General features: G+C 67.2%; 51 protein-coding genes and 1 pseudogene (1 of these 52 cut by a window edge). 36 read left to right on the forward strand and 16 right to left on the reverse strand.

Features of this window, described 5'->3' with window-relative positions; genetic code table 11:
- Positions 1–143: 143 nt before the first annotated feature.
- From ACFQ9R_RS28495 to ACFQ9R_RS28515, 5 genes are all read right to left on the reverse strand, one after another.
- Entirely contained in the window at positions 144–1,469 is a 1,326-nt protein-coding gene (locus ACFQ9R_RS28495) for a lipase family protein (protein WP_378994782.1), read from the reverse strand.
- A gap of 178 nt (positions 1,470–1,647) precedes the next feature.
- Positions 1,648–3,300: an AMP-binding protein gene (locus ACFQ9R_RS28500; protein ID WP_378994784.1), complete on the reverse strand. Its 1,653-nt coding sequence runs from the start codon at positions 3,298–3,300 to the stop codon at positions 1,648–1,650.
- Positions 3,290–4,285, reverse strand: a complete 996-nt coding sequence (locus ACFQ9R_RS28505; protein WP_378994786.1) for an SDR family NAD(P)-dependent oxidoreductase — start codon at positions 4,283–4,285, stop codon at positions 3,290–3,292. The genes ACFQ9R_RS28500 and ACFQ9R_RS28505 overlap by 11 nt, the downstream gene beginning before the upstream one ends.
- Positions 4,286–4,290: 5 nt before the next feature.
- Positions 4,291–4,962 carry a TetR/AcrR family transcriptional regulator gene (locus tag ACFQ9R_RS28510; protein WP_378994788.1) on the reverse strand — a complete coding sequence of 224 codons (672 nt, stop codon included), beginning with the start codon at positions 4,960–4,962 and terminating at the stop codon, positions 4,291–4,293.
- 270 nt (positions 4,963–5,232) lie between these two features.
- Positions 5,233–6,249 (reverse strand): zinc-dependent alcohol dehydrogenase family protein, encoded by a 1,017-nt coding sequence (locus tag ACFQ9R_RS28515; RefSeq protein ID WP_378994791.1) that lies wholly within the window; start codon positions 6,247–6,249, stop codon positions 5,233–5,235.
- 423 nt (positions 6,250–6,672) lie between these two features.
- Between ACFQ9R_RS28515 and ACFQ9R_RS28520 the strand changes: the two genes are divergently transcribed.
- From ACFQ9R_RS28520 to car, 8 genes are read left to right on the forward strand one after another with little or no spacing between them, the layout of a single operon-like run.
- Positions 6,673–7,644, forward strand: coding sequence for an NAD-dependent epimerase/dehydratase family protein (locus tag ACFQ9R_RS28520; protein WP_378994793.1), 972 nt, complete (start codon positions 6,673–6,675; stop codon positions 7,642–7,644).
- Positions 7,645–7,674: 30 nt separating this feature from the next.
- The gene (locus tag ACFQ9R_RS28525) at positions 7,675–8,472 is read left to right on the forward strand and encodes a phytanoyl-CoA dioxygenase family protein (protein ID WP_378994795.1); all 798 of its coding nucleotides are present in this window, start codon (positions 7,675–7,677) and stop codon (positions 8,470–8,472) included.
- A gap of 12 nt (positions 8,473–8,484) precedes the next feature.
- Positions 8,485–9,024, forward strand: coding sequence for a DUF6309 family protein (locus tag ACFQ9R_RS28530; RefSeq protein WP_378994797.1), 540 nt, complete (start codon positions 8,485–8,487; stop codon positions 9,022–9,024).
- Complete coding sequence (locus ACFQ9R_RS28535) at positions 9,021–13,163, forward strand: AMP-binding protein (protein WP_378994799.1); 4,143 nt, start codon at positions 9,021–9,023, stop codon at positions 13,161–13,163. Before ACFQ9R_RS28530 ends, ACFQ9R_RS28535 begins: the two co-directional genes overlap by 4 nt.
- Before the next feature lie 26 nt (positions 13,164–13,189).
- Positions 13,190–14,488 carry an aspartate aminotransferase family protein gene (locus tag ACFQ9R_RS28540; protein ID WP_378994801.1) on the forward strand — a complete coding sequence of 433 codons (1,299 nt, stop codon included), beginning with the start codon at positions 13,190–13,192 and terminating at the stop codon, positions 14,486–14,488.
- On the forward strand, positions 14,472–15,308 hold the full coding sequence (locus tag ACFQ9R_RS28545) for a TauD/TfdA family dioxygenase (RefSeq protein WP_378994803.1): 837 nt from the start codon (positions 14,472–14,474) through the stop codon (positions 15,306–15,308). The genes ACFQ9R_RS28540 and ACFQ9R_RS28545 overlap by 17 nt, the downstream gene beginning before the upstream one ends.
- The gene (locus ACFQ9R_RS28550; RefSeq protein WP_378994805.1) at positions 15,305–16,060 is read left to right on the forward strand and encodes an SDR family oxidoreductase; all 756 of its coding nucleotides are present in this window, start codon (positions 15,305–15,307) and stop codon (positions 16,058–16,060) included. The genes ACFQ9R_RS28545 and ACFQ9R_RS28550 overlap by 4 nt, the downstream gene beginning before the upstream one ends.
- A gap of 4 nt (positions 16,061–16,064) precedes the next feature.
- Positions 16,065–19,499 (forward strand): carboxylic acid reductase, encoded by a 3,435-nt coding sequence (gene car, locus ACFQ9R_RS28555; RefSeq protein ID WP_378994807.1) that lies wholly within the window; start codon positions 16,065–16,067, stop codon positions 19,497–19,499.
- 1 nt (position 19,500) lies between these two features.
- On the opposite strand, the gene ACFQ9R_RS28560 is transcribed toward car, so the two are convergent.
- Entirely contained in the window at positions 19,501–20,172 is a 672-nt protein-coding gene (locus ACFQ9R_RS28560; protein WP_378994809.1) for a histidine phosphatase family protein, read from the reverse strand.
- A 44-nt stretch (positions 20,173–20,216) separates the two neighbouring features.
- Entirely contained in the window at positions 20,217–21,095 is an 879-nt protein-coding gene (locus ACFQ9R_RS28565) for a sulfurtransferase (RefSeq protein WP_378994811.1), read from the reverse strand.
- Positions 21,096–21,693: 598 nt separating this feature from the next.
- Between ACFQ9R_RS28565 and ACFQ9R_RS28570 the strand changes: the two genes are divergently transcribed.
- From ACFQ9R_RS28570 to fabD, 16 genes are all read left to right on the forward strand, one after another.
- Complete coding sequence (locus ACFQ9R_RS28570; protein WP_378994813.1) at positions 21,694–23,046, forward strand: LuxR C-terminal-related transcriptional regulator; 1,353 nt, start codon at positions 21,694–21,696, stop codon at positions 23,044–23,046.
- Between the two features lie 285 nt (positions 23,047–23,331).
- Entirely contained in the window at positions 23,332–24,507 is a 1,176-nt protein-coding gene (locus tag ACFQ9R_RS28575) for an acyl-CoA dehydrogenase family protein (RefSeq protein ID WP_378994815.1), read from the forward strand.
- Between the two features lie 29 nt (positions 24,508–24,536).
- Positions 24,537–26,285: an acetyl/propionyl/methylcrotonyl-CoA carboxylase subunit alpha gene (locus ACFQ9R_RS28580; protein ID WP_378994817.1), complete on the forward strand. Its 1,749-nt coding sequence runs from the start codon at positions 24,537–24,539 to the stop codon at positions 26,283–26,285.
- A 20-nt stretch (positions 26,286–26,305) separates the two neighbouring features.
- Positions 26,306–27,760: an FAD-dependent monooxygenase gene (locus tag ACFQ9R_RS28585; protein WP_378994819.1), complete on the forward strand. Its 1,455-nt coding sequence runs from the start codon at positions 26,306–26,308 to the stop codon at positions 27,758–27,760.
- Between the two features lie 23 nt (positions 27,761–27,783).
- On the forward strand, positions 27,784–28,110 hold the full coding sequence (locus tag ACFQ9R_RS28590; protein ID WP_067445797.1) for a TcmI family type II polyketide cyclase: 327 nt from the start codon (positions 27,784–27,786) through the stop codon (positions 28,108–28,110).
- Positions 28,107–29,384, forward strand: a complete 1,278-nt coding sequence (locus ACFQ9R_RS28595) for a beta-ketoacyl-[acyl-carrier-protein] synthase family protein (protein ID WP_378658914.1) — start codon at positions 28,107–28,109, stop codon at positions 29,382–29,384. Before ACFQ9R_RS28590 ends, ACFQ9R_RS28595 begins: the two co-directional genes overlap by 4 nt.
- A complete protein-coding gene (locus tag ACFQ9R_RS28600) occupies positions 29,381–30,604 on the forward strand; it encodes a ketosynthase chain-length factor (protein WP_378994821.1) in 1,224 nt (407 codons plus the stop codon). The genes ACFQ9R_RS28595 and ACFQ9R_RS28600 overlap by 4 nt, the downstream gene beginning before the upstream one ends.
- Before the next feature lie 14 nt (positions 30,605–30,618).
- Positions 30,619–30,882, forward strand: a complete 264-nt coding sequence (locus ACFQ9R_RS28605; RefSeq protein ID WP_056819520.1) for an acyl carrier protein — start codon at positions 30,619–30,621, stop codon at positions 30,880–30,882.
- A 33-nt stretch (positions 30,883–30,915) separates the two neighbouring features.
- A complete protein-coding gene (fabG, locus tag ACFQ9R_RS28610; protein WP_056819521.1) occupies positions 30,916–31,698 on the forward strand; it encodes a 3-oxoacyl-ACP reductase FabG in 783 nt (260 codons plus the stop codon).
- A gap of 29 nt (positions 31,699–31,727) precedes the next feature.
- Complete coding sequence (locus ACFQ9R_RS28615; protein WP_378994824.1) at positions 31,728–32,675, forward strand: aromatase/cyclase; 948 nt, start codon at positions 31,728–31,730, stop codon at positions 32,673–32,675.
- Positions 32,656–34,611: an SDR family oxidoreductase gene (locus ACFQ9R_RS28620; RefSeq protein WP_378994826.1), complete on the forward strand. Its 1,956-nt coding sequence runs from the start codon at positions 32,656–32,658 to the stop codon at positions 34,609–34,611. The genes ACFQ9R_RS28615 and ACFQ9R_RS28620 overlap by 20 nt, the downstream gene beginning before the upstream one ends.
- Positions 34,612–34,646: 35 nt before the next feature.
- Positions 34,647–36,218 carry an acyl-CoA carboxylase subunit beta gene (locus tag ACFQ9R_RS28625; RefSeq protein ID WP_378994828.1) on the forward strand — a complete coding sequence of 524 codons (1,572 nt, stop codon included), beginning with the start codon at positions 34,647–34,649 and terminating at the stop codon, positions 36,216–36,218.
- Complete coding sequence (locus tag ACFQ9R_RS28630) at positions 36,215–36,424, forward strand: acyl-CoA carboxylase epsilon subunit (RefSeq protein ID WP_328662528.1); 210 nt, start codon at positions 36,215–36,217, stop codon at positions 36,422–36,424. Before ACFQ9R_RS28625 ends, ACFQ9R_RS28630 begins: the two co-directional genes overlap by 4 nt.
- Before the next feature lie 14 nt (positions 36,425–36,438).
- The gene (locus ACFQ9R_RS28635; RefSeq protein ID WP_378994831.1) at positions 36,439–37,458 is read left to right on the forward strand and encodes an LLM class flavin-dependent oxidoreductase; all 1,020 of its coding nucleotides are present in this window, start codon (positions 36,439–36,441) and stop codon (positions 37,456–37,458) included.
- The gene (locus tag ACFQ9R_RS28640) at positions 37,451–38,668 is read left to right on the forward strand and encodes an MFS transporter (RefSeq protein WP_378994833.1); all 1,218 of its coding nucleotides are present in this window, start codon (positions 37,451–37,453) and stop codon (positions 38,666–38,668) included. The genes ACFQ9R_RS28635 and ACFQ9R_RS28640 overlap by 8 nt, the downstream gene beginning before the upstream one ends.
- A gap of 31 nt (positions 38,669–38,699) precedes the next feature.
- Complete coding sequence (fabD, locus tag ACFQ9R_RS28645) at positions 38,700–39,653, forward strand: ACP S-malonyltransferase (RefSeq protein WP_378994835.1); 954 nt, start codon at positions 38,700–38,702, stop codon at positions 39,651–39,653.
- A gap of 727 nt (positions 39,654–40,380) precedes the next feature.
- Here fabD and ACFQ9R_RS28650 read toward each other — a convergent pair.
- Positions 40,381–41,154, reverse strand: coding sequence for a hypothetical protein (locus ACFQ9R_RS28650; protein WP_378994838.1), 774 nt, complete (start codon positions 41,152–41,154; stop codon positions 40,381–40,383).
- A gap of 55 nt (positions 41,155–41,209) precedes the next feature.
- Here ACFQ9R_RS28650 and ACFQ9R_RS28655 point away from each other — a divergent pair, with 55 nt between their 5' ends.
- Entirely contained in the window at positions 41,210–41,509 is a 300-nt protein-coding gene (locus tag ACFQ9R_RS28655; RefSeq protein WP_378994840.1) for a hypothetical protein, read from the forward strand.
- 169 nt (positions 41,510–41,678) lie between these two features.
- Positions 41,679–41,888, forward strand: coding sequence for a hypothetical protein (locus tag ACFQ9R_RS28660; protein WP_378994842.1), 210 nt, complete (start codon positions 41,679–41,681; stop codon positions 41,886–41,888).
- 93 nt (positions 41,889–41,981) lie between these two features.
- On the opposite strand, the gene ACFQ9R_RS28665 is transcribed toward ACFQ9R_RS28660, so the two are convergent.
- Positions 41,982–42,905, reverse strand: coding sequence for a pentapeptide repeat-containing protein (locus tag ACFQ9R_RS28665; protein WP_378994844.1), 924 nt, complete (start codon positions 42,903–42,905; stop codon positions 41,982–41,984).
- A 1,110-nt stretch (positions 42,906–44,015) separates the two neighbouring features.
- On the opposite strand from ACFQ9R_RS28665, the gene ACFQ9R_RS28670 reads away from it, so the two are divergent.
- The 6 genes from ACFQ9R_RS28670 (at position 44,016) to ACFQ9R_RS28695 (ending at position 47,445) form a co-directional block, all read left to right on the forward strand.
- Positions 44,016–44,576, forward strand: a complete 561-nt coding sequence (locus ACFQ9R_RS28670; RefSeq protein ID WP_378994994.1) for a uridine kinase — start codon at positions 44,016–44,018, stop codon at positions 44,574–44,576.
- A gap of 179 nt (positions 44,577–44,755) precedes the next feature.
- On the forward strand, positions 44,756–44,926 hold the full coding sequence (locus tag ACFQ9R_RS28675; protein ID WP_378994846.1) for a hypothetical protein: 171 nt from the start codon (positions 44,756–44,758) through the stop codon (positions 44,924–44,926).
- Between the two features lie 2 nt (positions 44,927–44,928).
- On the forward strand, positions 44,929–45,291 hold the full coding sequence (locus ACFQ9R_RS28680; protein ID WP_378994848.1) for a hypothetical protein: 363 nt from the start codon (positions 44,929–44,931) through the stop codon (positions 45,289–45,291).
- Positions 45,292–45,423: 132 nt separating this feature from the next.
- A complete protein-coding gene (locus ACFQ9R_RS28685; protein ID WP_378994850.1) occupies positions 45,424–45,801 on the forward strand; it encodes a hypothetical protein in 378 nt (125 codons plus the stop codon).
- Positions 45,802–45,982: 181 nt separating this feature from the next.
- Complete coding sequence (locus ACFQ9R_RS28690; RefSeq protein ID WP_378994852.1) at positions 45,983–46,546, forward strand: GNAT family N-acetyltransferase; 564 nt, start codon at positions 45,983–45,985, stop codon at positions 46,544–46,546.
- 311 nt (positions 46,547–46,857) lie between these two features.
- Entirely contained in the window at positions 46,858–47,445 is a 588-nt protein-coding gene (locus tag ACFQ9R_RS28695) for a hypothetical protein (protein WP_378994855.1), read from the forward strand.
- Positions 47,446–47,623: 178 nt separating this feature from the next.
- Here the strand turns inward: ACFQ9R_RS28695 and ACFQ9R_RS28700 are convergent, their stop codons facing one another.
- Complete coding sequence (locus ACFQ9R_RS28700; protein ID WP_378994857.1) at positions 47,624–48,166, reverse strand: hypothetical protein; 543 nt, start codon at positions 48,164–48,166, stop codon at positions 47,624–47,626.
- A gap of 126 nt (positions 48,167–48,292) precedes the next feature.
- Between ACFQ9R_RS28700 and ACFQ9R_RS28705 the strand changes: the two genes are divergently transcribed.
- On the forward strand, positions 48,293–48,604 hold the full coding sequence (locus ACFQ9R_RS28705) for a hypothetical protein (protein WP_378994859.1): 312 nt from the start codon (positions 48,293–48,295) through the stop codon (positions 48,602–48,604).
- Positions 48,605–48,680: 76 nt separating this feature from the next.
- Here ACFQ9R_RS28705 and ACFQ9R_RS28710 read toward each other — a convergent pair whose 3' ends face one another.
- The gene (locus ACFQ9R_RS28710; protein WP_378994861.1) at positions 48,681–48,995 is read right to left on the reverse strand and encodes a hypothetical protein; all 315 of its coding nucleotides are present in this window, start codon (positions 48,993–48,995) and stop codon (positions 48,681–48,683) included.
- A gap of 97 nt (positions 48,996–49,092) precedes the next feature.
- Here ACFQ9R_RS28710 and ACFQ9R_RS28715 point away from each other — a divergent pair, with 97 nt between their 5' ends.
- Both ACFQ9R_RS28715 and ACFQ9R_RS28720 read left to right on the forward strand, forming a co-directional pair.
- Positions 49,093–49,473, forward strand: coding sequence for a hypothetical protein (locus ACFQ9R_RS28715; RefSeq protein WP_378994863.1), 381 nt, complete (start codon positions 49,093–49,095; stop codon positions 49,471–49,473).
- 156 nt (positions 49,474–49,629) lie between these two features.
- The gene (locus ACFQ9R_RS28720; protein WP_378994865.1) at positions 49,630–50,163 is read left to right on the forward strand and encodes a hypothetical protein; all 534 of its coding nucleotides are present in this window, start codon (positions 49,630–49,632) and stop codon (positions 50,161–50,163) included.
- 62 nt (positions 50,164–50,225) lie between these two features.
- On the opposite strand, the gene ACFQ9R_RS28725 is transcribed toward ACFQ9R_RS28720, so the two are convergent.
- The 5 genes from ACFQ9R_RS28725 to ACFQ9R_RS28745 all read right to left on the reverse strand — a co-directional run bounded on the left by ACFQ9R_RS28725 (position 50,226) and on the right by ACFQ9R_RS28745 (position 55,208).
- Positions 50,226–51,374 carry a lipase family protein gene (locus ACFQ9R_RS28725; protein WP_378994867.1) on the reverse strand — a complete coding sequence of 383 codons (1,149 nt, stop codon included), beginning with the start codon at positions 51,372–51,374 and terminating at the stop codon, positions 50,226–50,228.
- Positions 51,371–51,934, reverse strand: coding sequence for an SRPBCC family protein (locus tag ACFQ9R_RS28730; RefSeq protein WP_378994869.1), 564 nt, complete (start codon positions 51,932–51,934; stop codon positions 51,371–51,373). The genes ACFQ9R_RS28725 and ACFQ9R_RS28730 overlap by 4 nt, the downstream gene beginning before the upstream one ends.
- Positions 51,882–52,517, reverse strand: a complete 636-nt coding sequence (locus ACFQ9R_RS28735; RefSeq protein WP_378994871.1) for a peroxiredoxin — start codon at positions 52,515–52,517, stop codon at positions 51,882–51,884. Before ACFQ9R_RS28735 ends, ACFQ9R_RS28730 begins: the two co-directional genes overlap by 53 nt.
- Positions 52,514–53,713, reverse strand: a complete 1,200-nt coding sequence (locus ACFQ9R_RS28740) for a polysaccharide pyruvyl transferase family protein (RefSeq protein WP_378994873.1) — start codon at positions 53,711–53,713, stop codon at positions 52,514–52,516. The genes ACFQ9R_RS28735 and ACFQ9R_RS28740 overlap by 4 nt, the downstream gene beginning before the upstream one ends.
- Positions 53,714–54,440: 727 nt before the next feature.
- Positions 54,441–55,208, reverse strand: coding sequence for an iron-containing redox enzyme family protein (locus tag ACFQ9R_RS28745; protein WP_378994875.1), 768 nt, complete (start codon positions 55,206–55,208; stop codon positions 54,441–54,443).
- An 809-nt stretch (positions 55,209–56,017) separates the two neighbouring features.
- Here ACFQ9R_RS28745 and ACFQ9R_RS28750 point away from each other — a divergent pair.
- Positions 56,018–57,103: pseudogene (locus tag ACFQ9R_RS28750) on the forward strand (Mu transposase C-terminal domain-containing protein); it runs 578 nt beyond the window's last position.

The raw sequence follows: 57,103 nt of genomic DNA on the forward strand, positions 1-57,103 counted from the left end.
TATATTTTTTAAACCCCCCCCCCCCCCCCCGCGGGGGTGTTCTCTTTCCCCCAACCCCCTTTTTTGGGCGGGCGCCCCCCCCCGGGCCCCGGGGGGGGCGGGTTATGCCTCCCCCCCCCCCACGGCAATATCGGTCGCCGAGGTCAGGGCAAGGCCGCGCAGTTGCTCGGTGCCGGGGTGCCGGCGAAGCGCTGGGCTAGCCAATCGTGGGCCGTGACAGTGGCGGGCAGGAACTCCAGCAGGTGGCCGATCGCAGTGCTCGGGAACAGTGGCGGGAGCCAGGCTGTCGGTTCGAACTGTACGGTCGCGCCCTGCGCGCACCAGTCCACGGCCAACTGGCGGACCTGCGGATAGGTCAGGACGTCATCGTTGGTGCCGCCGGCGATCAGGACAGGTGCGATGGGTGTGCGCCTGCCGATACGCTGCTCGTCGACCAGCGCGGTCAATTCCGTTGAGCTGTCGATGATCTCGGCGGGTGTGCGACCACCGGCGGTGTACCAGGTCACCGGTCGCAGCATCGTCCGGATCACCGCCTCGGCGATGCAGGTGGTGGCCAGCTCGGCCATCATCTGCTTGCCTGCGGGATTGGTCGCGGCGTCGACGATCGGCGCCATCTCGGGATCATTGGCGACGATCCCGTTGAGCACATAGCCCAGCAACCCCGATGCGAAGCCGCCGATCACGCCGGGCACGATCCCGTTGATCGCGGGGGCGCTGAGCATCACCGCTCGCAGGTCCGCGGGCGGCGCTCCGGTGTAGGTGCCGCGCACGTCGAGGTCTGGGGCGTAGTCGCCTTGGAGTTCGGCGGCTGCGGCCGCGGCACCACCGCCCTGGGAGTAGCCGAAAATCGCGCTGGGGCGGGTGATTCCGGTCAGCGATTCGGCTGCGCGGATCGAGTCGAGGACCGCGTGGGCTTCGGCGGCCCGGTTGACGTAGTCGTGGACCGCGGGGGTGCCGAGGCCGTGGTAGTCGGTCATCACGACCGCCATGCCGCGGGCGAGCAGCGAGTAGGCGGTGATCATCTCGTAGCTGACCCAGATATCGAGCGGGAAGCTGTAGTGGATGAGTTCGGCGAACCCCTTCGACGGTGCGCATTGGTCGCCTTGGCCCTGGGTGCCTGGCGCGACCGCGATGAGCGGTCGGGGACCAGGGCCGTTCCACGCGAGGGTGGGTTCGAGGTAGGTCCCGGTCACCGCCGCAGGGGTGCCGTGAGTGTCGGCGCTCAGATACATGATCCGGGTGGCGTTGGCGGGGACCTGCCCATCCTGGCCGGGAACCGCGAGGACGAGTGCGAACGGTTCGCTGCGCAAGATCTGGCCGGGTGCCCCCGGCGGCAGTGGCGCGGGCGGCAGATAGAAGTCGTTGCCCTGGGCGGACCCTGATGTGGAGCCGGAATCCGGTGTGGTGGCGGCGGGCCCGGCGCCCACGGTCAGCGCGGCGGCGACTACCAGCACTGCCACGCTGAGCATCGCCTGACCTCGGAATCTGCGGCCGCCAGGCGTGGATCGCATGTTCGTTTCGGTTGACATCGGCTCCCCTTTTGGAGACATTTCACTGATTCGGACCATGACTCGGCCGTGGCCGGGGCTGTTCGCGCCACGTCCACGACGTGGTGTGACGCCCCCGATCTCAGCGATGACGAAGGGGTCAGGATCCGGTCGGGACATGCAGTCGCGCCCGCAGTACTTTGCCGCTGGCGTTGCGGGGGATCTCGTCGACCACGATGAACCGCTTGGGCACCTTGTAGCGCTCGAGCCCGTCGCGGACGTGCTGTTTGAGCGCGTTGTCGCTGGGCGGGGAGACGTTCGGGCGGAGGACGATGAAGGCATTGAGGACCCGGCCGTATTCGGCATCCGCGACACCGATCACGACAGCGTCGGTGATGGCCGGGTGGGCGGCGAGCCAATCCTCGACCTCGCCGGGGAAGACGTTCTCCCCGCCGGAAACGATCATGTCGTCGGCACGGCCGTCGATGAACAACCTGCGCTGCTCGTCGAAGTGGCCCATGTCTCCGGTGCTGACATGCCCGTCGATCACTTCCTTGGCCGCAGCCGCCACGGTCGCGTCCGGGGTGTATCCGGTGTATTCCAGTCCGCTGCGGACGAAGATCTCACCGATTTCACCGGTCGCGGCTTCGGTCCGATCGGCACGCAGAATCCGCACCGAAACTCCCAGCGATGACCGCCCGATCGTATCGGGCGCGGCGACGAGGTCGGCCGGGGTGGCGATCGTGACCAGACCGGCCTCGGTTGAGCCGTAGCCGTTCACCACGATCGGGCCGAAAGCGTTGATCAGGTTTGAGATGGTGATCGGCGAAATCGGCGCCGCTCCGGTCACCATGACCCGCAACGCCGACCGTGCCGCTGTGTTCTCCTGCAGTCCGGGCACCGCCAGTAGTCGTTGCAACATCACGGGCACCGCCATCACCACGGTGACCCGGTAGCGGGCGATATCGTCGAGCGCGGTCACGGCATCGAATCGGCGCCGGCAGATCGCGGTGCCACCCAATGCCAGCGGCCCGAGCAGCGACAGCAATCCGAAACCGTGGAACATCGGCGGCGCCACCAACACTCGATCGGTCGAACGCAGTCGCAGAATCGCCATCGCGGTCACGGTCAGCAACACGATCGCGTGCGGTTTGATCGCGCGCGGCACGCCCTTGGCCAAGCCGGTAGTGCCGGAGGTGAGCAATGTCAGCTTCACCGCCCGGTGTACCCGTGGCGGTGCCGGGTGGCTCCGGGAAGCGAGGTCGTCCAGCGTCGGGAGGGCGGTAGGGCCGGAATCGGTGTCACGCCAGGCGATTACGCGCGCACCGGCGAAATTCGACTGCTCGACCGTCGTGTCGTATTCGTCGTCGTAGACCAGTATGTCCGGGTTGTGCCGGGCCAAGATCGCCTGCAACTGCGCGGCGGGAAGCTCGGTATTGACGAAGATCAGCTCCGCACCGAGTTGCGCGCCCGCGGCCAGCGCCTCGGCGAACCCACGATGATTGCGGCACAGGATGCCCACCGACTTCGGCGCGGTGGCGCTGGACGCGAACAGCGCCGCGGCGATCGCCTCGGCGCGCCGCTGCAGCTGCCGATAGGTCAACTGCCCCGAGTCGTCGATGATCGCGACCTTGTCCGGATGCCGAATCGCGGTGGCCGCCAACAACATCGCGGGGGTCGGCCCGTACCGGTAGAAACTGCGCGCCAAGGCTGCGGCTTTGCTCGGCCCGACCGGAGCCAGCATGCCCGAGGTGACCACCGCGGGCACCGCCGAACCCCACCGGCGCAGGCTATGAGTCAGTTCAGCGCGCATTCGAGCTCACCTGAGCCTGATCGTCACCGGCGGTGTCGGTGATGGTGAGCGTCGGCTCGACCCGAGGTTGCCTCAGCCGCGACAACGAGGCCTCGGTGTCACCGAGGTTGCGGAAGATCCGTTCCATCAGCACTTCCAGCGGCAGCCGGAACACCGCGGCGAACACCGCCGACGGGAACCCGTAGAGCGGCGTCATCGTGCGCGGCTTCTTCACCACGGCTTTGGCCAGCACTTTCGCCGCGTCCTGCGGAGTTTGGCCGGGGAGCACACGCATCCAGCGACTCGGCGCGCTCATCCTGGTGTGCAACAACCCGCCGTAGAAGGTGGTCAGGGTGACCCCGTCGGCGCGGGCTTCCATCCCGACCGCGCGCATCCACCAGTCGAAGGCCAGCTTCGACGACAGATAGAAACCCCACTTGGGAGCATTGGGGAACATGATCCCGACCGTCGAGACATTCACGATGTGCCCGCTGCCCCGCGCGCGCATGCCGGGCAGCAGCGCCAGCGTCAACCGCATCGGGCCGAGGTAGTTGGCACCGGAGGTGGCGGTGATGTCCTTGGGGCGGTCATAGGACAGGTGGACCGAACGGCGCAACGACTTGCCCGCGTTGTGGATCAGCACGTCGACCTCGCCCAGGTCGTACCGCACCGCTGCGGCGAACTCGGCGACCGACTGCTCGTCGGCGAGGTCGAGCCGATAGGGATAGGCGTCGCCACCGGCGGCATTGATCTCCTCGGCCACTTCGAGCAGCCGGTCCATCGACCGTGCGGCGATGACCACCCTGGCTCCGGCGGCGGCGAACCAGCGGGCGGTTGCCTCGCCGACACCGAACGACGCCCCGGTGATCACGACCACCTTGCCCTCGACCTCACGGCGCAAAGCGGCTCGGCTACGTAATCCGCGGGGACCGATGGCCCACGCGATGGCCCGGGCGAACCGAGTCTCGGCGATCCGCGAGGGACCGGCGGGCAGAACTTCAGACATCAGTGTTACTCCGTTGTTTTCGACACGGTGGACAGCGAGCCGAGGAAGGCCAGTGCTTGGGGGTCCGACAGCGCGGCATCGATGGCCCGCTGAGTCAGTTCGATGTTCGGATCTGTGCGCAGCGCGGCGAGGATCGTGCCGAACATGTTGCCCACGACCAGGTCTTTGAGCTGATCGCGGGTGATGTCGCGGGTGCGCGTCCAATGCAGCACCAGCCCTTCGATATACGCCACGAACCCGCTGATCGCGGCCCGCAGCACCGGGGACGAGTCCGAATCGGTCACCTCCACGACCAAGGCGTCGGTCAGCTGGATGCGGTGACGGTCGCGAATCTGGCGCACCTCCGCGTCGGCGACATCGGCGAACAATGCCTCGAACGCTCTCGGCTGCTGCTCGGCTTCATCGAGCAACCGGTCGATTCCACGGGTCAGTCGGTCCAACGCGGGTCCGCGCAGGGCCAGCAGATCACCCCAGAACTCCTCGGCGGCCTGCTCGAGAACGGCCAGGTAGAAGCCGCGCTTGCCACCGAAGTGATAGCTGATAGAACCGGCGGCGACCCCGATCGAACGCGCCAGGTCGACGATGGAGACCTCTTCGTAGCGATCACCGCTGAACGCGGCCTTACCCGCCGCCAGTAGCACTGCCCGCGACGCCTCGCCACGTCGATTGCCGACCATCACACCTCCAAGTTTTTGAATCAAATTCAGTAACTGGAGCGTAGGGGTCCGGCGTCGACGGAGTCAAGAAGTTTCTGAATCAGATTCAATATCTGCCGCGAAAATGGGTCCGGCCGGGTGCTGTACTTCGTCGGTGCCGTCATCGCGCACCTTCGCGTCCGCGATTGCGCGCTGGGACCTGTTTCGGTGTTCCTCGCGCTGACGGGGCGAGGTCGGCAGCCGCGTTGGCCGACCGGCTCGGCCGATAGCCCTCGCGAACGCCATCGAAATTCACGGTAGTAGTAGGGCTTTGACGGCTCGGCGTTCGTTCATCGCGCGGTAGCCCTCGGCGATCCGGTCCAGGGGGAGCACGAGGTCGAAGACTCGGCCGGGGTCGATGCGGTCGGTGCGGACGCGGTCGATGAGATCGGGAAGGAACCGGCGCACGGGGGCCGCACCGCCGCGCACACCCACCGCGGACGCGAGGATCTCGGCACTGTCGAGTTCGACAGCATGGGGGATACCGACGACGCCCAGATTCCCGCCCGCGCGGGTCGAGCGCAGAGCCTGGGTCACCGACTCGCCGGTGCCGACGCATTCCATCACCGAGTCCGCGCCGATGCCGCCGGTGAGCTCCAGCATTACCGCGACGCCCTCCGTGCCGCGTTCGGTGACGATATCGGTGGCGCCGAACGCCAGTGCGAGCTTTTGTCGTGCGGGATGCCTGCTCATCGCGATGATCCGTTCGGCGCCCAGTTCCCGTGCGGCGAGCACGGCGCACAGCCCGACCGCGCCGTCGCCGACCACAGCTGCGGTCGCCCCTGGGTGTACTTCGGCGGCGATGGCGGCGTACCAGCCGGTGCCCATCACATCGGAGAGGGCGAGCAGGCTGGGGAGGTGACGGCGATCGGGGGTCTCGTCGAGCGCGACGAGGGTGCCCGCGGCATTCGGGATACGGATGTATTCGGCCTGGCAGGTGCTCAGGAATGCGCGGTGCACGCAGCGGGATTGGTAGCCGTGGCGGCAGTTCGGGCAGGTGTTGTCGGAGGTGGCGAACGAGCCGACGACGAATTGGCCGGGCCGGAGCGTGCGCACCTCGGCACCGACCTCTTCGATGACACCGATGTACTCGTGTCCCATCGGTTGCGGTTCGTGGACGGCCTCGATGCCGCGGTAGACCCACAGGTCCGTCCCGCACACGCAGGTCGCGACGGTGCGGATGATCGCATCGGTCGGTGCCTCGATCCGGGGGTCGGGCAGCTGTTCGACGCGGATGTCGCCGGGGGCGTGGATGACGGTGCCGCGCATGAGATCGCTCCTGCCGTTGATCGACCGATTACCCACCTGCAGTGCGTAATGCGATTGTTTCGATCCAAACACAGTGTGGCGCAGAGCAAGACGGGAACGAGAGCTGAGTCGCTTATGTCCCGTTCGGGGCGCCCGCGCCAGGTGATCCCCTGATTCCGCAGCGCATCTGCCGGCCGGGCACCTCGCCGCCGGCACCTCCTCGGCTGTGTCCGATACTCGACCCGGTGTCACATCACGACTCGCACTGCGAACGCAATATTGAAACCTGTTGAGTTGCAACCTCATTGGATAACAGCGTGTTACGGTGACTGAACCGTCGGGTTCGGCAGATGTTCCGAAATATCGTGTAGGACAACATCGTTCACAACTCGAGCCATCCACTCGTGATGGTTCTCGACCACTTCTTCTCAGGGGGCCTGAGTGATGCGTGCGTTGGTGACCGGAGGTGCCGGATTTGTCGGTTCGCATGTGACGGATGCGCTCGTGGCACGCGGCGCCGAAGTGCTCGTGGTGGACGACCTCAGCCACGGCAATGTTCGAAATCTCGAGTCGGCGTTGCACCGCGGCGCGGACTTGGTCAGTGCGGACGTCCGATCGGCGGATACCGTCCGTGAGATCATGCAGCGGTTTCATCCGGATGTGGTGTTCCATCTCGCCGCGCAGGTCAGCGTCCATTATTCGATCGCGGATCCGGTGACAGACGCCGAGCAGAACGTGGTCGGTGTGGTCAGTGTGCTGGCCGCCGCAGTGGCCGCCGGGGTGCGGCGCGTGGTGTTGAGTTCGACCGGCGGTGCGATCTACGGCGAGTCCGCGCACTACCCGACACCCGAGGCGACCGCGCCCGATCCACCGTCGGCCTATGGGTTGGCGAAATGGGCGGGCGAACGATACGGGCGCTGGTTCGCCGACACCACGAATATCGATGTCGTGGCCCTGCGATACAGCAATGTCTACGGTCCGCGGCAATCACTCGACGGTGATGCCGGTGTCGTGCTGCGTTTCTGCGCGGCCGCGCTGGATCGTCGTCCGCCGATCATCTACGGCGACGGAATGCAGACCCGGGATTTCGTCTACGTCGACGACGTGGTCGAAGCCAATATCGCTGCCGCGCAATGTGGTCAGCACAGTTTCGGTGAATACAACGTGGGCACCGGGGTCGAGATCACCGTCAACGGACTGGTCGATGCGATTCGCACCGCCGCCGGCCTGCAACCGACCGCGTGGCTGCCGCATTATGCCGCCGCTCGCGACGGTGAAGTGCGCCGCAGCTGCCTCGATGTCGCCCGTGCCCGCGCCGAGCGAATCCTCGAGGCGACCACCGCCCTGCCGAATGGCATCGAACGCACCCTGAATTGGCTGCGGGACGCGCAAGCGTCTCTGGTTCCCACCGTGTAATCGCTTGTTGTCGAAGGGAGGGGCGGGCTGATGCGGCCTGTTCTCGATGATGATCACACCGGAATTCTCGCGGCGAGACAATTCGCCGAATCGGGCTATCTGATCGTGCCGGGACTGATTCCGGGCGAACTGCGCGCACGGCTGTTGCCGGAAGTGGACCGCTGGGTGGACCAGGGATTACGTGCGCGGTCCATCGACAGTTGCCGCGATCCCGCGGCCTACGGAATACCGCCGGTGATGGAGCTGGAATTGCCCGCGCACGGGGAAATCCTGACGTATCGGCCGCTGATGGCGATCCTGTCCCAGCTGCTCGGACCCGATTTCGTCTACCACCATCTGCACAGTGACCGCCATGACGCGACGATCGCGGCGAAATCGTGGCACCACGACTACGAACCCAACGATCTGGCCGATTCCACCCTGGCGATGGTGCACACGCTGCATTACCTCACCGGACTCGATGACACCATGGCCGCGCTGGTGATTCTGCCGGGGTCGCATCATCAGTCGCGCGAAAAGTCGGCGATGGCGCATGTCGGCACCGACCATCTCGATGGTGAAGTAGTGATCGATTCGCTACCACCGGGTTCGACGGTGCTCTTGCATTCGGCGTTACTGCACGCGCGACGACTGTCGACGACGACGTCGGACCGGCATCGCTACTTCGTCGACGCGTCCTATTGCCAGACCGGCGCGGCGCGCTGGCGGCCGGTGAAACCGTATTGGCGTCATATGTTGGCACGTGCGCGTGAGCTGGGCCTCGGCACCGGGCTTTCGCCGGAGTTGTTCGCCGACAAGCATTTCCGAGACGATATCGCACAAGGATAGGGGCGCCCGATCATGAGAATCGTCGGAGACAGCGATCTCGCCGAGGTATTGGCGATCTACCGGGATGAGCATTGCGCGCACGGGGCGGAAGAGGGTGTGCGGTTTCGCGAAGGAGAGGACAATCTTCGCCGGGGTGACGAATTGTCGGGCACCTGGACCCGGGTGCTGTTGTCGCGGGCTGATCTGGCCGCGGTGACCCTGCCCTGGCATCTCAGCGAGGGCGGCGACCGGGAACTGGTGCCGCGCACCGGGCTGACGGTCGAACAGGTGGCCGCGCGACTGCGCACCGAACGGGCCGATCTGGCTGCCGCCAACCCGGTGTGCACGGGGCTGATCACCGCCCTGACCGAAGCGCCGTTCACCACCGTGTTTCTCAGCGCCGCTCCGGCCGGGCACAGCGACTATGCCGATCTGCGGGCCGAGGAAGGACTGTTCCACCTCGACGGGCTGCACCGCATGATCGCGTGGGAACTCGCGGGCAGGCTTCCCGCGGGGGATCTGATCGACGGTGTCGTGGCCGGTGAGCTGCGCGGCGAAGGTGTGCGGCGATGAACGCGGACACGCTGATCGAGCTGTTGCGGCGTAACGCGCGCGAACACCCACAGCGACCCGCACTGGCCGATGCCGACCGCGTGTTCACCTATCGCGAGGTCGAGCGAATAGCCGAGGTGACCGCGGATCGACTGTGTGCGTCGGGGGTCGGCCGGGGCGATCGTGTCGCTGTTCTCGGCGAACGAGACGCCCGGCAATGCGCGCTGATGTTCGGGGTGTGGTGCCGCGGCGCGGTCGCGGTTCCGGTCGAATCCTCGTGGAGTGCAGGTCAATTGCGTCGCCGACTCGGCGCTGTCGGGGCACGCTGTGCGGTGTCGGCGACGGTCACCGACTACGGATCGGTCGTCATCGATCCGGTCGAGGCGATCGAGAGCGACGGACGGGGCGGTGCGTGCCACGTCGATGCCGGTGACCTCGCCTATCTCTCGTTCACGTCCGGGTCCTCGGGCGAGCCGAAGGCGGTCGCGGTCACGCACGGCAACGCGACTCACTATGCGCGGGCACTGTGCGAACGGCTGGGTTTCGATGCGGGCAACGCGCCGTGCGTCGGACATGTCACGACATTGGCGGCCGATCTCGGCCACACGGCGTGGTTGCTCGCACTGGCCAGCGCTGGTTCGGTGCACGTCGTCGCCGATCGCGACACCCGCGACCCAGCGGCCTTCTGGCCCGCGGTGCGCCGGGCGGGTATCTCGGTACTGAAGACGACGCCGTCTCACCTGGGCGCACTCGAACAGGACGCGGACTGTGAGCCTTTGGATGCGGTGCTGCTCGGCGGCGAACCGCTCTCCCGCGCCTTCGCCGCGAGCTTGCTCACCCGCGGTATCGCGCACCGGGTGGTCAATCACTACGGTCCCACCGAGACGACCGTCGGCGCGACGTGCTTCGTTGCGACCACGGCGGCCGAACTGCCAGAGGAGGAGGTCGTTCCCATCGGAACGGCCATCGGCGCGACAACGACGCTGCGCTTGCTCGACGACCGGGGCGAGCCGGTCCCCGACGGATCGGAGGGTGAGCTGTACATCGGCGGAAGGGGGGTCACCGCAGGCTATTTCGGGTCACCGGGCGACACCGCGAGAAAGTTCGTACCGCGCGACGACGACCGGGTCTACCGCACCGGCGACATCTGTCGGCGGCGCGCGGACGGAGCACTCGTGTTCGTGCGCCGCGTCGACCGTCAGGTGAAAGTTCGGGGGTTCCGGGTCGATCCCGCCGAGGTCGAACGAGCCGCCGAGTGCGTGCCCGGCGTCGAGCGGGCGGCCGTGGTCGTCCAGTCGACGGCCGTGGGCCCTCGGCTCCGTGCGGCTGTTCGGCTGACGCCGCGCACCGACGATGCCGCGACACTGGCGGCACTGCGTGCCTATTTGCACGAGGTGCTGCCGGGTTACGCGGTGCCGCAGCCGATCTTCGTGCTGCCGGAACTGCCGCTGGGGTCCACGGGCAAGCTGGATCGCCCCCGCGTCGGCGTGATGGTGACCGCACTGCTCGACTCCCGTGCGGGCGGTGCCGCCGGCTCGACTCGTCGAGGCGACGATCCGGCGGGCGGCCTCGCGCACAGCATCGCCGCATTGTGGGCAGGTGCGCTGGGAGTGCAGTCGGTCGATCCCGAGGCCGACATCATCGACCTCGGTGGCGATTCGATTCTGGCCATGCGCACGATCGCCTACCTCTACCGGCGTGGTCAGCGTGTGACTTTCGACGACTTCTACCAGCATGCGACTCCGCGGCGGCTGGCGGCGGTCGCACGACCGATCGACGCCGGCGCGTCGAAGGCCGGCAGGGGACAGCAGCCCGGTCGCCGGCTCGGGCCTGCCCAGCGGTGGATGTTCGCACAGCCGGTCGGTGATCACCGGCAGTGGAATCAGTCGGTGGTGCTGCGCTGCGGTCACGCTGTAGACGCCGGTGTCCTGTCGCGCGCAGTGACCGATCTTGCCGAGCGACATGCTGTGCTGCGTACCGAGATCGGGCCCACCGGACCGGGCGCCTGTCGCGACGTCGACGAGGTGGCGACGGTCTCGTTCTCCCGGCTGCCGCGATCGGCCGCGGGGATCGCGGAGTTCGTCGAGGGTACCTGCACCGACTTGCACCTCGGCCTGGATCCGGCGGCGGGGCGGCTCCTGCGCGTGCACCTGTTCGACGGCGGTGACGACCACGACGATCGCCTCGCCATCGTGGTCCACCACCTGGCCGTCGACGGGTTCTCCTGGCACATCCTGCTCGACGATCTCGCCTACGCGTATCGAACGGCATTGCACGGCAAGCAGTTCGACCTGCCAGGTACCGGTGACTACTACCGTTGGGCGGCCGATCGTGGCGGCTCCGTGGCCGCGGTGGTGCGGCGCCCGGCTCGCACGATCGGGCCGGCGCCACGACCGGCGAGCCTGGTGTGGACGTTGGACCGGACCGCGACGGCCGCGCTCGTTCGCGAGTACGGCGGTGCGCAAGGGCTCGAAGCCCTGCTGCTGTCGGCATTCGCCGCGGCGGTGCAGCGCGGTGAGGAACAGTCGCTCGCGGTCGAGGTGGAGACCCACGGCCGTGACGCCGGTGACGGCGGCGGTGAGTACCTCGATACGGTCGGCTGGTTCACCGCCGCCAAATGGATACTGCTGGAACGACGTTCGCCGTCGGAGCCCACCCACTCCGCCGCGGAGATCGAGCGCCTCCTCGCGGGCACGCCCGAGCAGCCGATGGACACCGTGGGTGCGCGCCCCGACATCGGGTTCAATTTTCTCGGCACGTTCGAATTGCCGGACAAGCAGACCCTGGATTGGTCGGTCGCGCCGGAACAGGCGGGTACCGCGCGCAATCCCCACTGCGACCTGCTCTACCGGCTCAAGCTCACCGCTCGCATAGTCGAGGGCCGCCTCGTCACCGACCTGGTACACCCGGGGTCCCCGGACTCCGACGACCGGGCGCGCCAGATCATGACCCGTTTCGCCGGTGCCGTCGCCGAGTACGCGGGCACGGTCGCGGCCCCCGCCACGACATCGGCACTGTCGACGTCGGGGCAGGTTCTGCTCGCGGGCGCGCGCGCACCGCGGGCCGGGGTGCGGGTGGTCGAGGAGGCGCCCCGGGTGCTGGTCACCGGCGCGACCGGCTACCTGGGCGGGCATCTGCTCTCGGCGCTGCTCGCACGCAACGCGCAGGTGACGTGTCTGGTGCGCGGGGAGCGCGACATCGAGGCCCGGCAGCGGCTGCGCCACGTGCGGGGTATCCGGGTGCTCGCCGGTGACATCACCCGGACCGACCTCGGGATGTCGGTCGACGCGACCCGCGCGGCGGCCCGGGCACAGGTGATCATCCACGCCGCGGCCGACACCCGACTGGTCGCCGCACCCGCCGAACTCGAACGAACCAACCACGCCGCGGTGTCCGGACTCCTTGCCTGGATCGACGCGCACGCACCCGACGCCCGGTTCCACCACCTGTCGACCCTCGGCGTCGCCGGCGGTGTCGAAGGCACCGCGCGACGATTCAGCGAAGCCGACCTGCGGATCGGCCAGTACTTCCGAACGCCCTACGAACGGGCCAAATTCGGGGCCGAACTGACCGTGCGACGGTGGGCAGCCCAGGGGCGGCAGTGCTATATCCATCGCAGCGGGCACATCGCGGCCGACAGCCGGACCGGGGCGTTCCAACGCAATATCGGGGACAACCGCGTCTACCAGATGATCCGCGGCTACCTGCTCGCCGGTGCCGCGCCACGTCGGCCCGCGGTGAGTTTCGGGTTCTCCTATGTCGACACCGTCGCCGCGGCGATCGCCACACTGGCAGGCCGACCCGCCTGCGCGCCCGGGGTCTATCACGTCGAAACCCCGCATCTGGTGGCCCACGACGAGCTCGTGGCCTGGAGCGCCGCGGCCGGCTACCCGGTCGTGCTCACCGACGACACCGCGTTCACGGCCGCACTCGCCCGGGTCGAGCGGTCGCATTCGGCCGCGGTGCGGCAGGCCATGGCGTGGTCGCACCACGACGCGGACCGCAATGTGCGGATCGATAGTTCCTGGACCGTCGCCGCGCTCAACCGGCTCGGCATCCATTTCGCCGCGCCCACCCCGCGATGGTGGTCGACCGCGCTGGCGTGGGGGGCCGAGGCCGGGTACTTCCCGGCCGTCGCGACCGCCGACCGCACCGCCTGACCCACATCCCATCGATAGGAGGTCGAATGTCCGAGCTTTCCCCGGTTCTCGCCCAGGCCACTCCCGTCACCGCATGCCGCGGTGCGGGCATGTATCTGTTCGACGCGGCAGGCGAGCAGTATCTCGATTTCACCGCCGGTGTCGGGGTGACCAGCACCGGCCACTGCCATCCCCGCGTCGTGGAGGCCGCGCAACAGCAGGTCGCTCGCTTGATCCACGGCCAGTACACGACGGTCCTGCACGAGCCGCTGCTCGAACTGACCGCGCAGCTCGGCTCGGTGCTGCCGCCCGGTCTGGATTCGCTGTTCTACAGCAACTCCGGCAGTGAGGCGATCGAGGCCGCGGTACGCCTGGCCCGGCACGCCACGGGCAGACCCAACATCGTCGTCTTCGACGGGTCCTTCCACGGCCGCACGATGGGGGCGGCCGCCCTGACCACCGCCTCGACCCGATATCGGGCCGGTATCGGGCCGCTGATGCCCGGTGTGGCGGTGGCACCGTTCCCGGCGGCGTTCCGGCTCGGCCTGAGCGAGGAGGCCGCCGTCGACCACGCGCTGCACGGTCTCGATCATGTTCTGGCCACCGTGACCGCGCCCGCCGAGACCGCCGCGTTGCTCGTCGAACCCGTGCTCGGCGAGGGGGGTTATGTGCCCGCACCGCCGGGATTCCTCGCCGGACTGCGTGAACGGGCCGATCGCCACGGCATGCTGCTGATCCTCGACGAGGTGCAGACCGGGTTCGGCCGCACCGGGAAATTCTGGGCGCATCAGCACGAACCGGATGCGCGCGCCGACATCCTGGTCACCGCCAAGGGTTTGGCGAGCGGGTTCCCGCTCTCGGCCATCGCCGCGTCCACCGAGCTGATGCGCCGGGCCTGGCCGTCCTCGCAGGGCGGAACCTATGGCGGCAATGCCGTGGCCTGCGCGGCCGCCCTGGCGACCTTGGCGGTGATCCGGGACGAGCAGCTGGTCGAGAACGCCGCGGTCCAGGGTGAACGACTGCTCGCCGCGATTCGCGCCGACGCGCTGGCCGTCCCCGGTATCGCGGACGTCCGCGGGCTCGGCCTGATGATCGGCATCGAGTTCTGCACGCCCGAGGGCACACCGGATCCCGACACCGCCAAACGCGCGCAGCAGGCCGCCGCGGCGCTGGGACTGTTGCTGCTGACCTGTGGACCCTACGGAAATGTCGTCCGGATGATCCCGGCGCTGGTGGTGACGGCCGACCAGATCGACACCGCGGTCGCGCTGTGGTCGAAGGCCGTCGGCCTCGCGACCGGTGACGGCGCAGAAAGGAACGGGACCAACCATGTCGAAATCCGTTGAGATAAGCTGGGACGCAGCCGAGATCGCTCGCGACCCCGCGGTGTGGTCGCTGCGACTGCCCGGCGACGACCGCGACACCCTCGCCGCGACCGACGACGACGCGGGCAAGGTGCGGACCGCCGTGCACGCCTTCGTCGACGGCGCTGTCGAACGGGTGGGGTTCGCCCACGTCGCCGACTTCGTCGATCCCGCCGCCTCGGAAGACGACATCACCCGCACGCTGCTGTTCGTGCTCGACGGGATCGGCGTGGTCGTTCCGCAGAACGGCGCGGGGGACCTGCGCCAGGTCCTGCGAGATCGCGAGGGAGACGGCGCCACCGCACTCGGATTCCATTGCGACACCTGCGATCTGCTGGTCCTGGTGTGTCTGCAACCGGCGGCGGACGGGCAGGGATTCACTCGGCTCGCCGGCGCCCGCCGGGTCAACGACATCCTGGAAGCCGAAGACCGCGAGACCCTTTCGCTGCTGCGTGGTGACTGGACCTACGACCGCACCGGCCGTGCCGGACCGCAGATCGTGGTGTCGCCCATCCTGTTCACCCAGCCCGACGGCACCATCGGCTGCTACTACCAGACCCGAACCGTGCGTGCCTCGCTGAATGCGGACGACCCCGCCGACGCACCCCGGCTCGCCGCGCTCGACGTACTCGACGAGGTGCTGCACCGCCCCGGCGTCGGCTTCGATCTGATGCTGGCCGCGGGCGATCTGCTGATCATCCGCAACAGCCGGGCACTGCACGGTCGATCGCCCTACATCGACCAACCGGGACCGAAAGCGCGCCGCGTGCTGCGGCTGTGGGTGGACAAGGAGAACCGATGAGCACCGAAGATCGCATCGCCCTGGTCACCGGTGGGGGTAGTGGGCTGGGCCGCGCGGCGGCCCTCGCGCTGCTCGAGCAGGGCTGGTCGGTGGCGCTGACCGGCCGTCGCGAAACGCTGCTGAAGGAGACCGCCGACCTCGCGAACGTCCCCGCGAGCCGAGTCCTGGTGGCACCCGCCGACATCACCGATCCCACCGCGGTCGCCGACCTGTTCACCGGAGTGCAGCGGTATTTCGGCCGCCTGGATCTGCTGTTCAACAACGCCGGGGCGGCGGTACCGCGCTGTCCCATCGAGGACATCCGAGTCGAGGACTGGAATCGCGCACTCGACACTCTCGTCACCGGGGCGTTCCTGTGCGCGCAGCAGGCCTTCCGCGTGATGCGTGCCCAGTCGCCCGGTGGTGGCCGGATCATCAATATGGGCGCGCCGTCCGCGCACGCGCCCAGACCCAATGCCATCGCCTACACGACGGCCAAACACGCGCTGCTCGGCTTGACCCGGGCGCTGTCACTGGATGGGCGTGCGCACGGAATCGCCTGCGGGCAAATAGATGTCGGCAATGTGACGCCGCCCGACGGCAGTGGGCAACCCGCGGCGCGGCAGGCCGACGGCACACTGGCGGTCGAACAGACCATCCCGGCCGAGCGGTTCACCGAGGCGCTGGTGCTGATGGCCTCGATGCCGCTGGACACGAATATCCAATTTCTCGGCGTCTTCCCGACGACGATGCCGTTCGTGGGCAGGGGCTGAGACCATGGGCAGTGCGGGCATTCCGCTGGAACGCCGGATCGAGATCCTGTGCGAGGGCGACGCGCAGGCCAGGGCCGCGCTGCGCGACCCAGAACTCTCGGCGAAGCTTCGACAACCCGCACTGCCGTTGGCTCATCTCGCCGAGACGGTGATGACCGGCTACGGTGATCGGCCCGCCGTCGGGCAGCGGGTCACCGAACTCGTTGTCGACAGTGAGACAGGCTGTCGAACAACACGATTGCGGCCGGAGTTCCACACCGTCACCTATCGTGAGCTGTGGGATCGCGTCGGTGCGGTCGCGGCGTCCTGGTGGGGCTTCGGGTTGCGACCCGGTGACTTCGTGGCGATCCTCGGGGTCACCGGTGGCGACTACGCGACGCTCGATCTCGCGTGCGTGCATCTGGGCGCGGTGGCAGTTCCGCTGCAGGCCAACGCATCCGGTGGCGAACTGACAACGATCCTGACCGAGACCGCGCCGCGCGTCCTCGCGGTAGGAGTGGAGTTCCTCGACCGGGCAGTGGGAAGTATTCCGGCACAGCGGTTTCCACGGGCTCTGATCATCTTCGATGTGAACCTCGGAGACGACGAGCACGCCCGCATTCTCGCCGACGCTCGACGCCGACTGCCCCTTGTCGCCGTGCGCACGCTCGACGAGATCGTCAGCGACGGCCGTGCCGAGCCGCCGGCCCCGTTGTTCGCCGATCACGCCGACTCGATGAGCCTGCTCATCTACACCTCGGGCAGCACCGGAACGCCCAAAGGCGCGATCTACACCCAGCGGCTGGTCACCAGGATGTGGCTCAACGCCAGTCCGGTGCCCGCCCTCACCCTGGCGTATATGCCGATGAGCCATGTGGCGGCCCGGCTTTCGCTCTACGGCACGTTCGGTCGTGGCGGCACCACCTATTTCACGGGGCGTCCCGATCGTTCGACTCTGCTCGACGACCTCGCGCTGGTGCGGCCCACGGAGATCGCTTTCGCGCCGAGGGTCTGTGAGCTGCTGCTGCACCGGTTCCGGGACGACGTGGACCGGCGCCGAGCAGCGGGCGCGGACCCGGACCTCGCGCGCGAGGCCGCCCTCGACACCCTGCGCCGCGAGGTGCTCGGCGGGCGCGCGGTGTACGCCATCTTCGGTAGCGCCCCGATGGCCGCCGACGCGAAACTGTTCGCCGAGGCACTGCTCGGCTTCGCACTGCACGACGGATACGGCGCCACCGAAGCACTCGACATCCTGCTCGACCATCGCATCCAGCGTCCGCCGGTGACCGACTACAAGCTGCTCGACGTGCCCGAGCTGGGCTACTTCACCACCGACCGGCCACATCCGCGCGGTGAACTGCTGGTGCGCGCATCCACCGCGATCCCGGGTTACTACCGCCGGCCCGAGCTGTCCGCGGCGATCTTCGACGCCGAGGGCTACTACCGCACCGGCGATGTCATGACCGAGATCGCACCCGACCACCTCGTCTATCTCGACCGGCGCAACAACGTGCTCAAGCTGTCCAACGGCGAGTTCGTGACGGTAGCCCGGCTGGAGGCCGTCTATGGGACCAGCCCGCTGATCCGGCAAATCTTCGTCTACGGCTCCAGCGAGCGCGCCTACCTGCTCGCGGTGATCGTGCCGACCGACGAAGCACTGGCCGCAGGGTCACTGGACTCGGCGCTCACGGCGGCTTTGCACGAGGTGGCGTCGGAGACGGGGCTGGCCGCGCACGAGATCCCGCGCGACTTCCTGGTCGAAACAGCACCTTTCACCGCCGACAACGGTCTGCTGTCCGGCCTGGGTAAGCTGCTTCGCCCGAAGGTGCGGGAGCGCTACGAGGCGAGGTTGGAGGGGATCTATCGTGATCACGCCGACGACCGGGCGGCCGAACTGCGAGAACTGCGGGCGCGCGCGGCCGAGCTTCCGTTGCTCGATGTCGTCGTGCGGGCTGCCAGGGCGGTCGTCGGCGGTGCCGAGAAGGATCTGCCCGTCGGCGCGAGTTTCACCGATCTGGGCGGTGATTCGCTGGCTGTCGTGACGTATTCGAGCCTGCTGAGCGAACTGCTCGACGTGGAGTTGCCCGCCGGGCTGCTCACCGGTCCGGGCACGGACTTCGCCGCGATCGCGGAATACGTTCGGCGACAACGACAGCCGGAGTTCGCGCGCCCGAGCTTCGCTGCCGTCCACGGGGACGACACTGTCCAGGTGCGTGCCGAGGACTTGACGCTGGAGGCGTTCCTCGACCCCGCGACGGTCGCGCGGGCGCACGCGCTACCTTCGGTCGCCGAGGTCGCCGGCACCGTCCTGCTGACCGGTGCGACCGGCTATATCGGGCGCTTCCTGTGTCTGGAATGGCTGCGCCGGTTGGCCGATATCGGTGGCACGCTGATCTGTCTGGTGCGTGGTGCGGACCCGGCGGCGGCGCGATGCAGGCTCGACGACGTCTTCGACAGCGACGTCGATCTGCGTGCGGAGTTCCGGGCGCTGGCGGCCCGGCATCTCGAGATCGTTGTCGGCGATATCGCGCAACCCGCTCTCGGCGTGGGCCGTTCGGAGTGGGAGCGGCTGGCTGCGCGGGTCGACCATGTCGTGCACGCAGCAGCGCACGTCAATCATGTTCTCCCGTACCGGCATCTGTTCGACGCGAATGTGGTGGGGACCGCCGAGATCATCCGGCTGGCGTCGACCACCCGCGTCAAGTCGGTCGACTTCCTGTCCACGATCGCGGTCGCCGACTCCTCGGCGCTCGACGAGGACGCTGACATCCGGGTCGCCGCACCCGGTCGCCGCATCGACGACAGCTACGCCAACGGCTACGAGGCAGGAAAGTGGGCGGGGGAGATACTGCTGCGCACAGCCCATGACCGCTGCGGACTCCCGGTGACGGTGTTCCGCTCGAACATGGCCCTGGCACACCGCCGCTACACCGGTCAGCTCAATGTCGCGGATACCTTCACCCGGCTGCTGGTGAGCCTGGGCGCCACCGGGGTCGCGCCGCGGTCGTTCGTCTGCGGCGGGCCTGTCCACGATCACTACGACGGGCTTCCGGTCGACTTCACCGCGGCGGCGATCACGGCGCTCGGGGGTGATCCCCGACCGGATCACCGGGTCTTCCATGTCGCCAATCCCCACGACGACGGCGTTTCGCTGGACCGGCTGGTGGACTGGCTGATCGAGGCAGGTCTGCCCGTGCGGCGGATCGACAGCTACCCGGAGTGGCTCGGCCGGTTCGAAGCGGCACTGACCCGTTTGCCCGAACCGCTCCGCAGTCGCTCGGTGCTCCCGCTGCTGCCGGCCTATCGGCAACCTGCCGAGCCACGAACAGCACTGCCCACCAAGCAGTTTCAGGAAGCACTGCGCGCCGTCGGCCTGGCCGTCCCGCATCTCGATCGCGCTCTCATCGGCAAGTATCTCGCCGACTTCCGGGCGCTGAACCTGCTGGGGGACAGCGTCTGAGCTACGTAGCGATGTCGCCGAACGGTGGGACGTGGTGTCCCCACCGCGTACATCCCCAGCCGAGGAACTGCGCTGCCGGACCGTAGCGCGGCGTCAGCTCGATCGTCTGGGTGAAGTCGAGGCGTGTGCTCGCGGCGAACGCCGTGGGCACACCGCCGATCGCGCCGGCCGCCAGCCGCATCGCCATACCGTGACTGACCAGCACCACATCAGTGCCCGCACCCGGCGTCAGGTACCGAGTGCGCAGATCCTCGAGCACCGGCAGGAACCGGTCGAGCACATCGTTGCCCGCTTCGCCGCCGGGAACCGCCAGGTCGAGTTCCCCACTGTGCCACCGTTGATAGGTCTGGTGGAATGCCTGGTGCGCGACGTCGGTGTCGACTCCCTCGAAGTTGCCGGCCTGCACCTCGTACACACCGTCCAGCACAATCACCGGACCTCCGATGACCGACTCGATCTGCTCGGCGGTCTGGCGGGCCCGCAGCGCGGCCGAGCAGAACAGTCGCGGCGAACCGGCGACGGCAGCTCCGAATCGTGCGGCCTGTGCGGTGCCGCGTTCGGTGAGAGATGGTCCGGGAACACGAGTTTCGAGCCGCTTGCCGACATTGCCGTGCGACTCGCCATGGCGCACCATGACCAGCTTTCCCGTCGAATTCTGTCCGCCGTGGTCCATGCCTCCATGTTCCGGCACACGGGGTGCCGACCGGAGCTGTTGGGTCAACCAGGCTGCTCGCCGACGACCAGAGGTAGCGTGGGGTCGGCGGTCCATGCGGTCAGGGATCCGTCGTAGACAGCGACATCGTCGCGCCCGACCAGTGCCAACGCGTGGGCGACCCCGGTTGCCGCGACGCCTCCGCCGCAGTAGGTCACGGGTGTGATCGCTGGATCGAGCAGACCCGCGGCAGCGAACAAGGCCCGCAGTTCCTCGAGGGGGCGTAGTGCGCCGGTCTCCGGGTCGCGGATCTGGTCTATCGGCAGGTTGATGCTTCCAGGGATGTGGCCGGGTCGGGCGAAAACGTCTGTCTCGCCACGATAGGTCGCGGCGTCCAGGACGCCCACGAGCAGGAACTTGTCATCGGCTGTCGCCGCCTCCACCTCGTCGGTGGATCGGATGAGGCCAGGGCGGCGGCGGGCGGTGAAGGTGGCCGGTGTGGGTGTCACCGGGGAGTTCGAAACCTCGGCGCCCGCCGCCCGCCATGCGGGAAGGCCGCCGTCGAGGACCGCGACGTCGTCGAAACCCTCCAAACGCAAGTGCCACCAGAAGCGAGTGGCCCAGATTCCGTCGTGCTGGTCGTAGACGACGACGCGTACCCCGTCGCCGATGCCGATCGCGCCTGCGGCCGCGGCGAAGCGCTCCGATTCCGGTGCGGTGCACGGTTGATCGGATGCCGGATCGGCGAAGTCGGTGAGTAGGTCGGCGAACACCGCGCCCGGGACATGGGCTGCCGCGTACGCGGTGCGCCCCGACTCCAGGGTGAATGTCGCGTCGTCGAGCACAGTGAAGTCGGTGCTCGCGTCCACGACCAGCAGGTCGGGCTCGCCCCGATGGTCACGGAGCCAGGAGACGGACACCGTGTGATGGACGGTCTGCCCCATGTGGACCTCCGATTGCGCTGGTGGGCACTGGATTCCGAATCTAGCGAGCACCGCCGGGCTCGCACCAGACCACCGATCTGCGTGAGTGAAACCCGTGTCCTCTCGGGCCATCGAGTTGAACTCATGGATACAGTTGCCTGGTCTTTCGAGATGACATAGATGAACTATCCCGTTACCGTTGAACATCGGGACTGTTCGACGAGACGAGGAGGCTACTCTCGCCCGGCTCCAGTCGCGCCGGGCCGTGGGAGTGCCCCGGTTCGAGGTCTGCGCCAAGGCCTCTCGGTGGCATCCATCCCATTGCGCGTACGATTACCATCACATTCGGTGTCATGGCAATGCTCGATCTTGTTCGGGTAATAGCGTGTGCGAGTCGATAATTCACGATGTGATCTGCAAGAGATAAGATCATCGTATTCATATGTTGAACATCACTCCGAATTGCGCTGTGTCGCTGGTACTTTGACAACCGGGGGGATTTTCGCGGCCTTCGACGGCATGGTCGTGGAAGCTCGGCTCGCTGCACCAGGGAGACTTCATGACCGATCATCCTGTGTCCCGTTCGGAAGGCCTGTCGGCCCCGAGCGTAATGAATGTTATGTCGGAACGTCAGAAGGTGTTGTCGATCAAAACACCCCGAAACTCGGGGTGCGTCGAGCCGGTGCGATGTGGTCACGCGGAATCGACGTGGTGTGAACGCCGAGACTCCCGGCTCACCGACAAGGTCGACTATCTGTCCGGCGTCGGTCGCGCCGAGGCCCGCCTCCGTTTCGGCGATGCCGAGACCCTGTGCGGCGGCGTGCAGAACATGCTTTTCGTGCACTGCGGAGTTCTGGACCGGGAGACCATCGTCCGGCGGTCGGAAGTCGTGCTCGATGCCGAATCCGACGAGCCCGATCCGGGATGTCTGTGGCTGGCTCTGCTGGCCCTGGTCTACGCGGACCGATGTGCCGAGGCCGCGGCGTACTGCACCCGGCTGCTGTCCGACGGACGCGGCGAGATCTCGTTCCGCCTCTTCGAAGCGCTGACGCTCATTCGCGCCAGGATCGACGCGCAGTCCGGTCGCCCCGCCGCGGCGATCGCGGCGATGGAACCGCTGCTGCGCCGTGGTGTGTCACCCGCGCTGCGCGGCATGGTGCTGGCTTGGCTCGTCGAGGCGCTGGTTCAGGTCGGCGATCTGAGCAGTGCCCGGTGTCTGTTCGAGGACCGGATGAGCGCGGTGGACGCGATGCCCGACCACGCGCACGTGCTCGCCGCCCGAGGTGCGCTGCATCGCGCTGAAGGCGACCTCGAGCGCAGCCTGGCGGACTACCTGGCCTGCGGAAAGGTGTTGACCGCACTGAATGTGGCCAATCCGGCGATCGTTCCGTGGCGTTCCCGCGCCGCGCTGGTGGCGGCCGCGCTCGGCCGCTGCGATCTCGCGGCGGCACTGGCCGACGACGAGCTGGCCGCAGCCCGGCGCTGGGGTTCACCGGGGGCGGTGGGACGGGCCCTGCACGCGGTCGGCATGGCGCGGCGCGACAGTCGGTCGGTGGGCGCGCTCGAACGTGCCGTAGAGCTGCTCGAACTCGCTGAAGCACGCTACGAGCTGATGGGCGCACTGTGTGATCTGGGGCAGTTGCACGCGGTCGAGGGTGATGTGGAGCGATCGCGGTGGGCTGTCACGGCGGCCACCGAGCTCGCGGCGGCTGCCGGTAGCGGCCCCGTACTGCAGCGCGCGGGCTCGGTCCTCGGCGCCTTGGACACACAGCATCGAGAGACCGGCTTGACCAGACAGGAGCGCAAGATCGCCGGCCTCGCGGTGCGGGGGCTCAGCAACAAGGAAATCGCCGAGCAGTTGTTCCTGACGGTGCGCACCGTCGAGTTCCACCTGTCCAATGTGTACCGGAAACTCGGTATCGCGGGTCGGCGTCAACTGGCCGGGGTAATGAATGCGCGGGAGTGCGCGTGAGGTAGTTTCCGGTAGTCGAATTACTCGGACGGCAGTCGTGTTCCACACGACTGCCGTCTTTTGTGCGTGTGCCATCGGTTCCGAAGGCGTTGCCCTGGTGATGATCCTGTGGTTTCCCCGGGGAGAACCTACGGGTCGACCGTAGAGTCGTTCCGCAGCTCTTGAATCGTCGCCGAATTCTGTGCGAGATTTTCGGTGATCGGTGAGCAGCGTTGTCGCCGAATAATTCTCGAACTTCTTCGATACCGCTTCGGTATTCACGATATTCGGCGAGAGGAATCGACCATGTCTACCAACCCGTCCCGTGAGGAACTCGTCGAGCGGGCCACGAAGCTGGCGCCGCTATTGCGTTCGCGGGCTCGCTGGATCGACGAGAACCGCCGCCTGCCCGACGATGTCATCGACGCGATCGAGGAATCCTCGCTGCTGAACATGCAGGTTCCCGCGCAGTACGGCGGCTACGAATCCAACACCCGGGATTTCGTGGACGTGCTCGCCGAGGTCGCCCGTGGCAACACCTCGGTGGCGTTCTGCCTGTCGATCTACGCCTCGCTCACCTGGATGTCGGCGCTGTGGCCCGACGCCGCGCTCGACGAGGTCTTCGCGACACCGAACGTACGGATCTCGGGCACCACCGCGCCCACCGGTACCGCGACGAAGGTCGACGGTGGGTGGGTACTGAACGGCACGTGGCGCTTCAACAGCGGTGTGCTGCACGCCCACTGGAAAGTCACCGTGGCGCTGCCGACCGAGCCCGGTGCCGAGCCGGTACCGATCTTCGCCCTGGTGCCGACCGCTGATCTGCGGATCGTCGACGATTGGTACACCTCCGGGCTGGAAGGCTCCGGCAGCGTCTCGACAATCGCCGAGAACGTGTTCGTGCCCGAGCACCGGGTGATCACCGGCGAGGACTTCTACCAGAATCGGTCCAAGTCGGCGGTGAACGTGCTCAAGCCGCAGTACGCGGCGCCGGTGCTGGTGCCGGTCACCGCGATCCAGACCGGTCAGCTGGTCGGTGCGGCGCGGGCGGCGCTGGCGGCGTTCGTCGAACGGCTGCCCGGTCGGCCCATCACCTACACCGATTACGCCAGCCAGCTCGACGCCCCGGTCACCCATTTGCAGGTCGGCGAGGCGGCCTTGCTGATCGAGGACGCCGAGGCGCGGGCACGGACCTACGCCGACGTGATCGATGCGAAGGCCGCGGCGAACGAGGCGTGGACCGAACAGGAACGGGTCTGGTCGCGGGTGCAGATCGGCTGGGTGGCCCACCAGGCCAAGCAGGCGGTGGAGATCCTGGCCCAAGCCAGTGGCGGTTCCTCGATCCAGCGCGACGTGCCGATCGCGCGGTTGCAGCGTGATATCCACGCGACCTCGCTGCACGCGATGATCACGCCCAGCGTGAACATCGAGCTCTACGGCCGTTCGCTGGTCGGCCTGCCGCCCAACACCGTCTACCTGTGACCGTGACGAAGCGACAGGGAGCAGCGACCATGCGCAAGGTACTCATCGCCAATCGGGGCGAGATCGCGGTCCGCGTCGTGCGCGCGTGCCGCGACGAAGGATTGGCCGCGGTCGCGGTCTACGCCGAACCCGACCGGGACGCGCCCCATGTGCGGCTGGCCGACGAGGCGTACGCGCTGGGCGGGGACACGCCGGCGACGAGCTACCTCAACGCCGCGAAACTGCTGCGCGCGGCAGCCGCCGCCGGTGCGGACGCGGTTCACCCCGGCTACGGATTCCTTTCCGAAGACGCCGATTTCGCGCAAGCGGTGCTCGACGCCGGTCTCACCTGGATCGGCCCGCCGCCCGCGGCGATCCGTGCGCTCGGTGACAAGGTGTCGGCCCGGCGCATCGCCGAGGCGGTCGGCGCGCCACTCGTGCCGGGCACACGGGACCCGATCGCCGGCGCGGCCGAGGCGGTCGACTTCGCCGACCGGCACGGACTGCCGATCGCGATCAAAGCCGCCCACGGTGGCGGAGGTCGCGGGTTGCGGGTGGTGCGCGAGCGCGCGGAGATCGCCGAGCTGTTCGACGCGGCCGTGCGCGAGGCCACCGCCGCCTTCGGGCGCGGGGAGTGCTTCGTGGAGCGCTACCTCGAGCAGCCGCGTCACGTCGAAACCCAGTGCCTCGCCGATGCTTTCGGGCATGTGGTGGTGGTGTCGACCAGGGACTGCTCGTTGCAGCGCCGCCACCAGAAGCTGGTGGAGGAGGCGCCCGCACCGTTTCTCACCGACGCCCAACGCGACGAGCTGTACCGGGCGTCGAAGGCGATCCTGTCCCAGGCGGGGTACGTGGGCGCGGGCACCTGCGAATTCCTGATCGGGCGAGACGGGACGCTGTCGTTCCTGGAGGTGAACACCCGGCTGCAGGTCGAACATCCCGTGAGCGAGGAAGTGACCGGGATCGACCTGGTCCGGGAGATGTTCCGGATCGCCCGCGGTGAACCCCTCGGCTACGACGACCCGCCCGCGCGCGGGCACGCGCTGGAGTTCCGCATCAACGCCGAGGACCCGGGGCGTGGATTCCTGCCCGCGCCCGGCACGGTGACGAAGTTCGCCGCGCCCTCGGGTCCGGGAGTGCGGATCGACACCGGCGTGGAGCAGGGATCGGTGATCGGCCCGGCCTGGGACTCGTTGCTGGCCAAGGTGATCGTCACCGGCGCCGACCGCGATCAAGCGCTGGCGCGGTCGCGCCGGGTGCTCGCCGAGCTCACCGTGGACGGCGTCGCGACGACGCTGCCGTTCCACCGCGCGGTGCTCGACGACCCCGCCTTCACCGGCGCGCCGTTCACGGTGCACACCCGATGGATCGAGACCGACTTCGACAATCGCATCGCCGCGCAGGACGTCGCGGGGGAGACGACAGTCGAACCCCAGCGGGAAACGATGGTCGTGGAGATCAGCGGCCGCCGGCTCGAGGTCTCGCTGCCCGCCCCCGACCGCATCGGCATCGCGTCGCCACGCCGCAGCGCTCGCACCGCACGCGGTGGACGCGGCGCCTCCGCCTCCGACGCGCTGGTCGCGCCGATGCAGGGCACCGTCGTGAAAATCGCTGTGACAGAAGGGCAATGGGTCGATTCCGGCGACCTCGTCGCCGTTCTCGAGGCCATGAAGATGGAACAGCCGCTTACCGCGCACCGGGCGGGCATCGTGCGCGAACTGACCGCCACTGTCGGCACGACGGTGAGCTCCGGCACCACAGTGTGCCGCCTCGACGACTCCGGAAGTCATGCGGCATGAACGGAATTCAGGAGGTAACCATGGACGCTGCCGTCATCGTGGCAGGCGCGGGACCGACCGGGCTGACACTGGCCGGGGAACTGCGGCTGACGGGCGTCGACGTGATCGTCGTCGACCGGCTGCCCGCCCGCACCGGGGAATCGCGTGGCATCGGGTTGACCCTGCGCACCACCGAAGTGCTCGACCAGCGTGGACTGCTCGGCCGCTTCGGCGCGATGGAGACCGGTTCGGCGGGGCATTTCGGCGGGATTCCGCTCGACCTCACGGTCCTCGGCGCACCGCTGGAAGCGCCACGCGTGGTGCCCCAGTCGACGACCGAAGCGGTGTTGGAGGGTTGGGCGCGTGAGCTGGGCGCCGACATCCGGCGCGGACACGAAGTCGTCGGGCTCGACAGCGACGCCGACGGCGTCACCGTGCACTTCGCGGAGCACGCGCCGTTGCGTGCCGGCTATCTCGTCGGCGCCGACGGTGGCCGCAGTGTGGTGCGCAAGGCCGCCGGGTTCGACTTCCCCGGCACCCCGGCCACCACCGAACTGCTGCTCGCCGATGTCCGCGGGGTGGAGATCGCGCCGCGCATGATCGGCCAGCAGGTATCCGGCGGCATGGTGATGAGCGCCCCGCTGCCCGGCGGCGCCTACCGGATCATCGTCGGCGAACGCGGCGCCGCACCCCGGCGTCGCACCGGCCCACCGGATTTCGCCGAGGTCGCCGACGTGTGGAAGCGGCTGACCGATGTCGACATCTCGCACGCCGAACCGGTCTGGGTGAGCGCCTTCGGTGACGCCGCGCGTCTGGTCACCGAGTACCGGCGGGGGCGGGTGCTGCTCGCGGGCGACGCGGCGCACGTCCATCTGCCCGCGGGCGGGCAGGGCATGAACACCGGCATCCAGGACGCGGTGAACCTCGGCTGGAAACTCGCCGCGGTGAGCCGCGGCAGGGCACCGGTCACCCTGCTCGACACCTACCACGGGGAACGTCACCCGGTCGGGCAGCGGCTGCTGGCCAACACCAAGGCGCAGAGCCTGTTCATCCTCGGCGGCGAGGAGGTCGGGCCACTGCGTGAGGTGCTGCGCGAACTCGTCGCCTATCCGGAGGTGGAACGGCACCTCGCGGCCAGGGTCACCGGACTCGACATCCGCTACGACGTGGGCGGCGGGTCCCATCCGCTGCTGGGTGCGCGGCTGCCACGGCGCAGGCTCGTGCGCGGCGCGCACGCCACCGACACCGCCGCCCTGCTGCGGCCGGGCCGGGGCGTTCTGCTCGACCTCACCGACAACCCGGCGCTGCGCCACCGGGCCCAGCCGTGGACCGACCGCATCGACGTGGTCACCGCGACCGCCACCGAACCGATCGACGCCGACGCGCGCACCACCGCGCTGCTGGTGCGACCCGACGGCCATGTGGCCTGGGTCGCCCCCGGTACGCACAACGACCTGCCGACCGTCCTGGACCGCTGGTTCGGGCCGGCCCGATGAACATCCGAGAGAAGGGGAAGTCAATGTTCAGCACACTGATCGTGGCCCGCATGGACCTCGCGTCCGCGGGCGATGTCGCCGGACTGTTCCGGGAATTCGACACCACCGAGCTGCCGCACCGGATGGGCACGCGCCGCCGTCAGCTCTTCCACTACCGCGGCCTGTACTTCCACCTGCAGGACTTCGACGAGGACAACGGCGGCGAACGGATCGAGGACGCCAAGACCGACGACCGCTTCGTGCGGATCAGTCAGGATCTCAAGCCGTTCATCGAGGCCTACGACCCGAAGACCTGGCGCTCACCCGCGGACGCGATGGCGCACCGCTTCTACGACTGGAACGCGCGATGAGCGGGCCCGAACGTCGCGTGGTGATCACCGGCGTCGGTGTGTCCGCCCCCGGCGGGGTGGGAACGAAGAGCTTCTGGGACCTGATCTCCAACGGCCGCACCGCGACCGGACGGATCTCGCTGTTCGATCCGGCGCCGTTCCGGTCCCAGGTGGCCGCCGAGATCGACTTCGACCCCGAATTACACGGCCTGACCCCGCAGGAGATCCGGCGGATGGACCGGGCGGCGCAGCTGGCGGTGGTCAGTGCCCGCGAGGCGGTCGCCGACAGCGGGCTCGAGTTCGACGATATCGACCCGTTCCGGACCGGTGTCACCATCGGCAGCGCGGTGGGCGCCACGATGGGCCTCGATGAGGAGTACCGCACCGTCAGTGATGGTGGGCGGCTGGAACTGGTCGATCACAACTACGCGGTGCCGCACCTCTACAACTACTTCGTCCCGAGTTCGTTCGCGACCGAAGTAGCTTGGGCGGTCGGCGCGCAGGGACCGTCGACCGTGGTGTCCACCGGGTGCACTTCCGGTCTGGACGCGGTCGGCTACGCCGCGGAAGTGCTGCGCGAAGGCGGCGCGGACGTGATGATCGCGGGCGCTACCGACGCCCCGATCAGCCCGATCACGGTGGCCTGCTTCGACGCGATCAAGGCCACCACCCCGCGCAACGACGATCCCGCGCACGCCTCGCGGCCCTTCGACGCCAGCCGCAACGGCTTCGTCCTCGGCGAAGGCGCGGCGGTGTTCGTGCTCGAGGAACTGGAGAGCGCGCGCAAACGCGGCGCGACGATCTACGCCGAGCTGGCCGGACACGCCACCCGTTCCAATGCCTTCCACATGACCGGTCTGCGCCCGGACGGCAAGGAGATGGCCGAGGCGATCCGCACCGCACTCGGCCAGGCGCGGATCGACGGCACCGAGATCGACTACATCAACGCGCACGGTTCCGGCACCAAACAGAACGACCGGCACGAGACCGCCGCGGTCAAGCGCGTTCTCGGCGATCACGCGTACCGCACGCCGATGAGCTCGATCAAGTCGATGGTCGGGCATTCGCTCGGCGCGATCGGGTCGATCGAGATCGCGGCGTCGGTGCTGGCGTTGGTCAACAACGTGGTGCCGCCCACGGCGAACCTGCACAATCCCGACCCCGAATGCGATCTGGACTATGTGCCGTTGACCGCGCGCGACCACAAGGTCGACGTGGTGCTGTCGGTGGGCAGCGGTTTCGGTGGGTTCCAGAGCGCGGTCGTGCTCGCCGATCCTTTCCGGAGCCGACGATGAGCGCCGCGGTGGTGACCGGGCTCGGCGTCGCCGCGCCGACCGGTCTCGGGCTGGAAGAGTACTGGCGCACCACGCTGGCCGGGCGCACCGGGATCCGCCGGGTCACCCGGTTCGACCCCGCGTCCTATCCCGCGCAACTGGCCGGGGAGATCACCGGGTTCGAGGCCGAGGAGCACCTGCCGGGCAGGCTGTTGCCACAGACCGACCGGATGACGCGGCTGGCTCTGGTGAGCGCGGACTGGGCCTTCGCCGACGCCGGCGTGCGACCCGACGAGCTGCCCGATTATGCCGCGGGCGTGATCACCGCCAGCAGTTCGGGTGGCTTCGAGTTCGGGCAGAACGAACTGCGCGCACTGTGGAGCAAGGGCGGCGAGTACGTGAGCGCCTATCAGTCCTTCGCCTGGTTCTACGCGGTCAACAGCGGACAGATCTCCATCCGCAACGGGCTGCGCGGGCCGAGCAGCGTGGTGGTCAGCGACCAGGCCGGTGGGCTGGACGCGGTGGCCCAGGCGCGCAGGCAGATTCGGCGCGGCACCACGCTGGTGGTGACCGGCGCGATCGACGCTTCGATCTGCCCGTGGGGGTGGGTGGCACAGCTGGCGGGCGGCGGACTGAGCACCGTTACCGACCCGGACCGCGCCTACCTGCCGTTCGACGCGCAGGCGGACGGCTACGTCCCGGGTGAGGGTGGCGCGCTGCTGGTCCTCGAGGACGCCGAGCACGCCAGACGCCGCGATGCGCCCCAGATCTACGGCGAGATCGCCGGGCACGCGGCCACCGTCGACCCGCGTCCCGACGGTCCGGGCGAGCCGGGGTTGCGCAGGGCGATCGAACTCGCCCTCGGCGACGCGGGGGTGACTCCCGCCGAGATCGACGTCGTCTTCGCCGATGCCGCAGGCATCGCTGAACTCGACCGGATCGAGGTCGACGCCCTGGTCGCGGTGTTCGGTGCGCGTGGCGTGCCGGTGACAGCACCGAAAACCATGACCGGACGGCTCTATTCGGGCGCAGCACCGCTGGACCTGGCCGCCGCCTTCCTGTCCATCCGCGACGGGGTGATCCCGCCGACCATCGGCACCGATCTTGCCGCGGACTACCAACTCGACCTGGTCACCGAGGTCAGGCCCGCACCCGTGCGGACCGCGCTCGTGCTCGCCCGCGGTGCGGGCGGGTTCAACTCCGCCATGGTCGTGCGCGGCCCCGAACACCTTCGCCCCTGAGGAAAGGAAAGCCCGTGTCGACATCGTTCACACTCGACGATCTGCGCCGCATCCTACGAGAAGGCAGCGGCGACAGCCCCGGCCTCGACGGCGAATTCGCCGATATCGAGTTCGAAGACCTCGGCTACGAGTCGCTGGCGCTGCTCGAGACCACCGGCCGGATCAAACGCGAATTCGGCGTCACCCTCGACGACGACGCCGTCGTCGCCGTGACCACGCCGCGCGCGCTGGTCGACCTGGTCAACGAACAGCTGCTCGAAGCGCCCCAGCCCAGCTGAGCGCGACACCGATTGCCCGACAGGAGAACAGATATGACCAACGACGACAAGGTGGCTCTGGTCACCGGCGCCACCAGCGGCATCGGCCTCGCCTCGGTCCGTCAACTGGCCGGGCAGGGACACCGGGTGTTCCTGTGCGCACGCAATAAGGAAGCCGTCGCCGACACCGTCGCGCAATTGCGGGGCGAGGGCTTCGACGTGGACGGCACCACCGCCGATGTCCGTGCGGCCGAGGATATCTCGGCATTCGTACGGGCCGCGGTCGACCGGTACGGCCCGGTGGACGTGTTGGTCAACAACGCGGGCCGCTCCGGCGGCGGCGTCACCGCCGACCTCACCGAGGAACTGTGGTCCGACGTGATCGCGACCAACCTCAACAGCGTGTTCCTGGCCAGCCGCGAGGTACTCACCACCGGCGGCATGCGAGAAAAACAGCGCGGCCGCATCATCAACATCGCCTCGACTGCGGGCAAGCAGGGCGTGGTGCTCGGGGCACCGTACTCGGCGTCCAAGCACGGCGTCGTCGGGTTCACCAAGGCGCTCGGCAACGAGCTGGCCCCGACCGGGATCACGGTCAACGCCGTGTGCCCCGGCTACGTGGAAACACCGATGGCACAACGGGTTCGGTCCGGCTACGCCGCGGCCTACGACACCACCGAGGACGCGATCCTCACCAAGTTCCAGGCCAAGATCCCGCTCGGCCGCTACTCCACCCCCGAAGAGGTGGCCGGCCTGGTCGGCTACCTGGCGTCCGATCTGGCCGCCTCCATCACCGCGCAGGCGCTCAATGTCTGCGGCGGACTCGGCAACTTCTGATTCCGGCCGACGAGCACCAGGAGACTCCCATGACGACGCAGACCACCCGCGAGGTCGAGCACACGATCACCGTGGCGGCCCCGCCGACCGAGGTGTACCGCCTTCTGGCCGAGGTGGAGAACTGGCCCCGGCTGTTCCCGCCCTCGGTGTATGTGACCCGCCTCGAACACGAGGGCAACGAGGAACGCATCCAGATCTGGGCCACCGCCAACGGTGAACCCAAGACCTGGATCTCGCGCCGCGTGCTCGAGCCCGAGCAACTGCGGATCACCTTCTGGCAGGAGGTGTCCGCGCCCCCGGTGGCCCAGATGAGCGGCACCTGGATCATCGAACCGCGCGAGGACGGCGGGACCGAGCTGCGGCTGCTGCACTCCTACCGAGCCATCGACGACGATCCGGACGGGCTGGCGTGGATCGAGAAGGCGGTCGACGACAACAGCCGTGCGGAACTGCCCGGTCTCAAGGCCGCGGTGGAGTCGGTGGTGCGCACCGCCGATCTGACCCTGTCGTTCGTCGACTCGGTCGAGATCGCCGGTGCGGCAAGCGATGTCTACGACTTCGTCAACGAGGCGAACCTGTGGACCGAGCGTCTCCCGCACGTGGCCTCGGTGCAGCTCACCGAGAACACCCCCGGTGTGCAGGTGCTGCGCATGGACACCCTGACCAAGGACGGATCGAGTCACACCACCGAGTCGGTCCGGGTCTGCTTCCCGCAGCACCGGATCGCCTACAAGCAGACCACCCTGCCCGCTCTGATGGCCCTGCACACCGGCTACTGGGAGTTCCGGACCAACCCCGACGGCACGACCACCGCGTCCTCGCAGCACACGGTGATCATCGAGGCGACACGGATCACCGAGATCCTCGGCCCCGACGCCGGGGTGCCCGAGGCGCGGACCTTCCTGCGCGAGGCGCTCGGGGGCAACAGCCGGGCCACGCTGAACCACGCCAAGAACTATGCCGAAGCCCGTCGATGACACCGACGTCCTGATCGTCGGCGCGGGGCCGGTCGGGTTGCTGCTCGCGGGTGATCTGGCCGGCGCGGGCGTCCGCGTGACGGTGGTGGAACAGCGGATCACCCCCACCACCGAATCGCGGGCCTCCACCCTGCACGCCCGCACCATGGACGTGCTCACCGAGCGGGGCGTGCTCGATCGGCTCGGGCCGCTGTCCGACGGCGGACCAGGGCACTTCGGCGGACTGCGCCTGGATCTGACCGAAGCCGATCCGGCCCACCGGTTCTCGGGCCAGTGGAAGTGCCCGCAGGTCCGGCTGGAAGCGGTGTTGCAGGAACGAGCACTCGAGGCGGGCGCGGTGCTCCGGCGTGGGCACCGAGTCACCACCCTGACCGCGCAGGCGGGCGCTGTGCTGATCGACACCGTCACCCCGGACGGCGAACGGCATACCCACCGTGGCGCCTACCTCGTCGGTTGCGATGGGGAACGCGGCACCGTGCGCGAGCTGGCCGGCTTCGAACTGGCGGGTCTCGAGGCCGGGCGGGAGATGCTGCGAGCCGACGTGGCCGGAATAGATATCCCGGCCCGTCGATTCGAACGACTCCCGCACGGGCTCGCGGTGTCCTCGCGCTGGCCCGACGGCAGCACCAGGGTGATGGTGCACGTCTACGGCGCCGCACCCCGCGCCGGGGGCGGGGAACCGGAGTTCGCCGAGATCGCCGATGCCTGGGAACGGGTGACCGGCGAGTCGATCGGACACGGAACACCGTTGTGGCGCAACGCGTTCGACGACACCAGCCTGCAGGTCACCCGGTACCGGCGCGGCCGGGTCCTGCTCGCCGGTGACGCGGCCCATCGGCAGATGCCGGTGGGCGGCCAAGCCCTCAATCTCGGCTTGCAGGACGCGGCCGACCTGTCGGGCCGGTTGATCGCCGCGATCACCGGCACCGCAGGCGAGGCCGAACTCGACGGCTATCACCGCACCCGCCACGCCGTCGGCGCGCGCACCCTGACCAATATCCGCGCCCAGACCTTGCTGCTGCTGGGCGGACCGGAGGTCGAACCTGCCCGGCAGCTGTTCGCCGAGCTCCTGCGGCTCGGCGATGTCCGATCCCATCTCGCCCGCATGATCAGCGGCCTGCCCGGTCCCGGCGACCCGGCGCCCGCACCACTCGATTCCAAGGAGACATCGATGAGCCTGACGAACAAGACCGCCCTGGTCACCGGATCCAGCCGCGGCATCGGCCGCGCGACCGCCCGCCAGCTCGCCGCCAAGGGCGCGCTCGTGGCCGTGCACTACGCGGACAACGAGGCCGCGGCTCGCGAGACCGTCGAGGTCATCGAGAACGACGGCGGCCGTGCGTTTCCCGTGCGGGCCGAGCTCGGCACGACAGGCGGCGTGCACGAGTTGTTCCTCGGTCTCGAACAGGGACTCAAGGAACGAACGGGGCAGACCACGCTCGACATCCTGGTCAACAACGCCGGTGTCACCACCCCGGCCGGCGTCGCCCCCGAGGACGTGACACCCGAGGACTTCGACCGGCTGTTCGCGGTCAATGTCCGCGCACCGTTCTTCATCGTGCAGCGCGCTCTCGGCCTGCTGCCCGAAGGCGGGCGCATCATCAACATCTCCTCGGGACTCACCCGATTCGCCAGCCCCGACCAGGTGGCCTACTCGATGACCAAGGGCGCGGTGGAACAGATCACGCTGCACTTCGCCCGACACCTGGCACCGCGCGGGATCACCGTCAACAGCGTCGCGCCCGGCATCACCAACAACGGCAGCGCCGTGTTCGACATCCCGGAGGCGGTCGAGCAGATGGCGCAGTTCTCGGCGTTCAAACGCGTCGGCGAGGCGGTCGACGTCGCCGATGTCGTCACCTTCCTCGCCACCGACGAAGCCCGCTGGATCACCGGCGCGTTCATCGACGCCACCGGCGGGACGCTACTCGGCTGACAGCACGGCCGCCGCCGACCACATCAGGAGATCCGATGACGACAGTGCAAGAACCCACCGGGTACACCCAACGGCTCGACGAACTCGACGCGCTCAAGCGCGCCGCACGTCTCGGCCCCGACCCGGCGGCCACCGAACGCCAGCACGCCAAGGGCAAACTCACCGCCCGCGAACGCATCGACCTGCTCCTCGACCCCGGTTCGTTCGTCGAGGTGGAGCCGCTGCGCAGACACCGGGCCACCGGCTTCGGACTGGAGGCGCGCAGACCCCACACCGACGGCGTGATCACCGGGTGGGGAACCGTGGACACGCGCACGGTCTTCGTCTATGCCAGCGACTTCCGGATCTTCGGCGGCGCACTCGGCGAGGCGCACGCCCAGAAGATCCACAAGATCATGGACATGGCCGTCACAGCGGGTGCCCCGCTGGTCTCGCTCAACGACGGTGCGGGCGCCCGCATCCAGGAGGGGGTGACGGCACTGGCGGGCTACGGCGGGATCTTCCGCCGCAACACCAGAGCCTCGGGAGTCATCCCGCAGATCAGCGTGATGCTCGGGCCGTGCGCCGGCGGGGCGGCGTACTCGCCCGCGCTCACCGACTTCGTCTTCGTGGTGCGCGATATCGCGCAGATGTTCATCACCGGCCCCGACGTGGTGCGCACCGTGACCGGCGAGGTGGTGACCCACGACGAACTCGGCGGCGCCGACATCCACGCCTCGATCTCGGGGGTGGCCCATTTCGTCTACGACGACGAGCAGTCGTGCCTGTCCGATGTTCGCGCGCTGCTGTCGATGCTGCCCGCCAACAATCGGGAGCTCCCGCCGGTGGCGTTCACCGCCGACCCCGCCGACCGGCAGACCACGGCACTGACCGACCTGGTGCCGCTGGACGGCAACCGCCCCTACGACATTCGCGAGGTGCTGGCCGAAATCGTCGACGACGGCGACTATTTCGAAGTACAGGCCACCTGGGCGACCAACCTGGTGTGCGCGCTGGCCCGGCTCGACGGCCACGTGGTCGGGGTGGTGGCCAGCCAACCGATGAGCCTGGCCGGGGTGCTCGACATCGATGCGAGTGAGAAGGGCGCGCGGTTCGTCCAGTTCTGCGACGCCTTCAACATTCCGTTGCTGACCCTGGTCGACGTGCCGGGGTTCCTGCCCGGCGTCGGACAGGAACACGCGGGCATCATCCGGCGCGGCGCGAAACTGCTCTACGCCTACTGCAACGCGACGGTGCCGCGAATCTCGTTGGTACTGCGCAAGTCCTACGGCGGCGCCTACATCGTGATGGACTCGCTGTCGATCGGCACCGATCTCGCGCTGGCCTGGCCGACCAACGAGATCGCCGTCATGGGCGCCGAGGCCGCGGCCGACGTGGTGTTCCGGCGCGAGATCGCCGCGTCGGAGGATCCCGCGGCCACCAGGGACCGCAAGATCGCCGAGTACCGCGAGGAACTCGTGCATCCCTACTACGCCGCCGAGCGCGGACTCATCGACGACGTGATCGATCCGCGCGACACCCGTGGCGTGCTGATCCGCGCCTTCGCCATGCTGGCGGGCAAGGACACCGATCTGCCCCGCCGCAAGCACGGGAATCCGCCGCAATGAGCGCCGAGGACCCGGTGCCCTTCCTTCGCGTCGAGAAGGGCAGCGCCGACCCGGACGAACTCGGCGCGCTGCTCGTGCTGCTGCTCGCCCGGCGACGGGCCGCCGCCGCGGCGCCGACCCCGACCAGGCCCGTCGCTCGCTGGCGGCGTCTGGAACGCCGACCCGCCTTCACCGACCCCCGCGCGTGGACCGGATCCACCCGCTGACGAACGGAGCCACCATGGACGTCGGACTGCTCTTCGACCTGCGCAACCCCGCACAGTGGCAGCGCCCGTGGGCCGACCACTACGCCCGCACCCTCGAGTTCTGTGAGGAGGCCGACCTGCGCGGCGCGGGCGGAGTCTGGTTCACCGAGCACCACCTGTTCGAGGACGGCTATCTCCCGCAGCCGCTCACCTTCGCCGCCGCGGCGGCCGCCAGAACCAAGCGGGTGCGCATCGGCACCGCCGTAGTACTGCCCGCCCTGCGCAAGCCGGCCCAGCTGGCCGAGGAGGCGGCACTGGTCGATCTGATCAGCGGCGGCCGTCTCGAACTCGGTCTCGGCGCCGGCTATCGCCTGCCCGAATACCAGCTCTTCGACACCGATTTCAGCCGCCGGTTCGCGCGCACCGGCGACAACATCGCCGAGATCCAGCGGTTGTGGGCAACCGGCGGGATCACGCCGGGGCCGATCCAGGATCCCGTGCCGCTGTGGGGCGGGTTCTACGGTCCGCGCGGCGCCCGCCTCGCCGGGCGCCTCGGCATCGGATTCCTGCACATCTCGCACCAGCTGTTCCCGCTGTACCGCGAGGGACTCATCGAGGGCGGACACGATCCCGAGTCCGCGCGGGTCTCGGATCTGCTGCCGATCCTGCTGGCCGACGACCCCGAGGCCGCGTGGGCCCGGGTCGCACCGCACCTCGCGCACCAGATGAACTCCTACCGGCAGCTGTCGGTGGAGGGCACCGACGCACCGGTGCCGCCAGCCCTCGAACTCGATCAGCTGCGCCAACGCCCCGAGGACGGATCCTTCGGTCTGCTCGAGATCCTCACCCCCGAACAGGCCGCCGTGCGGATCCGCGAACGGGTTGCCGGTCTGCCGGTGCGGCACCTGATCTTCTGGGCCAGCATCGCTGGCATGCCCGACGACCTGGTCACCCGCCACATCGAGCTGGTGAGTGAACAGCTGCCACCGTTGCTGGACAAGCAGTTCCAGGTGAGCACCGGCGGCCCGATCTCGGCGCGCAACGGTCATGGCTGACGTGAGACCAGCGGCGCCGACCTGGGATCGGCGCCGCTGGATCCTGCTGCTGGTGCTGTCGGGCAATATGATTCTCGACGCCATCGAAGGCTCCATCCTGGTGCCCGCACTCGGCGTGCTCACCACCGAACTGAACCGGTCGATCGGGCAAACCCAATGGCTGCTCAGCGGTTTCGCGGCGGGGTTCGCCGCGCTGCTCCTCGCCGGGCCCGCGTTGGCCGCCCGGTTCGGGCGCAGGCAGGTCTATCTCGTCGCCATGGCGCTGTTTGCTGTCGCCTCGGTGATCGGCGGGCTCACCGACGACCTGGCTCTGCTCGTCGCGACCCGCGTGGTGAAGGGCGCCGCCGCCGCGCTGACCGCACCCGCCGGGCTGGCGGTGATCGCCGCGGAGTTCCCCGCCGGTGCCCAGCAGCGCCGCGCGATCTCGGTGTACGCGGTCTTCGGCGCGGCCGGATTCACCACCGGTCTACTGCTGTCGGGTTGGCTCACCGCGCTGAACTGGCACCTGCTGTTCGTGTTCCCCGCGCCGATCGCGCTCGCCCTGCTCGTCGCCGCGTGGCGGGTGATCCCCGACCCACCGGTGGCCGCCCCGCCGCGGCTGTCGAAATCGTTGTTGCGCAATGGTTCCCTCCTGCGGTCCGCCCTCGGAGCAGGAGCCCTCAACGGCGGCTACCTCGCACTGCTGGTGGTGATCGCGGTGCAACTGCACCAGTCGCTCGGATGGGCGCCGTGGCAGATCGCGGTCGCTCTGCTGCCCGCGAGTCTGCCACTGGCACTGTCGGTTCCGTTCGCGGGACGGTTCGTGCAGCGGTACGGCACCGCGCGGCTGATCCTCGCCGGCGCGGTGGCGACGCTGGCCGGGCATCTGCTTCTGCTCGCCCGACCCGAGATCCACGACTACGTGACCGACGCGCTGCCGGTGCTGCTGCTGATCGAAGCCGGGTTCGTCCTGTCGTTCGCCGCGCTGAACATGCAGTCGACCGCCACCGTGCCCGCCGAACTCCGCCCGATCGCAGTGCCGCTGTATCAAACCGGTGTCCAGTTCGGTGCGGCGTTCGTGCTGCCGATCACCATCGGAGTGGCGGTGGCCTTCGATGCCTACCGTCCCGCGGCGGCGGTGATCGCGGTTGCTGGGCTGCTCGCGGTCCTCGCCGCGAGTAGCGAACTGCGCGCATCCGCGACACCCGCACCCGCGAAAGCTGTTCCATGACAGCCACACTCACCTCGAGGAGGTACCACCCATGACCGCCGACGTCTTCATCCGAGAACAGCCCGACCAGCTGGCGACAGGTCCCAGGACCCTGGCACTGTTCCCCGGGCAGGGCTCCCAGCGGCCCGGCATGGCCGGGTGGATCACCGACTACCCGGTGGCGGAGGAGGTCTTCCGCCGCGCCGACGACATTCTCGGCATCCCGCTGACCCAGCTGTGCGTCGACGGCACCGCCGAGCAGTTGCGCGCCACCGACGTGGCCCAGCCCGCGATCGTCGCCACCAGCCTGGCCCTCAGCGCGGTCCGTACACAGCGGGGACTGCCGCCCGCGGCGGTCGCCGGTCACAGCCTGGGGGAGTTCACCGCCCTGGCCGTCGCCGGAGTGTTCGACGAGGACACCGTCCTGCAACTGGTCCGCCGCCGCGGCGAGCTCATGGCCGAAGTCTCCCGCCGCTACGACGGCGCGATGAGCGCCGTCATCGGCCTGCCCGCCGAGCAGGTCGACGCGCTGTGCGCTCGCGTCACCTCGGGCGTCGTCGGCGTGGCCAACTACAATCAGCCGACCCAGACCGTGGTCTCCGGCGCCGCCACCGCCGTAGCCGACCTCGAGGACCTGGCCCGGTCCGCCGGCGCGGCGAAAGTGGTGCGGCTCAAGGTCGCCGGAGCCTTCCATTCGCCCCTGATGGCCGACATCGCCGCCGAATTCGGCGCCGAACTCGACCGCCACACCCTCCAGCCGCCGGTCGTTCCGGTGCTCAGCGCGGTCACGGCCGACTACGTCGCCGACCCCACCGAAATCCGCGCCCTTCTTCGCGGCCAACTGCTGGCCCCGGTCCGCTGGGTGGAGACCGTCCAACGGGCTGCCACCGACGGCTACGACGAACTGGTCGAACTGGGCCCGGGCCAGGTACTGACCGGATTCTCCCGCCGCATCGCCCCCGACGTCAGCTCGACGGCGATCTCCACACCCGAAGCGCAGGGCTAGCCGATGAGTCGATCCGGCGACATACGCCAGGGAGTTCGACCACTACGCACACCAACTGACTCAGCAGACGTCGTTGGTGGTGGGTTGACGCATGCGGTGGGGGAGGCCTGATTCGGTCGGTTCCGACGGCAGGGCAGGTGTCGATACGGTCTAAACGCCAACCATCAGCTTGCATCAAGCCTGTGCGCGGCCGGATTACCCAATCACGAACGCCCTGTACTCGTTACGAGCGCGGGCGTTCGGCATCGGTCAGTTGGGTTGGCTGGAGCGGGGAGAGCGGACGGCGGGCGGAGTGCTCGCGCCGGAGCCGTTGGCCGCGCTACATATATTCCCAATTCCCGCAGCCTGGGTTCCGTGCGTCTCGAGCGCGACAGGGCTTGACAGGTCATGAATTCGGCGCAGCGTTTTCGCAGGTCCTGAAATCTTCCTGACTATTCCGGTCGATGTGGTGACCGCCAAGCGGTACCCGGCTGACCTTCCGAAGCCGGTCACGAGTGTCTCCACCCGAGTTTCTCAACTAGCCGAGGTGATGCCAGGTTTCGCGAACAGCAGATCGAGCGGTGTCGAGATTCGCGATCGAGGTGGTGCCCAGGTTGGCGATCAGAACCAGAGGGTGATGAACCCAAACTCAGCAGCATCAGCCAGCATGCCTATCGGCATCAGTGCAGACCTGGATCCGACGATCGGCCGTGGTTGCGGAGCGGACCGTGTCTGCTGAGCGAGCCACTCATGTGGGAGTGCCGCACAAATCCACCGATCCGGACCAGCGATCTGACCTATCGCCAACTCGGCGTGCACCGGACCCGTTCTGGTGCACGCCGCGCTTCCGCCGCACTAGCGGCACGGCTCCCGGCCGCCCATGGCTAGCTAGTGACGAGCCTTGTAATTGACGACGCCGCCCCAGCTGGACCCGTAACCGTCCGCTGCCCGGCCTTTCACGCGACCGACCAACTTCGGTGCTGCCGGGGGGCGAACGAATGGGTTTCCGAACATGTGTGCCTGCGGAAGCACCGCCGATGCTGTGACTCGCAGCAGTATGTAGCGGTGTTTTCGCATTGTCGGTGGCGCCGATGACGAGGGTGCTGCGGGCGGTTTCGACGACGTCTGCGGTGATGGTGTGGAGTTCGTTGATCTTCATAATGCGGCTGATCTGGGCGAACAGTCGTTGCAGGAGACGGAAGTTGCCGCCGGTGATGTGGGCGACAGCAGCGACGGCTTGGGCGTCGGTGAAGTCGGCGGGGTCGAGTTCGAGAGACAGTTTGTGCCAGTGCCGGGTCAGGACGAAGGTGAGTTCTTCGCCGGTCAGTGGCCGGTAGTGGTGGGCTGAGCCGACGCGGCTGTAGAGTTGCGGGTAGCGGGAGAAGGTCTTTTCGATTCCGGGAATCCCGATGAACAGCAGGCCATGGTCACCGCGGTCGTACTGGTCACGCAGAAGCTCGATGGCGGTGGCGGAGAGGCGTTCGGACTCGTCGATGACGAGCAGTTCGACGTAGTCGGGCATCCACCGCTCAGGAGTGCCGGTGTGGACGTCAGCTCCACACCCCCGAGGTCGGCCGGTGACCGAGACCGTCGATCTCTACGTCATCGCCCGCCTCGACAACGGCGACGCCGCAGCCGACCTGTACAGCTGCGATGTCTACTACGACGCCCACGACGGCACCTTCCACGGTCGCACCGTGGCGAGCTGGTGGAAATCGGTACGCCTGGACTCGACAGCAACAGCGAGCCTCGACGAGCTCGATCAAGCCGTGAGCAGCGCGGGATACACCCGGGTCGGTGGATGGCGAAAGCGTGTCACTTCCAGTGGTGCGGTGCGGTATTTCGCCGACGCCACCACCGGCATCGAAGAGCTGTGACCAACGACCGATAGCCATCGATGAGAAGGGCCCTCACCCGAGTCGAAGTCGGGTGAGGGCCCTTGTCATGTGCCAGCTGGGTCAGGCTGATCGCGGCTGGCGCCGGGCGAGCAGCGCATGGTCGTCGACCCTACGTCGGTACACCGACAGCCGAGATACCCGCGCGGACATGGCATTCACCGTTTTCACGGTCGACACCGACGCCCACAGTGGCTTGCAGTCCGACGATGAGGATTCTTTCTGGTTCAGAGACGGCGGCGTCCGCGTCGTCAACAGCAAATCCATCGGCATCCGGTACTACGCACCAGGTCAGTGGCAAGAAGTGCACTACCGCGACCACCCGGAGATGCGCCGACCCGCGGCCGCGATCCGAAGGTGAGACACGCGGCGGTGCCTCGAACGTATCTGTTCCTGGTGCGGCAGGCTGGTCATTCGACTTCTCGTGACTGGTTCCTGGCAGGGGGAGGTTTCATTACCGAGGAGGAGGTGTGAATCCGCTGGGCCACTGGGTGGCGTCGTCGTACACCACGCCGACTAGGTTCACGTCGGTGAGGTTCGCATGGCGCAGGTCCGCGCCGGTGAGGTCCGCGCGGGTCAGGCGTGCGTTGGTGAGGTTCGCCTCCGCCAGGTTCGCGCCGGCCAGGTTCGCTCCGGTGAGGTGAGCATGGAGAAGGTTCGCGTGGCGCAGGTCTGCGTGGTACAGGTTCACGTCGGTGAGGTTTGCGTTGCTGAGGTCCGAGACAGCTAGCTGCGCCTTGCCGAGGTCTGTGCCGGTGAGGTCAACGATGGCCAGGCGCGCAGCGACGAGTTCCGCTCCGGCCAAGCAGGTTCGGCGCAGGTCGAGGCGGCGAGTGATGGAGTCGCGGGCGAGATCGCGACGGCCGATGACCGTCAGCGCAGTCTGGACGTCGGCCGGTGGATTGAAGAAGGCCCGCTCCGGATTGGGAAGAAATCCGCACAGGCCCAGGGGGGCTTGAGTGCGAAGGAACGAGGCGAGCACCGCGAACACGGTCGGATGGTCGGCGGGTGAGTCGTTCGCGAGGCGTTCGAGCAGGTAGATTCCCGAAATACGGACGCTGATCTTGTCCGAGGCCAACTGTTCGGTGGCCAGGCGGAAACGGTCGGTGACCGCGGTTTGCTGCGCCAAGCCGATCTGGCTGTTGGTCGCGCGTAACGACTGCCCGGTGAACCACAGTGCACCGATCGCAGCGCCGGCCGCCCCGAGCGTGCCAATGATGGTCGCTATCGCAGCGAGCTTTATCCACCCCGGCCAGTGAACAACCCGCCCGAACCGTGATGTCGCTGCGGGCGGATTCGACGGTGCATCAGGCGGAGTCAGGGGTTCGGGCGGGGCGGGACGCGACGGTACTCGCAATGAACGGCCGCGGCGCGGCACTCGACCGCGCGGCAGTCCGGGTGACGTGTCTCCAGTCGTCATCGTGGTCTCCTCACGTCGCGGTGTGCGCCACTGTGATTCGCTCCGTCGAACCTGGCGTCGACGCTGTAGATCGTCCTGGGCTACGGCAACATTGTCAGGGATGCGCGGCTGGCACATCGGCTTCGATCGACTGCGGCCAAAGTGTGTCGGGGGGCTGGTAGAGCTCGCCGGACAATCTCAACAGTCCTGATCATTGTGTATCTCGGACTTCGTTGGTCTCGGCGAGTCAGGGACCTCGACTGCGCCGCCCGAATGCGCCGCCCGAATTCTCAGTCTGTGTTGTCGGTGCCCGATCGTATGGTGGTCACGTGACCGATATAGCCCCACTCGCCGCTTCGACTCGGGCGGTGTTCGGTTCCCCGGGCGTGCATGCCGTCGTGCGGTCCGGACGGACGGTGCATGCGGTCAGCCTCGGGCAATGGGTTGGGGACGAGGAAGTGCCCGAACTCCTCTGTCACACGGGTGTCGCGGGCTGGTCGCCGACAGCGTTGGCGCCGACTCGAGCGGAAGTCACCTGCGCTCGATGCCTGCGCCGTATCGGCCAGTCCAGCACTGCGTCCCGGCAGCTTCTGCTGTTCGGCGAGGAGGAAGAACCCGCCGCCGCTGGATAGCGGGACGTCAGTTCGTCTCGGGATTGAGCGGGATGACGGTCGTGTGCTGCGCCCGGCCACAACCTGGCCATCCCCCTTCTCCGTGTACTGCAACATGATCAGCTGCAACACGGAGTTGATAGGGAAACGTCGGCAGTGCGCGACCAATCGGACTTCGGGGCGGTCATCGGAATCGGCCACGTCGTTCGCCTCCGGCGGCCGGTGAGCAATCGTCGGCCCACCATCGCACGATGCACCGACAAGCCTCCCGCAGTTCGCACACACGTTCCCTAGGGTTGCACCGTCGGTGTCTTCGACGTAGATGACATGGTTGCCTAGATCGGCGAATCTTCACATGGTTGACAGAGAAATGCGACGTCGAGCAGGACGTGGCACTTGTCGAATCAGCAGATCCTGACGCCACGGCCGCACCGGACATTCGCCTGTTGCGGCTTCTTCTGCCCACAATGGCGACGTGATGATCGAGGAGATCGTGGCCAAAGTCGCAGATGCCGTACCGAGGTTGGGCTCCACGAGGCTGGTCGCCGTGGACGGTCCCGGCGGTGCAGGGAAGTCCACGCTGGCAGAGCAGCTCGCCGCCACATGCGGCGCGACACTGCTCCACACCGATGACTTCGCCTCCTGGGACAACCAGTTCGACTGGTGGCCGCGGCTGGAGGAGCAGGTTCTGGAGCCGCTCAGTAGAGGCCAGTCCGGCCGATACCAGCGCTACGACTGGACTACGCGGGCCTTGAGGGAGTGGCATGAGATCGCGCCGCCCGCAGTGCTGATTTTGGAAGGAGTGTCTTCGGCACGCGCATCAGTGCGTGACCGGCTCTCGCTGTCGATCTGGGTCGAGACCCAGCGGCACGTCCGCCTGGAGCGGGGGCTGAATCGGGACGGGCACGACGCACTTCCGATGTGGCAGCGGTGGATGGCTGCCGAGGACGTTCACTTCGCTTCCGATCGAACGCGGAGCCACGCGGACGTGATAGTCAACGGCTGCGCTGGGAATGAAGCACCACACGATCATCAGTGATTCCAGAATTCGCCGACGACATCGTCCGCGGACCCGCTAACCGACACGGTTACCTGGAGCTGTCCACGACGTGCCGATCCGAACGAATCACCGCGTCGAAGAATCCGTCCACGAGGTAAATCTGCCGGTCCCGCCATGAGAGAGTCTTGCGAACTCAGGGGAACATACGTTCGATCAGAATGGCGAACATGATGGTGGGCGACTTAGTCAGGATCGGTGCGGGTGGCACCTCACAGTTCCGTGTGGTCGAGCTCGACGACACCCACGCCCGCATCCTGGCCACCCTCGACGCGCCGGGGTCGTACGAATTCTCGATACGGCTGACCGATCTGACCCCGTGGACTGACTGACCATGGTGGCCGCCGGCACCGGAGCCGGGCGTGAAGCGGCTCGGACCGAGGGCACGTCCCCGCAGGCCATGCATCCGAACGCGCAGGGGCACTACGCGCAGACCGTGATGAGAGCACCGAAGCCGGTCTGGGTGCGGCTGGACGCCGTCGCGATCCGCGATCCGGGCACTCCCCGCCACGTCAACGGAGCCGGAGTCGATATGACGGGGGAGCGCCCCGGCCTGCTCACCCACTGGATCCCCACCTACTCCGGTGAGTGGCTGGGCAGGGTCACGTACTCGATCACCTACGCCGACGGCCGTGCCCCGCTGCAGCTGACCGACCAGCTCGTGCCCGGCTACGCGCTGCGTCCACGACACGACTGAACCGCGTGCCAGGACGCCCCGTCAGCCTGACGCGCGCGGCGCCGGTTACGCCGGATCTGTCCCGAGCGGGCTTGTCGGACAACGCCTCCGGCGTAGGCTGAGGCCAGCCACATCGACGACAGGGGGATCGAGATGAGCAGCTTGGAAGACCGGTACCGGGATCTGATCGTGGAGATGAAGCGGATCGGTTCCGACCCTGACCAGCAGCGGCTACACGAGATCGGCGAGGAACTCGATGATCTCGACTATCGGTTGCGTGTCGATGTCGCCGCGGGGGAGCGCTACTATCAGCTGAACAAGCTCAGCCGCGAGACCCACACCCTGCTCGGCGCGGCCATCGACCGCGATCAGATCGCCCGCGCCGTCGCCGACGCCGCCCGCAAGCGTGAGGCCTACGACCGCGCTCACCCGACGATCCTGAGCCCGCAACCCAACGCTTTCACCCGCGCGCCGATCAACGCCTTCGACGGCCTCGAATCGCCCTGGCAGGGCTTCGAACGCGAGCGCTGAACACCCCGGGTGGTTCTATCGGTGATCAATGACGTCACCGATCGGTGGATGTCAGCGTCGCCGCGGGTCGGCAGATCTTCGTATCGGCGAATTTTGAGCGCGTGATCTTACTTGCGGTGACAGCCTTCTCATGCTTCGCGCCATGATCTGATGGACCGGTGTCTCAGGAGGGGAGGATCATATGGACCAGCTGCCGATGCTGTCCGCCCTTCAGATCAGAGCGGAGCGGGTGTTGTTGCGCAAAGCTCGCGACGGTGATCGAGAAGGGTTGATCGAACTGCAGACCGAGCCGGAGGTGTGGGCTCACATCGGAGGTCCGCGGCTGCGGGCAGACGCCGAGCAGCGCCTCGACGCGATCGGCGGCCCTGCCAATGCCACAACCGCCCCCGGCCATTTCATCATCGCCGACAAGGCCACCGACAGCCTCCTCGGGACTTTCGAGCTCAAGCGGCGCCCCATCGATTACCCCGGGCACGTCACCGACGACGGTGAGGAACTGGAACTGGGTTACCTGATGCTGCGGCGCGCGTGGGGCGCGGGACTGGCGTTTGAAGCTGCCACGGCCGCGTTGCGCGCCGCCGCCGATGAGCTCGACGATCAACCGGTCCTCATCGCGACCCAGTCAGCTAACGAGCGCTCGCTCAAGCTCGCGGGCCGCCTCCGCTTCCGGCCGGTCGCTACCTTCGAATGGTTCGACGTCGAGCAGAGCCTGTGGCTGTCCAGCTTGCACTCGTTCAAAGCCTGAATTGCTAACGCAACTTGGGCTTCCAGAGCACTTCGGTTCCCGCCAAGTGATGTCACTGTTCACCGTCACGATCGCCTCGATCAGCCATGGCGTGACGCCCGAATCCATCGATAAACGACGTCGGAATTCACTGACGCAACCACCCCGGGCTTCTGTCGAGCCCGCCCCGCGATCTGTTCTGCACCCCGCAAAGGCGGGATTGGGCTTCGCTTTGCACGTCGTACCCCATCAGCGAGCGGCGAAGACGACAGTTGGTGTCGGTGCCCGCGCTCACACTGATGCTCCAATCCTTCTCAACCAGGAGCACCAATATGACTGAGCCAAGCGGCTTCTCGGGGGCCTCAACACCGTCGAGCGAAGGACTTCGCCAGCAGTCGCTCCACCGGTACTCGATCTCGGCGCCGTCGAAGAGGGCGTTCTCGTTCGTCACCGTCGCGGTGTTTGCCGCGGCCGCGTCGTTCGGGGTCGAGTGGGCGAGGCTGGCAGGCGCGTCGGGCTGGGAGGCTGCGGTGTGGCCTGTCGCGGTCACCGCGGTCACTGTCCAGGCTCTCTACTGCCGGGTGCACACGTCACCGGGCTGGTACCCGAGCTGGGCGCGGTGGCTGTTCGAGATCATCGCCAGCGCCGGGATCGCGCTCGTCTTGATCGGCAACGGATTGCACATCGGCGGCTACCCGCACGCGCTCAACGACTCCACCTCGATACTCGTCGCCTCGGTACCCGGGTGGTGCCTGATGCTGTCCGTCGTCGTGGCCGGAACCTTCATGTACGCGGGAAGCCCGCCGCCGCCCACCGCGGCGCGGTGGATACAGATGCAGGCCCACAAGCCCGCCGACACCGAAAACCCGAAGGCGCCTGCCCGGCCCGGCTTTCCCGACCTGCCTGATCTGCTGGCCTGAGACAGGTCCGTGACCTGCGTAATGTCCGGTTTTGCGCACACAAATGAGGCGGCCCGGCCAAGAGATGGCCCCAGTACCCGAAATGGGGTACCGGGGCCATCTGCTGTTCGTGCCGGTCAGTTCAGGCGGCTACATTCCGCGGCGGGGTCAGCCGGGCTCGCGTCGGCGGGCAGTGCACTCACTCTCGTCGAGCTGCGCTGACCTTGTCCACCGGCCACTCGATGAACTCTGCGACTTCTTCGTCTGTTGTTCCTCGGGATCCGATCCAATCTGCAAGAGCTGTACCCAGGCTCGTCGGTACGCCCTCGACGGTCGGCCGGTCTGTGAGCGCGGGTCCGATGTGGTCGATGTGTATCCACGTACCTTCGGGATCGAGACGCTGGGCAGCCTCGTAGTACCCATCGAGACCTTCGGCGCCGTAGGCAATCATGGCGCCGGTTGCCCAGTCCGTGATTTCCCACGTGTCCCGATCGATCTGCCCACCATCCACAATGCGTCGCCCCTGCGCCTGCAGCGCTCGGATTTCAGCGTCTCGCAGGTCTGCCTCACCAGCATGGCCCGACAGCAAAGCACGGACATAGGCCCTGACAACGTCTGTGCCACTCCGGCCAGCGCGACCTGCGGAACTGCCCACCTCGCGCGCAGCACGTGTGTAGCCGACACCGGTCTCGGCCATCCGCTGCCGAACAGCGCGGCTCCGAGCCCTATTGGACTTGCTCATCACGACTCTTCCTCTGGACTCCTACGCCGCCCCACAAGGTTGGAAGGCAATCGAATCGCGCTGCGTCGGAGACGGCTTGTCCTCAGTAGCCAGCCACTGCGTGGGAGATCGCCAGCTTGGAGTCAGGTGGGCGCGGCCCGCCTGACAGAACTATATCGCCAGAGCTCGGCAACCCACCTTCACCGCGCGCCGATCGAGCGGCTGGCCAAGCTCGCTGGCCACGTCGCGGCGCTGGGTGCGCACCTCGGCAAATCGGTGCAGACCTACAACGCGGTGGTGGGCTGCATGGAGAGCCGGGTGCTGCCCCAGAGCCGCAGGGTCATCGAACTGCAGGGCGAGGAGACCTCGATCCCCGAACTCGAAACGGTCGACCTGACTCTGCGCCAGGTGACCAGCACTTCCACCGAGCTCGACGACGACAGCCCGACCGCGGCCTGATCGTCCGCGCGTGAGCTGGCGGCCCGGTGTAGGTGGAGCTGCCAGCTCACGACCAGGATGGCTGACGCCGGGTCAGCTACAGCGCGCCGAGCACGGCAATCTCTTCGGTGGATCGCTTGGTAACCAGGAGAACCAGGTGCCAATGGGGATGGGATTGCGTGTCGATCCAGTCGCTGGCGTTGGTGACCTCGAGCAGTACGCCGCGAAACGCGGCTCGCGCCGAGTCGGTCATCTCGGATACGGGGGATTCGGCGCCGTCGAACTCGCGCATTCTCGCTGCCCGGATGGTGGCCGCCCAGCCGATCTGTTTGGGGGTGCCGGTAAGTTCCGGCCATCCGGCCCGGCAGGCTGATTCGAGGTTTGCGGTGTTGACAGCATCGTGCGCGCTCATACAGCGATGGTGCATCGGCGGACCGACAATTCCAGGGCCGCACGGGGATCCGGCGGTATCGTCAGAACCTCGACGTCGTCGACGGCAGGGGACCGTGATGAGTAGCTTGGCCGATCGCTACCTGGATCTGATCGCAGAGACGCAGCAGGTGGGATGGCATCCCGACCAGCAACGCCTCGATGAGATCGGTGCCGAGCTGGTCGAACTGGACCATCAGCTCAAGATCTCCAGGATGACCGGGCCAGACTACGACCGGTTGGACAAGATGCGCGGGAGAGCACACCGCCTGCTGTTGGAAGCCCGCAGCGATCACGACATCGCGCTGGCCGCCGCCGAAGCCGCTCGGAAGCGGGAAGCCCACGATGCTGCGCACCCGAACATCCTGAGCCCACAGCGAAATACCCTCGCCGATTGGTCGGGCAACGCGCTTGAGCGTGCCCTGCGCGAGCGCGAGCGGGGCTACGGCCGAGAACGCTGAACCACCTACCACGCCGGCATCCGCCAGCGGGGCCGCCAGGAAGCGATCCGGGCGCCCGGCGGCAGCAGAAATATGCCTTCACCTCGACTTTTTCGAGGGATTCCAATTGACGGTTCGAGGTGTGGTTCCTGCTGCGGGCCAGTACGGTACCGGCCCATGGCCCGTCGTAAACCGAGCATCCCCGAGCGGGCGGAGCTGGCTCGCGCCGCCGTGGAATACATCGAGCACTACGCCGCTCGGGAGCCGGATCAACAGCCCTACGATCTGGCGTTCCGTGGGCTCGGCAAGATCGTCTGGCTACACGCGCAAAGCCGCGACGGGATCGCCGCTTACGCCGCGACATGCTGGCGCACCGGCGAAGAACCGTACGCCGGGATGAGCCCAGCCGATCTCGACGACGCCGAACGCGGCCGCCAGGAACAAGCGCGGCACAACCGCGCCGTCGCCACCCAAACCAACCGGCGCATCGCCACCCGGATCGACGTCATCGACCAGACCAGCACCCGCTGCACGGCGCCGACGAAGTCCGGACGGCCGTGCAGCATCGAGCCGCTCGCCGGCCGCAACCGCTGCCACGTGCACGCGACCGACCTGCAGTGCGGCGCGGTCAAGACCACCGGGCAGCGGTGCGCGATCCCGACCGGCGGCCGCGGCCCGTGCGCGAAGCACGACAGCGAAGTCAGTTCGTGACAAGGTAGTCCACGACGGCGGGCCCGGTGATGGCCAGGCCGGAGTCCAGCACGCCAGTGCTGCTATCTGGTGACCGCTTCTGCGAACTGGATCGCATCGATCGTGGCAGCCACGACTGTGCCACCGTGGTCACTGCCCGGATAGACACGAAGTGCAGGAAACGTCCCATTGGCTCGGAGCTGGGCTATGAAGGCCAACGTTAGAGGTAGGGGAACAGTCTTGTCGATAGCGCCCTGCCCGATGAAGACCGGTCGATCGTATGGAGCCATCGGCGCGTCGAACACTTCGTGCGCGCTTTCGGCGAAATCTCCCTCGCTGAGCGAACGCGTCAGAAGCTCTCCGACCCCGATTCCTTCTACCCGCTCAGCCATTGCTCGGAAACACAGTGTCTCGGCATCATCGACGAGCCTGCGTCCAAGCGGGGTCAGGTAACTGTCCAGATCCCAATCTGGTCGGGCTTGTTTGAGTCCACGCATCGCGTAGGCGGTGTAGACGGTCAGGTTGGGCATGCCCAGATTCGGTACCGACGGTCCCGCGGCAGCCAACAGCGAGACGACTTGCGCGGCGGGCGCAGTTGCGATTACACCGCGGTAGTCGAGCTCTGGAGCGTATTCGGTTGCCATCGTGGCGGTCCACAATGCACCACCACCTCCCTGTGACTGGCCTACCGCGAGCCAACTTGTTGACAGGGAACTGTCGATGGTCCGAGCTGCGCGCACGATATCGATCGCGGCGTGTGCTTCGGCTGCGCCGTCGAGGAAGGCGTGGACCCCTGGCGTCCCCAAGCCGATGTAGTCGGTGGCTACAACGGCGTATCCGTGGTTCAACCAGGCGTTCAGGTACGTGAAGTCGCGATCTCTATCAGTTGGGCCAGCGGTCGAAGGCGCGCACTCGTCTCCGAGGCCGACCGTGCCATGCAACCAAGAGACAACCGGCCATCCGTGTGGCGGCGCCGCTCCCCGCGGTGTGAAGACCGCACCACTGGATTGAGCTTCTCGGCCGGTCGAGTCTTGGGTCCAATAGGTGAGGCGCAGCCCGCGTTCGGAGCCGTTCAATTGCAGGTCTTCTGCCAGTGGACTCGTCGTGACCACAGTGCCTGGCAAGGGCTGGTCGTCGGCGTGAGCAGGTGTGACGACGAAGGTCAGGCCGGCCACCGCCAGCGCGGCGGCAAGGAACCGTCGGCGATAGCGCAGCCGAGCTAGTTGGTTCACGTTCGGTCCCCGAGCTGTGTGGGGCGCGCCTGAGCCTCGATGGATTGCTTGATCCGTCGCACGGTCTCGTTCATGCCGCCGCGAACGGTTTCGTCGAATTCCTCGATACCTCCCAGGACATTGTTGACCAGCCATACCGAGGCCCTCGGGGTGTGGCTACTGGCATCTCGACGCAAGGTAACAACAGTTCCGGTGGGTGATCGGTCGAGTTGGTAGGTCCACACGGCCCGGTTGCTGTCAGTACGGAAGGTCAGCCGCGATCCGACCTCGACCACAAGAATCGTTGAAGTGGTCGGCCAGAACGTGCGGCCCTTTCGGTTGATGTTGAGGGTGCGGGTCCCGGCCTTCAGCCGACCGAGAGGAAGCATGATCCTGCACTGCGGGCTCCACTGCCGCATACGGCGGAGATTGGATATCGCGTCCCACACAGCGAGGGGATCAGCGTCTACTTCGACCGAGGCAGACAGAGCTCGGCGAGCAGTAGTCGAGGTCATCGGGTGCTCCGGATCAATCGTTGTGCGTCGAGGTGCTCCGCGACGGCTGTTCGTCAGCTCTCGCATCACTTCGGATGGGCGGGTTTTCCGCAGCCCAGGACAGGACTTGGTCGGCGTGCTCGGCTGGAGGGAAGACCGGGTAGAAGATGTGATCGATCCGGCCGTTTGTGATCACCAGCGTCAGCCTGCGGTAGAGGCGCTTTTGCTCAACCTCGAAGGTTGGGAGGTTGAGGGACTCGGCCAGGAGTAGATCTGGATCCGCCAGCATCGAGAACGGCAGGTGCAGCCGCTGCACGGCCTCGCGTTGGTAGTCCGTGGTTTGGCTGGAAAGCCCGAACACGCGGGTGATTCCGTGCGCGAGCAGTTCCTGGTGGCGGTCACGGAACGAACAAGCTTGGGCGGTGCATCCAGCAGCCCCCGGGATAGTGCGCCACCCCTCGGGAAGAACGATGTCATCGCGTCCAGTCAGCGGATAGACGTAGATGATGGTGCGGCCCGACCCGAGCTGATCGATTCCGACTGCCTCGCCGGTTGTCGCGATCAGGCTGACCGGGGGGAGTGCCCCTCGAGGGATTCTGGACGCTGCACCGTCATTCTCCGGAGCGGGTAGCGGAGGGAGTTGGTCTGCGATGTCGGGTTCCGTACTCACGAGAGCATCTCGGCGACGAGATCGTAGTTGCGCTGATCAGCCTGGCGCAGTTCCCGCACCCCTTCGGAGATCAGGGTTCGCCGCTGTTCGATATCGCTGAGGACCGTCTTGTGTGCGGCGATCATCTTCTCGACCCGCTGTGGGTCGTCGTAGCGAATGAACGCATCAGACGCCCCGAACTGGTCGGCGATGAACCGTGTCCTCGTGTCGTGCCCGAGGGCGATGAACGGCACCGAGTGCGCGAGGGGCAGCACCAGAGCGTGATAGCGGGAGGTTGTGACGGTGTCGAACCAGAACATCGTCGCCGACATCTGATGTGGGGTCAGATCCGCTCCGTCGACGATCGGGGTGCGCTCGGGAACGGCGAGTTCGCTTCGCAACTGCTCGACGATGCGTCGATCGGCGGGATCCATCACTACCAGGGGAACGACGGTTTCCCTGTCAGCGAGGAGATACCGAACGTAGCGGGCCCAGTCGGAGAGCAGCTGAGCAGTCTTCTCGCGACCTCCGTCTGCCCAGGTGGCCTTGATCGGCCAGCGCAGATACTCCTCACGTCGACCTATGAGCGAGATCTTGGCCGGCCACATATGGAAATCGACAGGTGCTACGGCATGAACGCGAGCCGAGCCGAATCCGAACCGTGCTGCCATGGCCTCGCACAACTCGGGGGTGGGTGGGCTCATCGACAGCGCGCAGTCGGCTGTCACCTCGATCGGGCGGGTCACACCGAGTTGCTTCAGCGCCGCTGCAGCCCCATCGATCCGAACAGTGAGGAGATCAAGCCCGTCCAACGCGGAGGCGACTCGCGCATGTCGTTGGGGTGCGAGGGTTCCCGAGTCCAGAGCAAGACCCACCGCCAGGACTTTTTGACGGGCAGCTTCCTCCATGGCATGGGTAAATATTTCTACCATCAGGGGGCTGAACTCGTCGGTCAGCATGTTGCCCTCGGCAAGGATCATCAAGTCCGAATCAGCGATAAGTTTCGCTGCCCGCCGCTTGTGAAGGGCCGGATTCACATACGCTCGCTCGTCGGCGATGGTGAGATAATCGAGATTCTTCGGATGGGATGTCGATGCGGTGATGTGAGCGTCGGGAACACGTGCTTTGATGTTCTCGATCATCGACACCAGGCGCGCCTCGGCACCTATGTTCTTCCATCCGTGATACCCGTAAATGAAGATACGCGGTTTCGTCATTTTTCTTTTATCTTTCTACTCCGGGTGTGGCCTGCCCGAGGTTGCGCCCTCGAGGCAGACCACACCCGTGTGGAGGTCTGACGATCAGCATCCACGCGCTCATCGTCTACTGCTGTGCGATTCGATACTCAGACGGCGTATGAGCGACGAGGTGTACCGATTGCCTCGTACGATTCCGCTCGTGACATACCGAGTAACCCGCACCCGATCTGTGCCGCATTACGGTAGTCACCGACCACGACGTGGTAGGTTGCCGAACGACCTGGAACGGAGACTGTCTCACCGGTATCCGAGGCTCCGACTGCTACGTAGAGCGGCACCAATTTCTCGTGCGCATACGATATGTATCGACGATAGCCGGTCGATTCGCTGACCCACAGAGCGCCCAGGCTGAGCATCGCAAGTGCGTATCGTGCGCTTGCTACACCTGGTGAAGCCGCTAGTCGCCCAACGTGGGAATCTGCACCGAATCGCTCGAATCGCTGCCCGTCCAACACGGACTCGATATCCGGAAACCTCGTCGATCGCGCGGTAGCGACCAGGTCTTCGCCAACCGTCAGAATTCCGACCAGGACCGCTGACCGATCGATGCGGTCCTCTAGTGCTCGGTCGAACTGCAGACTGCTCCTGCTGCGGAATACGCGATCACGGAAATCTGCCGCGATAGCTAGGTTCGCACCCGAACATGGTGTCATCCGTACTGCGCGTTCGAGCACTGCCTGGCGGGTCATGCGGGGACTGCCGCAGTCGCCTCCCACGCCTCGAAGGCTTGGTCCATCAGCAGATGCGTCAGCGACAAAGTGGTCGACGCAACCCGCAGCACACCCTCGGCTTGCTCGGGGGTGTGGACGGACTTCCGGATAGCTTCGCGCACCTCATCTGCGTGTTTGGTGTCGATCTCGGCGTGCGCGACGAAAAAGGACATGTCACGGTCGGTGAGTCCCAGCGATTCTCGTGCCACCGCCATGAGCGGTGCGATGTGCTCGTAGACCGCTTCTGCCCAGTAGGAGTATCCGAGTCGGGCGATCGGCCCCTCACGCAACGCAACCCCGTACAGGTAGCCGATCAACGCGTCAGTGGCCGGCAGTGGACTGTCGTCAACAGTCTGGCCCTTCTCGAGAAGACCGACGGCCCGCAGGTCGTGCAGCACCATACGTTCGTGCCCGAGCTCCTCGCGTGCATGCTCGAGAACGAACTTCAGCAGGCTCAACTGCGCAGGCGTAGCACGGAAAGCGGCCACAGCCTGATTGGTCGCATTGTGGCTGGTGTAGTGATAGATCTGAACCATCAGCAATCGGTAAAGCTCACGGTTGAAACCATGCGCTTCAACATGCGTCCAGAGTTTTCCCTTTCGGGAGTTTTCCCACATACGAGAAATTGTGTAATCCAAATCCGCAAACAACGCGTCCGAGACACCCTCAACAGGGCCTACACGAGATTCACCCTCACCCTCCACAGCCAAAACATCATCAATGAATTCGAGTCCGTGACCCACAGTCTTTCCCCTTCGACAGCATCAGTACATGAAACAACTCGTGACATCACAAATAGATGTCACGCACATCAGAGAACAGTTTCCAGCATCTGGCCACATGCCCCGGGAATACAAGCAGAAATCCCGGAGGACAGGCAAACAAATCAGGCTGATCTCGCTTTTGGCGCCAGAAAGCGAGCGAGCCTGATCATAGACCAGAAGAAACACCCTCACCCGGGTGTTGAATTACCCACCACCGCCACGCATCAGCGCGAAACGCACTACCTCGTCACGCACCTTATCGATAGAGATCACCTCAGAATAAGGTGCTACGAATACGCGACGCCGACCATTGAACCGACGGCCTTCATCTATGTCCACACTCGGACCGTAGATGCCCCTATTATTCCCCACGACTTAAACCCCGCATCGTTCAAACCAACTTGCTGGACGATCGCATCGCCCGCAGATGATTTAACCACTTCTTTCGCTCCATGTCGATTAAAAACCTTGAAATCGTCTCTACCAGCTTAAATCATGATGATTTTAATTGGAAGCTTTGAGAGCGCTTGACAAGGGGGGTGCAGACGGTCCGGTCGGATGCAGCTCGGCGACGACCGCAGTGTCGAAAAAACGATCGTTTTACCGACACCGGGCGCCGGAACCGGAAGCGCCAGGACGGCCCCACTGTCGATTGTCGGAGTCCTGTTCAGCGCTGACCTGTGGATTCTGTTGCGGTTGACGAGGTCTAGCGATCATCGGCGTGTCCCGTACTCGTCGGCAGTACCGTGCATTCAGCTCGTACTCGTCTTCAGCACGGGGGTTGCGGGATGACCGGGAATTCAGCGTTGCCCGAGCGCGGTGTTCTGACCGCTGACGAAGCGCGGTGGCAGGTCGCGGTGGCCCGCGCGAGGGTCATCGGCCCGCTCGCTCAATCGGACCGGGTGAGCGTCGAAGCCGCCGACCAGGCCGCCGATCAGCTCGGGATCACTCAACGCCAGGTCTATGCGCTGGTCCGGCGCTGGCGTGCAGGCGACGGGGTGGCGTCGGACTTGTTGCCGCGCCGCTCATCCGGCGGTCGTGGTGGTGCCCGGCTGCCCGAGGAGGTCGAACAGATCATCCGCAAGATCCTGCGAACCCGCTACCTGACCAGACAGAAACGGTCGGTGACCGTGATCTGTCGCGAGATCACCCGCGAATGCCGGATCGCCGGACTCAAGCCGCCGTCTCGGTCGGCGGTCACGCGCCGAATCCCCGCCTGGACCCGCTCAAGGCCACCACTTCCCGCCAGGGCGCCGACGCGGCCCGCGCGCGACGGGCCGCCGGCGGGTCCACCTCGGCGGTCGACGGGCTGCTGGAGCGGGTCCAGATCGACCACACCCCAGCGGATGTGATCGTGGTCGACGACTTTCACCGGCTGCCGATCGGGCACCCGTATGTGACCGCGGCGATCGACGAGGCCACCCGGTGCGTGCCGGGCCTGGTGATCACCCTCGACGCGCCGTCGGCGACCTCGGTCGGGTTGTGCTTGGCGCATATGGCGATCGACAAACGCCCGTGGCTGGAACGGCTGGAGGTCGACGCGGCGTGGCCGATGAGCGGCAAGCCGGTCCGCCTGTATGTGGACAACGCCGCGGAGTTCAAGAGCGAGGCCCTGCGCCGCGGCTGTGAGCAGCACGGGATCGGCGTGGACTACCGGCCGCCGGGCCAGCCTCACTTTGGCGGGGTGATCGAGCGGCTGATCGGCAACATGATGACGATGGTGCACGAGCTACCCGGCACCACCTTCTCCAACACCGCCGACCGTGGTGGCTACGACAGCGACGCGAAAGCTGTTCTCACCCTGGGCGAGTTGCAGCGGTGGATGGCCCTGGCCGTGGCCTGCTACCACGGCCGACCGCACGAAGGTCTGGGCG

This window comes from Nocardia sp. NPDC056541 (assembly GCF_042794235.1).
GTDB lineage: Bacteria > Actinomycetota > Actinomycetes > Mycobacteriales > Mycobacteriaceae > Nocardia.

Coding starts and splice junctions, on each gene's coding strand:
- ACFQ9R_RS28520 (WP_378994793.1), top strand. CDS start 6,673: ATGCGTGCGTTGGTGACCGGAGGTGCCGGATTTGTCGGTTCGCATGTG.
- ACFQ9R_RS28535 (WP_378994799.1), top strand. CDS start 9,021: ATGAACGCGGACACGCTGATCGAGCTGTTGCGGCGTAACGCGCGCGAA.
- ACFQ9R_RS28695 (WP_378994855.1), top strand. CDS start 46,858: ATGACTGAGCCAAGCGGCTTCTCGGGGGCCTCAACACCGTCGAGCGAA.
- ACFQ9R_RS28680 (WP_378994848.1), top strand. CDS start 44,929: ATGGTGGCCGCCGGCACCGGAGCCGGGCGTGAAGCGGCTCGGACCGAG.
- ACFQ9R_RS28715 (WP_378994863.1), top strand. CDS start 49,093: ATGAGTAGCTTGGCCGATCGCTACCTGGATCTGATCGCAGAGACGCAG.
- ACFQ9R_RS28600 (WP_378994821.1), top strand. CDS start 29,381: ATGAGCGCCGCGGTGGTGACCGGGCTCGGCGTCGCCGCGCCGACCGGT.
- ACFQ9R_RS28650 (WP_378994838.1), bottom strand. CDS start 41,154: ATGCCCGACTACGTCGAACTGCTCGTCATCGACGAGTCCGAACGCCTC.
- ACFQ9R_RS28545 (WP_378994803.1), top strand. CDS start 14,472: ATGTCGAAATCCGTTGAGATAAGCTGGGACGCAGCCGAGATCGCTCGC.
- ACFQ9R_RS28640 (WP_378994833.1), top strand. CDS start 37,451: ATGGCTGACGTGAGACCAGCGGCGCCGACCTGGGATCGGCGCCGCTGG.
- ACFQ9R_RS28510 (WP_378994788.1), bottom strand. CDS start 4,962: ATGGTCGGCAATCGACGTGGCGAGGCGTCGCGGGCAGTGCTACTGGCG.
- ACFQ9R_RS28660 (WP_378994842.1), top strand. CDS start 41,679: ATGGCATTCACCGTTTTCACGGTCGACACCGACGCCCACAGTGGCTTG.
- ACFQ9R_RS28500 (WP_378994784.1), bottom strand. CDS start 3,300: ATGCGCGCTGAACTGACTCATAGCCTGCGCCGGTGGGGTTCGGCGGTG.
- ACFQ9R_RS28690 (WP_378994852.1), top strand. CDS start 45,983: ATGGACCAGCTGCCGATGCTGTCCGCCCTTCAGATCAGAGCGGAGCGG.
- fabD (WP_378994835.1), top strand. CDS start 38,700: ATGACCGCCGACGTCTTCATCCGAGAACAGCCCGACCAGCTGGCGACA.
- car (WP_378994807.1), top strand. CDS start 16,065: ATGGGCAGTGCGGGCATTCCGCTGGAACGCCGGATCGAGATCCTGTGC.
- ACFQ9R_RS28635 (WP_378994831.1), top strand. CDS start 36,439: ATGGACGTCGGACTGCTCTTCGACCTGCGCAACCCCGCACAGTGGCAG.
- ACFQ9R_RS28670 (WP_378994994.1), top strand. CDS start 44,016: ATGATCGAGGAGATCGTGGCCAAAGTCGCAGATGCCGTACCGAGGTTG.
- ACFQ9R_RS28615 (WP_378994824.1), top strand. CDS start 31,728: ATGACGACGCAGACCACCCGCGAGGTCGAGCACACGATCACCGTGGCG.
- ACFQ9R_RS28630 (WP_328662528.1), top strand. CDS start 36,215: ATGAGCGCCGAGGACCCGGTGCCCTTCCTTCGCGTCGAGAAGGGCAGC.
- ACFQ9R_RS28685 (WP_378994850.1), top strand. CDS start 45,424: ATGAGCAGCTTGGAAGACCGGTACCGGGATCTGATCGTGGAGATGAAG.
- ACFQ9R_RS28595 (WP_378658914.1), top strand. CDS start 28,107: ATGAGCGGGCCCGAACGTCGCGTGGTGATCACCGGCGTCGGTGTGTCC.
- ACFQ9R_RS28505 (WP_378994786.1), bottom strand. CDS start 4,285: ATGTCTGAAGTTCTGCCCGCCGGTCCCTCGCGGATCGCCGAGACTCGG.
- ACFQ9R_RS28700 (WP_378994857.1), bottom strand. CDS start 48,166: ATGAGCAAGTCCAATAGGGCTCGGAGCCGCGCTGTTCGGCAGCGGATG.
- ACFQ9R_RS28525 (WP_378994795.1), top strand. CDS start 7,675: ATGCGGCCTGTTCTCGATGATGATCACACCGGAATTCTCGCGGCGAGA.
- ACFQ9R_RS28565 (WP_378994811.1), bottom strand. CDS start 21,095: ATGGGGCAGACCGTCCATCACACGGTGTCCGTCTCCTGGCTCCGTGAC.
- ACFQ9R_RS28570 (WP_378994813.1), top strand. CDS start 21,694: ATGTCGGAACGTCAGAAGGTGTTGTCGATCAAAACACCCCGAAACTCG.
- ACFQ9R_RS28590 (WP_067445797.1), top strand. CDS start 27,784: ATGTTCAGCACACTGATCGTGGCCCGCATGGACCTCGCGTCCGCGGGC.
- ACFQ9R_RS28710 (WP_378994861.1), bottom strand. CDS start 48,995: ATGAGCGCGCACGATGCTGTCAACACCGCAAACCTCGAATCAGCCTGC.
- ACFQ9R_RS28515 (WP_378994791.1), bottom strand. CDS start 6,249: ATGCGCGGCACCGTCATCCACGCCCCCGGCGACATCCGCGTCGAACAG.
- ACFQ9R_RS28530 (WP_378994797.1), top strand. CDS start 8,485: ATGAGAATCGTCGGAGACAGCGATCTCGCCGAGGTATTGGCGATCTAC.
- ACFQ9R_RS28675 (WP_378994846.1), top strand. CDS start 44,756: ATGGCGAACATGATGGTGGGCGACTTAGTCAGGATCGGTGCGGGTGGC.
- ACFQ9R_RS28550 (WP_378994805.1), top strand. CDS start 15,305: ATGAGCACCGAAGATCGCATCGCCCTGGTCACCGGTGGGGGTAGTGGG.
- ACFQ9R_RS28730 (WP_378994869.1), bottom strand. CDS start 51,934: ATGCGAGAGCTGACGAACAGCCGTCGCGGAGCACCTCGACGCACAACG.
- ACFQ9R_RS28740 (WP_378994873.1), bottom strand. CDS start 53,713: ATGACGAAACCGCGTATCTTCATTTACGGGTATCACGGATGGAAGAAC.
- ACFQ9R_RS28575 (WP_378994815.1), top strand. CDS start 23,332: ATGTCTACCAACCCGTCCCGTGAGGAACTCGTCGAGCGGGCCACGAAG.
- ACFQ9R_RS28720 (WP_378994865.1), top strand. CDS start 49,630: ATGGCCCGTCGTAAACCGAGCATCCCCGAGCGGGCGGAGCTGGCTCGC.
- ACFQ9R_RS28580 (WP_378994817.1), top strand. CDS start 24,537: ATGCGCAAGGTACTCATCGCCAATCGGGGCGAGATCGCGGTCCGCGTC.
- ACFQ9R_RS28495 (WP_378994782.1), bottom strand. CDS start 1,469: ATGCTCAGCGTGGCAGTGCTGGTAGTCGCCGCCGCGCTGACCGTGGGC.
- ACFQ9R_RS28560 (WP_378994809.1), bottom strand. CDS start 20,172: ATGGACCACGGCGGACAGAATTCGACGGGAAAGCTGGTCATGGTGCGC.
- ACFQ9R_RS28540 (WP_378994801.1), top strand. CDS start 13,190: ATGTCCGAGCTTTCCCCGGTTCTCGCCCAGGCCACTCCCGTCACCGCA.
- ACFQ9R_RS28625 (WP_378994828.1), top strand. CDS start 34,647: ATGACGACAGTGCAAGAACCCACCGGGTACACCCAACGGCTCGACGAA.
- ACFQ9R_RS28620 (WP_378994826.1), top strand. CDS start 32,656: ATGCCGAAGCCCGTCGATGACACCGACGTCCTGATCGTCGGCGCGGGG.
- fabG (WP_056819521.1), top strand. CDS start 30,916: ATGACCAACGACGACAAGGTGGCTCTGGTCACCGGCGCCACCAGCGGC.
- ACFQ9R_RS28585 (WP_378994819.1), top strand. CDS start 26,306: ATGGACGCTGCCGTCATCGTGGCAGGCGCGGGACCGACCGGGCTGACA.